This is a genomic window from Paenibacillus oleatilyticus (assembly GCF_018998565.1).
Lineage (GTDB): Bacteria > Bacillota > Bacilli > Paenibacillales > NBRC-103111 > Paenibacillus_G > Paenibacillus_G oleatilyticus.
The window spans coordinates 173,015-230,685 of record NZ_JAHNZO010000002.1; the positions used below are offsets into that span (position 1 = coordinate 173,015).

Here is a 57,671-nt window from a genome sequence, read left to right on the forward strand (position 1 = left end):
TTTTTTAAGCTCCGGCTTGCTGAAGCTTCCGTTCTTCTGCCAGACGGTGGGAGCGGGTGATGCCAAGGGAAGCGGCTGCCGTCAATGCAGCGACGACGACGCCTGCCGCTCCGATCCAGCTTATGGAGGTCAGCGAGGCCTGTTGTACGACGACACCGCCGATCCCTGCGCCGGCAGCCATGGCCAACTGAAGCACCGAGCTGTTCAAGCTAAGCATAATACCGGATGCTTCGGGAGCAAGCGTCATTAAATAGTACTGTTGGGTCGGACCCGACGACCATGCGGAGAAGGCCCAGAGCATGAGCAGCGGGAAGACGGCCGCCGGGGAGTAGGCGGCTAGCGACAGCAGTACGAGAGACGCTGCGTGAAGAAGCATGCCTCCGATCAGCGTACGGGGGACGCCCCATTTATCGGTGCCGTAGCCTCCGAGCTTTGAGCCGATCAGACTGGCGATTCCGAAGGCGAACAGCCCTGCGCTTACGCCTTGCTCGCTCATGCCGGTCACCGTGAGCAGGAACGGCGAAATGTAGGTGTAAGCGATGGAATAGCCGGAAATCCAGAAGAAAGTGACAAGCAAAGCTACGGCGATTCGCGGCTCTTTGATCAGCGCGAGCTGTTTGCGCAGTGGTACCGGTTCCTCACCATCCGTCTGCGGAATCGTCCAGGAGACGGCCAGGATGGCAAGCAGCCCCAACACGCCGATTCCGGCGAAGGTTATCTTCCAGTCGTAAACGGAGGCGACGACCCTCCCGAGAGGGACACCGACGATCAGAGCGGTGCTGAAGCCCATGACGAGCGTCGCGATGGCGCGTCCTTGTCTCTCCGGCGGGGCCAGCTTGGAAGCGACGGTCAAGGCGGTCACGACGAATACTCCGGTGCTGAGCGCGAGAATGATCCGGGAAACGATCAGAAATTCAAATCCCGGCAGCAGCACGGCCATTCCATTTCCGACGACGAAGACGCCGAGGGAGTAGAGCAGCAGCTTGCGCCGCTCCAGACGAGCGGTCGCCGCCATAAGAATAGGGGTCCCAAAGGCATAGGCCAGCGAGAATACGGTAATGAGCTGACCCGCAGCGGACACCGGGACCCCGATATCCGCTGCGACTTTATCCAAAATCCCGGCGATAATAAACTCCGACGTGCCGACAAGAAAACTGACGACGGCCAGCATGTAAATTTTCCACGTGCTTGACATGATGATAGAAACTCCTCTCTCCACTCCATTATTTTTATATTTCTACAAACATAGAAATAAAACCGAAAAAAAACTACTCCAGCAAATACGGCGCATACTTCTGGGCGATTTCGCGATTCACGCTGTAATAAATATACGTGCCGTCCTTGCGGAGCTTGAGCAGGCCGGAATCCGTCAGTTGCTTCAAATGATGGGACAGCGTCGAGCCCGCAACGCATTCGAGCTTGCTTCCGATATCCGAGCAGCACAGATTCCTTTCTTCCGTCAGCAGCAGGGCGATTTTAAGCCGGGTCGGTTCTCCGAGAGCTTTGTATATTTTGACAGCTTGCTGCAGTTCCGCGTTATTATGCTCCATCGTTGCCTCATCCTTGCCCGTGTATTATTTCTATATGTATCGAAATTAAAGTATCATACCTCGCCGCAAATGTAAATAGGAAATTTGACGGGATAAGCGTATTGCATACCGGTCCCGGAAAGGAAACGGAAGAAGGCAGCGCTTACAATCATTTAATATGTCCATGAAATCTTTTGTTTGGCCACTTTACTGCTGCCGCGAACCGGTGTTAGGGTGGAATAGACGAGTCGTTTCTTTTCCATGGATTGGCAGCTGCAGCAATGGCAAGAATGGTACCAGGCCGGAACAAACGAAGAGAGGTGCATTATGTCAGAACGTAAAAAACGGAAAAAAGCTTTCTCTCGCACCGTCACGAAAGCGGTATCAATAGGGTTGACGGCCGTTATGGCGTCCACTCTGATGTTAGGGCCGAAAGCGGCCCTGGCGATGGAAACGCCGAAAGGGCCGGAGCAGCCTTATTTGTACGGCTATAACGCCAAGCAGATTAAGGAATGGACTCCGGAGAACGACCCGTATGCGAAGTATTTTCGTTCCCGCGTTCCGCTAGCGAAGCGGATCGGAGCGTTCCAGCCGACGCAGGCTCATCCGGAATTAACGAGTACGGCCCAAGTGATGAATCTTTCCGCCGACTACGATAAGGAGGAATGGTTCGAGGGGTACCGCTATAACGACAGCTTCAGCCGCAACGTGCTGAAATATTGGCAGTATCAGGACATTTATGCCTCCTGGCACGGCTTGCCGGTTTACGGATCTCCGACCGAAGAGGGCAAGCGGGATTACGGCGTGGTAAACCTGCCCAATCCGGCTTATACCGATGCGGCCCACCGCAACGGGGTTATCAGTCTGGGCGGCTGGTTCTGGCCGCGCAACATCAATTTTGCGGAACTCGTCGAGAAGACGCCGGACGGCAAATTCCCGGTGGCCGATAAGATGATCGAAATGGCGAAATATTTCGGCTTCGACGGATATTTTATTAACCAAGAAGCGACGATCAGCAAGGAGCATGCGGCTCTGCTGATGGAAATGCTGAAATATATGCGCAGCCAAGGCTTGTATATGAGCTGGTACGATAGCTTGACCGTGGACGGCAAGGTCTCCTATGTAAACGGATTCAACAAGGAAAACTCGCCGTGGCTGCTGGACGAGCGTGACGGAAAGCGCGCGAACGACAGCATTTTCATGAACTACGCCTATACGCCGCAAGGCTTGGAGAGCAGCGCGGACCATGCGCGCAAGCTTGGTCTTGATCCGTATGCCTCGCTCTTTGCCGGCATCGAAAACGACAAATTCCGCTTCGACCGCGGTTTGGAGCTGGATGCGATTTTCAAAAACGACGCTTCCCGTACGCCCCGGACGAGCGTAGCGCTTTTCGGCACGGATATGGTCTGGAACAAAGGTCCTAATCCGTTCGATATCCGCATGCAGCCGGAAATCGAGAAGCGCGAACAGGCCTATTGGTCGGGACCGAAGGGCAATCCTGCGGAGAGCGGCCGGGCGGTCGGCACCGAATATGAGAGCTGGCCGGGAATCGCCCATTACATACCGGAGCGCTCCGTTATCGGCTCCTATCCGTTCGTGACCCGCTTCAACAACGGGCATGGACTCGACTTCTTCGTGAACGGCCGGAAGGCCAGCGATACGGAGTGGAACAACATGGCGGCGCAGGATATCCTGCCGACATGGCAGTGGTGGACACAGTCCGCAGGCAAGCCGCTGACGGTCGGATACGACTACGAAACCGCATGGAACGGCGGTTCTTCCTTGAAGGTGGAAGGTACGGTGAGTTCGAGCCATGCTTCGGATATTCATCTGTACAAAACCGAGCTGCCGGTGACCAAAGACGTGGAGCTGTCGCTGACGTACAAATCGGACGTCCAGCTGCCGGACAAGAAAGGCAACGGTCAGGCGCAAGGGCATCTGAAGAAGGCCGCCGACATTCAGGCGCTGCTTACGTTCAAGGACGACCCGCAGCATCCGGCCGCCGTCGATTTGAAAGCCGCACCGAGTGACGATTGGACCACGGCTACGGCCAAGCTGAAGCCGTTCGAGGGACGCACGATCGCAGCAATTAGTCTGCGCGTCAGTTCGCAATCGGCGGATGACGTGCCATTTAAGGCCAACATCGGAGAATTGAAGCTGACGGACGGCAAGAAACCGCAGGCGCCTGCCGCTCCGACGGGCTTCCGGGTCGAGAAGGCGATGTTCGACGACAATCAAGCCGCGATGTTCGTGAAGTGGGACTTCAACGCGAAGCAGCAGGATGTTTGGTATTACGACCTTATGCGCGTGGCAAACGGCAAGCGCGAATGGGTCGGACGGATTTACGACGAAATGTATTACATCAAGTCGCTTCCTCGTCTCGGCGAGAATGAAGTGAAGCTGGAGCTGGTTGCCGTCGGCAAAGACGGAACGGCGAGCGAGCCGCAGGCGCTGACCTGGAAATGGGGAACCGGGGACAAGGTTCAATTCAACAAAGGTCCGGTTGCCGCAGCTTCCATTCATGCGATGCACCTGCAGGACAACAAGCTGACGATGGAAACCGGGTGGACGAACTATGTCAATATCCGCGTCATGCCTTCCACGGCAGCAAATGTAAACGTCACTTGGACATCGAACAACGAGGCTGTCGCCAAAGTGGATGCGCGGGGCAAAGTGACCGCGATAGGCCCGGGCGATGCGGTGTTGACGGCGCAGACAGGTTCGGTCAACGGCCAGCCGGGCGTGAAGACGGAAATCCGCGTGAAGGTTGTGGCGCCGGAAATTCCTCAGAACGGCGTCGTCCTGCAGGCGGAAAAATACGATCAGTCCAACGGCTTGTTCGTGCCGGGTACTTATGTGAACGTCCGCGACTTGAATTTTGCCGATTGGCTGTCGTTTAAAGATGTCGATTTCGGGGCAAAAGGAGCGTCGAAGCTAACGGTCCGGGCGGCCGTTCTGGCGAAGGATACTCGGGTCGAAGTACGCTTGGGCGGCCCGCAGGGCGAGCTCATCGCAGATGTGGCGCTGCCGGTGGACGCGAAGCAACTGGCGCCGTTCTACAAGAACTATACCGTCGATCTGAAAAAGCCCGTTACCGGGAAGCAGAACGTTCATGTGACTTTTAAAAACCCGAACTATACGAAATGGAGCGTCCGCGATAACGGCATCGCCGATGTGGACTGGTTCCAGTTCCAATAGTTCAAGGTAAGCGCGTTTCCTTCAAGCTTGCGGGTACGTTAAGGCCTCTCGTCCTATGCGACGAGAGGCCTTAGAGTGTTGAGAAGGTGGTCATTTACAAAATAGAGAAGCAAACGGAAGTGGATACCCCACCCCTTCGTAACCTCTATTACCTCAGGAATTCAATGAAGCATTTTCTCCGGTTACATTTGATTTACTTCGAGACCAGATAACCACAGGTATTAGCAAAAGGGCAAGTCCTCCGCCAACAAGCGACAAGGTCGCATAGCTTGAATGAGCTACAACCATACCGGATAGCGCGCCGCCCGAGGCCCCGGCAAGTGCAATCAACACATCAATCGTTCCTTGAGTTTTTGCCCTCGTGGTAGGGTCGGTTGAATCTACAATGATGGCTGTCCCGCTGATTAGGCCAAAGTTCCAACCGATTCCAAGCAACGATAGAGCAATAATAAGTACCAACATAGAATCCGGTGGAGCTGCTGCAGCTGTAATGCCTGCAAGCAATAGAACGCCTCCCGAAGCAATCGACATGGCTGTACGACCGATTTTATCAACCAGAACGCCTGTAATGAGCGAGGGGAAATACATCGAGCCGATATGAATTCCGATGACTAATCCTACTTCTCCCAAGCTATGGCCGTGATGCTTCATGTGGATTGGTGTCATTGTCATGATGGCAACCATAACGATTTGGGTTAAAAGCATGACGGTTGCTCCGACAATCAAGCCGCTGTTGCTGCTTTTGGAAACCCTTGTACCCTCATCGGCTCCTTGACCCTGTCCCATGGATTGTTGCGACTTAAACACAGCCTTTGCAACGACGTAGGGATCGGGACGCAGGAAAATAAAGAAGACAATTCCGGCAAGAATATAAGCTGCTGCAGCCAGGATAAACGGGCCTGCAAGCGCTGGAATCCCAATGGAAGTTGCAAAATGGCCTGTAACATCTACCATATTTGGACCTGCAACTGCACCTAAGGTAGTCGAAACCATAGCAATGCTAATTGCTTTTGCCCGCTGATTAGGCATAGCTAAGTCTGTTCCGGCGTAACGGGCTTGTAAGTTTGTTGAGGTTCCTGCACCGTAAATAAGCAGCGATATGAACAGAAGCAGTATACTATGATTTACTGCTGCCCCTATTACTCCTAATGCGCCAAGCCCCCCGGCGAAGAATCCTCCTGCAAGGCCGAGCCTGCGTCCGTAATGCTCTGATAGTCGCCCTACCAATAAGGCGGCCGCAGCAGAACCAAGGGTAATCAAGGCAGAAGGAACCCCCGCCAAGCTTTCTGCTCCCAACATCTCTTGCGCCAGAAGCGCTCCGACGGTTACCCCGGCGGCAAGCCCTGCACCTCCAAAAATTTGGGAAAGGACTACGATGAGGAGGGAACGCTTATACAGTTTCCTTTGCAAATCCGGGGAAGCTATGTATTGGCGAATCAAGCGGTCTTTGATTTGGGGTTCATGCGTCATCGCCTAGAACCACCTTTCTCATTGTTTATTGATTCCTGAATGTTCTATGTAGCGTTTCCATTCGATTACACCTTCTTCCAAACGAGATGCTTTGATTCCCTTGTTTTTTAAAATTTCAACCGCTTGGGCGGACGTGAGACAATAGGGGCCTCGGCAATAAGCAACGATTTCCTTATCCGTTGGCAAGGATGCCAAGTGTTTCTCCAGATCTTCCATGGGTATGGATATCGCGCCTGGAATATGGCCCGTTTCATACTCGTCTTGTGGTCGAACATCTAATAATACAACTTCTCCTTTCTCCATCCGCTCAAGGAGCTCTTCTAAACCGATAGGCTCCATACTCCTATGATTTTGCAATAGTTCGGTTTTAAGCTTCTGCACCTCTATTAATTGCTTTTCGCTAAGACGATGTAAGGACACCATGAAATCGGCTACAGAAAGTCCGGCAATTTCATAAATAACAAAGTTCCCTTGTCTATGGGAACGGACCAGTCTTGATTCATGCAACGTTTGCAGATGTTGAGATACATTCGCAACAGTCATCCCGGTTATTTTAACGAGTTGATCCACAGATTTGGGACCTTGAGAAAGCAAGTCAAGCAATTCCAGCCGTTTGGGACTGGATAAACACTTACCAATACGAGCAAATTCATGATATAACTGATCTTTCCAGATTCGTTCCATGCTCACCATCGTATTGCACCTCAACTATTCAATTGATTTATTGAATAGTTATAATGTAAGGGATCAATTTTGCAGAGTCAAGACTTTGTTTTCATGCTCCAAAATTGCTTTTAATAGCAAGAAAAAAGGGCCTGCAATCTGCCGTATACGGCGGACTGCAGGCTCTTGCATTTTTTCGCTATTCGCTAGCTGGTGGGAATGCCGCGTGCTTTCCAGATCCGGTCGATATCTGAAGCATGCTGGCCGCCGTAAAGCTGGAGATCGGCTTGCTTGATCGCTTTGGCGCCGTCCTTGAAGGTGGCTGTCGGCGTGAGAGAGAAGTGGGATTGGATGATGATTTTGGTGGCTACGTCCCGCCCGAAAGATTGTGCCATATCGTACAATCCACGGGACCAAATTTCGCCGTCTGCGTGCACTTCATTTTGGAGGTCTCGCGGATACACTTTGTTTTCGTCGAGGCGCCGCAGGCATGGCGGATTGCCGCTGGAATACGACGTGGCGTCCCATTCGGCTACGCACGCTTTGCCGAAGCTGGAGGGGGAGGTGGTGTCTTCATAAGTCGCGCCGAGAAAATCGCCGAAGCCTTCGCCCATCGAGCCGCCTTCATGGGAATCGCCGAAGCCCGGCACCTGATTGTCTTGAATCGCATGGCCGTATTCGTGGGCAATGACGCCGGCGTCTTCCGCATCGTCTACCCCGCCGGTACCGAAGGTTAATTCGCCTGTCGACGGCTGATAGTACGAGTTGTCGTCCGGAGACGCGTTGACGTTTACTTTAATGGCACGGTTGTTGACGTTCTTCAAGCCGAGCTGCTGCAAATACCGCTGCAGCGTATCGATGTGGTAATAGGCCATGACGTCCTCGAAGCTGTCGTTAGAACGGGTATAGTTGAATTGGTTGGAGGCCGAATACGTCTTGGCGGCGGAGTTAATGTTGACGTATTGCCCGCGCAGGTAGCCGGAGCCGTCCAAGCCTTGGAGGGTAACGGATTTCAGCTGCTTGGTCAATTCGGAGGAGTCCTTGTCGTTGTTATCTTTGAGGGTGCCGACGGAGCCTTGCGATTCGACAGGGTTGGGGAGGAAAACTTTGCCGGTGCCGTTCACGCGCTGGTTCAAATTCCGTTTGCGCAGCAGCTCACCGCTGCCGGCATGGATGTAGGTTTCCCATGCGCCGTACGGGGCCTTGCTGTGGACGACGACACGGTAGGTAGGCGTAGCGACGCCCTTCTGGATCGTATAGCCGTACTCCTCGGAGGAGGGCGCCCATTCTCCCTGGGCCTGGTCTTCGACGAAGCGGAGCGCCTTGGCCTTCAAATCGCCGGACGGCAGCAGCTGCGACACCTGCTGAACCGTGGTGTAGGGCTCATAGCCGGAGATGACCAAAGGATTATGGAAAGAACGGTCCAGGGTGACGGTTACCTGCCGGTTAAACACCGGGGCGTTGTTCACGATTTGCTGATAACGGACATAATGGCCTGCGTCGGTTTGAATCGTGGTGACATACTTCAAGTCGGACAAATCGGCCTTGAGCTGATACTGCTTGGCGTGCTCCTTCAGATACCGGTCTGCGGCAGCTTTGGCATCGGCGGGCTGCTTCTGCTCGGCGCTGATCGGGGCTTCCGTTTCCGCCATAGCCGTAGGGACCGCCAGGGTGAGTACGATTGCGGCAGCCACCGTACTCCTCCAAAGCTTGTGACGCTTGAACATAAAAACACCTCCATCAAGAATAGGAATGCGTTACGAATTCATTGTATTACTTAATTTGTAATATATGACAGTCATAAGGGGCTTGGAACCTGTCACGATTTAGGCACAGACGGCAGCGTTTGATCCATTGCCTTGGAATAAAAAGGGTGATACAATCAATTTAAACAATGATTAAAACGTTGTTTAAAACGATGATTAACACAATTTGCCGTTTCTGAAGAGGAGGGCGCCTATGCCGCCGGATCAAATGGAAACCAAAGACAAAATTTTGCAAGCGACCTTGGACATGATCAAGAAGGAGGGCTTCGAGAACGTTACGATAAGAAAAATTGCTGCCCACTCGGATACCAATATTGCGCTGATCAATTACTATTTCGGCTCCAAAGAAAAATTAATCAGCGAGGCGATTAAAATGATGCTGCTCGGCTTTCGCGGGACGTTCGATGTGCTGGACGACTCTGCCTTGCCGCCGAAAGAGAGGCTAAAAACGTTTCTGACGCTTTACGTGCAGGTCATTCAGCAGTATCCGGAGCTTGTCTCCCGAATCATCGCCACCGGAACCGCCATGTTCGCATCCCAAATTGAATACGGCGAGTTCCTTCGCGAGATGGGATTTCATAAAATTCAAGCCGTTTTACAGCAGATCACGCAGGAGGACCGTCCGGACAAATTGATGTTGATGATCACGCAGCTGTTCGGCGCAATTTTCCTTCCCGCTCTCATGAAGCCGATTCTCGAATCGGGGGCCGGGGTGAAGATGCTGCCGGTCGGGGAGCAGATCGATTGGTTCTTTGAACGCTATTTTCATGACAAATGAAGAGGACAGGGGAGAGAGCCATGAATTTCTTAAGAAGGTATTGGCAGGACCTGGGGATGCTCGTAGCTCTGGTCGTGTGCATTTACTTGTTCGTGAGCGGAAGCGGGATTCCGAAAATAAACGTGATGCTGTGGCTGAGCTTTATTGCGATTCTGGTGCATCAGTTCGAGGAATACCGCTGGCCGGGCTATTTCGGAGGCTTGTTCAATGCTCTTATTTTTAAAAGCGGACAGCCTGACCGGTATCCGCTGAACCCGCAATCGGCCATGGTTATTAATCTGGTCATCGCCTACGTCTTTTACCTGCTTCCGCTGCTGTATCCGAATGTGATCTGGCTTGGTCTCGCTCCGATGCTTATGGGTTTTTTCCAGTTGATCTGGCACGGCATTTTCGCCAATCTGAAAGGAAGAACGTTCTATAATCCCGGTTTGTTTGCCGTCGTGTTTCTTCATATTCCTGTGGGAGGATGGTATGTCCACCATATCGTGACGCAGGGGCTGGCTACCGTGACAGACTGGATTGCGGGCACCGTTTACTTTGTCATCGCCGTGTATCTTTTGATCATCAAAGGGAATATGTGGCTGAAGGACCCGAACACCCGTTACCGGTTTTCTCTCCAGCAGTTAGGACCCTATAAGCCGAAGGGGATGTAAAGCAAGCGGTGGCGCAGAGCAGGCTCATGCAACTTTTGCGCATGGGCCTGCTTATTTATTTAGAAAAAACCTCAAAAATTGGACCGAACCTGCCGATATAAGCAGTTAGGTTAGGCGGGTTCGCGTTGCGTTCCCCGGGCTGGGCCAAGGGATGGCTTTGGCCGGTCGCAGATCCGGCAATTTTTTCTTCCGATGCCGTTCCGTCCACTTTTGCAGCGCGGTGCTCGCGGCCATGCTGGCTGCAAGGGCGAGCAGCTCCGAAGCGGTTACTTTTCGGACGATCGCGTAGATCCCGGTGCCGGAAATAAACTCAATCACAACGGCCTTCTTGAGATCCGATGCGGATATCGCAAGGAACGGATAGGGGGTGGGTTTGGTTTTTGGGATATGCAAACGTCTGTCCTCCTGCTCTTCGGATATAGCCGGTCTTCGATATAACGTATGGCCGTCGGATTTTGTCCTATGCGGAGGCGGCAAAATAAAAAGCCCGTACTAAATCTTTTTGAGATTTAGCACAGGCTCGCTTGATCGAATGAACTTACTTCATTGAGCTGCCGATAAGACCTATGAACAGAACACCGACGAGCAAATATAAGACAAATCCGATGGCCATCCAGATCAGCCCGGCTTTCGCATAATTCGATTTGCTCGGATTCGCTCCTCCGCCAAAGGCCCATACAAACAGCATAATAAGGTTTACGACGGGAATGATCAAAATCAGCAACGTAACGAGCCAATCTTTCACCGTTATGATCGGCGCGGATTGAGGCTGATTCGCGTAGTTCACGTTCGCCCCGGGATTTACATTTGTGTTCACTTGGAGGTTCCCCCTAAACATATTTTCTTGAGCAATAGACATTTAAGGTGTACGTTAAATATTACAAAAAACTAATATTTTGCCTAATATATTGCTCATATAGAAAATAATATGTTAAATTCCGTATAATTTCAAGATATTTTTTTGTAAAATGTTGTTTAGTGTCATTTCGTGTCGGCGTTCAAACGTTGGTTATGAAGCAAAAAAGCCAAAAACCGCTGCCTCTTGGCCGCGATTCTTGGCGCTTTGTCCTCGGTTCGTAAACATTTGTTAACGTTCCGTAAAGCCGCCAGCCCCCTGATCGAGAGCCATCCGGCTGCATTATTTTTTCTCGAGAGTCAACTGCCAGGAGACGCCGAACTTATCCTGTACCCAGCCGAACTTTTCGCTGAACGGGTAAGCTCCCAGCGGCATAAGAACGAACCCCCCGTCGGACAGCCTGCCGAATACCCGCTCGATCTCCGCATCCGTATCGCATGTTACATATAATGACATGGAAGGGGTAAACGTAAAATTGTGCTTCACGCTGCTATCGATGCACATAAACACTTGTCCGTTCAGTGAAAATAAAGCTTGCACCACGCTTCCTTCGGCACCGGCTTCGTTCGGTCCGTAATGCTGTATGCTGATGATTTCCGATCGGTCAAATAGAGTGATATAGAAGTTCATGGCCTCTTCGGCTTTGCCTTCGAACATGAAGAACGTGGTGATTTTTTGCTTCGCGTTTCCCATTCTAATCCAACTCCTTTATTCAATATACTTGTTCCCATCAGAAGTATTGACGTAAATGTTCCAGATCAGTCATTTAAAATAATAGCAATCCATAAGAAACCAAGGCTTGGTTCGAATGCTAGAATAGAGGAGATTCCAAAAGAGCCTCTTGAATATACCTTGACAGGAATATTCCAATTCGGGTACATTTAATTCATGAATTCGATCTTGAGTGCTCTTGCGGAGCCCAACCGTCTACATATCGTCGAGCTCCTGCGTGACGGACCGCTCACCGTAGGGGAAATCGCCGATCGGCTTGGGCTCCATCAGCCGCAAGCTTCCAAGCATCTCCGCGTCCTTAGCGAAGCGGGACTTGTTGAGATGCAGCCGGTCGCTAACCGCCGGATCTACAGGCTGCGGCCCCAACCGCTCATGGAGCTGGATGCGTGGCTCGCGTCGTTCCGCCGCATTTGGGAGGAAAGGTTCGACCGGTTGGACGAATATTTGCTGGAACTGCAGAAGTCAGAACAGAAGCATGACGACAAACCATAGCCGCGCTGCGTATAGCGGCGTGAGCTGATGGCAAACCGTAGGAGAGGAGGGTCGTTATTTCGTCTCCAGAGACCTGGATGCTTTGGCGCGAGTTAGGCCAGTCAATTACGGGTTTCACGAATGCATCGCAAATTCTCGAAGAGGTGATCGGCCATGGCATTTACAGCAGATAAAGTTTTTATTAATTTACCGGTTAAAGATTTGACCAAATCCGTCGAATTTTTTACGAAGCTCGGCTTTGAATTCAACGCCCAGTTTACCGACGAAAACGCCACTGGTATGATTGTCAATGACAATACGTTCGTCATGCTGCTGGTGGAAAGCTTCTTCAAAACGTTTACGAAAAAAGACATTTCGGATGCCGCCAAAAGCACGGAGGTAATCGTCGCCTTATCCGCCGACAGCCGGGAACAAGTAGACGAACTTGTCCATAAAGCTTTAGCCGCTGGCGGCAAGCCTTCGAACGATCCGGCGGACCATGGCTTTATGTACGCATGGAGCTTCCAGGATATCGACGGTCATCTGTGGGAAGTCATGTATATGGACGCAAGTGCGGTTCAACAAGCGGAATAGGAATAGGAATAGGAATAGCTGCTAAGAACCTCCCACAAATTGGGAGGTTTTTTCATAAGCATGACGCTGTCACGAGCTCATTGAGACGAGAGCTTGCGGCCGGGCGACTATCGCCAGCTGGCGTACGGAAGAAGAGTGTAGTAAGATGACTACAAAAAAGATGCCCAAAGGAGAAGAGCTATGTGCCGAAATATTAAGACGCTGTTCAACTTCGATCCTCCGGCAACCGAGGACGAGATTCAAGCCGCCTCGCTTCAATTCGTAAGGAAGCTGTCCGGCTTCAACAAGCCTTCGAAGGCGAACGAGGAAGCGTTCCAACTGGCCGTCGAGGAAGTCGCTGCGGCTGCCCGGAAGCTGCTGGACTCGCTGGTTACCCAGGCCGAGCCCCGTAACCGCGAGGTGGAAATCGAACGTGCCCGCATTCGATCGGCGAAACGGTTCGGCGTTGGGGAGAAATAAGACCCCGCGGCGAGCGGAGAAGCGGGGATAACATAAACAGCCTCTCAACCCTTAAACGGCGGATTGAGAGGCAATTTGCGTTTTAACAGAACTATTATTTTTTTACAGCATGGATATAATGAATCGTTTCGAATGCAGACAAATAATCCGTCCGCTGACGAAAGAATTGGTCATGGATCGCAGCCGGCGATAAATGTTCATAAATGAGCAAACCCGATTGCTCCAACAGTTTCTCGATTTCGTCATAAGCGAAGCACGATTTCATCGGTTCTCCACTTGCGGCGGCCATTTTCACCATGTTTTCAACCCGATTCGACATCCCTTTTTCTACAAACAGATTTTCGTCCGCATAATCCAAAACGATCGAACTGCCTGCCGGGACTTTGGCAAATAAATGACGGATCAGGCTTGAGATTTCTTCTTTCGTTAAATAATAAGAAACACCCAACAGGCTAAAGAACGTTTTGTGATGTTCAAACCCTTCATCAAATAGATTCTGATAAGCAAACTGACGGGTGAAGTCCATAGGAACAAAATGAAGATGGCCCGGAATGTCAAATTTGGCATGCTCCAACCTTTGCTTTTTCCATTCCTGGGTCGCCGGATGGTCCACTTCAAATATGTTCAAGCTATTTTTCAATTCCGGATGGCGGAAGCCAAAAGTGTCTAACCCGGCTCCGAGGATAACATACTGCTTTAGTCCCAGCTTTACTTCATGAAGCAATACTTTTTCGCAATACGCAGCACGTGCCAGCGGCGTCGGGGAAAGCTGGACTTGGACAATCCATTTTAAAATTTCATCGGGGTCATCCTGAAATTTTTGAGCCATATCTGGATTGAAAAACGGTATGCCTCGAATCATATTTTCTCTGATGTCCGAAAACTCTTTTGGGGAAATAAGGTCGATTGCAAGAAAATCATCGAAAATTTTGGGCGTGTCGTACTGGCTGTGATAGGCTCGACCAAAAGCGGATACGAGGGAAGTTAAACTGGACTCATTCGGCTTCATACAATTATCCTCCAGCATAAACAAAATAAGATTCCCCTGGCCAGGAGAATCTTATTATACACACGATCTATTTAAATGTAAATTATAGCATAAATAAACAATTTTGTCAAGGGTAAAATGCTCATTCCGAACTGCTTGGCAATCTGCTCTAACGCCAGCTTTTAAAAATATGAATTTTATCATTTCCACATTTCTCTTTTTGTTCTTGTTTTTCGAATTACAATAAATGCAGAGGCGGCAATCCAGGTAACGCTGCCATTCGATACAAACGGAGGGGAATGGCATATGAGTTGGAAATGGGGCAAACAACTGCTGCTTTTTGGTTACGAGGAAGCGATGTCTTGCGTGTTTCCCGCTTGCATTTTTCTTTCGTTGGCCTTGTTGAAAATCGCGCCGCTGCCCGGAATGCCGGCTTACGACTGGATGCTCGTCATCTGTATCGCCGTGCAAATCATCATGGTGCGGGCAGGGCTGGAAACGATCGATGAGCTGAAGGTGATCTGCGTATTTCATCTCATCGGACTGGCGCTTGAATTGTACAAAGTACATATGGGCTCTTGGGATTATCCGCAGCCGGGCTGGACCAAAATCGGCGGCGTTCCGCTCTATAGCGGTTTCATGTACGCGAGTGTGGCCAGCTATCTATGCCAAGCCTGGCGCAGGCTTCACATCCGTCTGGACCGGTGGCCTTCTTCCGTCTGGACGGTAACGCTAGGGGCGGCGATCTACTTGAATTTTATGACCCACCATTTCATCCCCGATTTGCGCTGGCTGCTTGCGGCTCTGTTGTTTGTGGTGTTTTTCCGCACGACGCTGTATTTCAAGGTGGGAGATAGCCTGTACCGGATGCCGCTCACGCTTGGTTTTGCGCTTGTCGGCTTCTTCATCTGGATCGCCGAAAATATCGGAACTTGGCTGGGGGCATGGCGCTACCCCCACCAACAAAACGGCTGGAGTATGGTGTCGTGGAGCAAGTTCAGCTCCTGGTTTCTGCTGGTCATCGTCAGCTTTATTATTGTCGCCCAATTGAAGCATGTAAAGGAGCTCCGCCCAAAAAAGAAGGCTACCGATACGAGCATGCGGCACAAAAGGTAGAGGAGGGTCAGCCTGCTTTCAGCACCATCCGCTCGGAAAGCGGGTCCCAAGTCATGTTCAGCCCGCTGAGCTCGTTGAATGCGTCCAGGGATAAATAAAGCGTGCCTTTCTCGACATGGACGGCATAGGCTGCCGCTCGACCATTCAGTGTCGCGCTGCCGTCTTTCAGGTTCACGAGAATCGTTGTGCCGCCTTTGACAATCCGCACGGTGCCGGAATTCGCGTCCCAGTCTGCGGATGCGCCCAGCTTCGCGGCGAGCGCCTTGGCCGGGTAGACGACCGATCGATCGGACGTTATCTTGAACTTGGGATACCAGTACTTGGCCTGCAGCCCGGCGGTTGCGGCATCGAGATCGACGCCGATCGTTTGGGCGCCGGCTTTGGCGATGTCCGTATTGTCGATTTTTCCCTTCACCAGCTCGGCAATCGGCCCGTAGGCCCAGACGCCCACGTCCACCCCGGAATGCCCGTGGCCGGACCATCCGACCAGCAGCCGCTTGGAGATAACGGCGTTATAAGCGCCTTCCCGCTCATAGTCCGTCCCGTCGCCTTTCAGAATGAAACGGGCCTCCTCGTCGCTGAGATCCGCAATCGATGTGTTCGTTTGAACGAGCTGCCTAATTTCCTCCGGCGTTCGGGCTTGCTCAAGCGCTGCATTCAGCGCCTGGGAAGATTGCTTTGGCCGGTTCCAGAGGTCGATATTTAACTCGTACCTGTTATCCCGGCCCAGAGACAGACCGCCTGTCTCATGGTCTGCGGTTACGACGACGGAGGTGCTACCGTCTTTTTTGGCGAAATCCATCGCCGTCTTCACAGCCGCGTCGAAGTCCAGCACTTCCTTGACCATGGTCGGCAAATCGTTGGCATGCGCGGCGTGGTCGATCCGGCCGCCTTCGATCATGAGCACGAAGCCTTCGGGCTTGGCCGAAAGCAGCTCGATGGCTTTTCCCGTCAGATCGGTCAGGCTAGGGGAAGAGCTATCGCGGTCGATGGCGTAGTCGAAGTGCGACCGGCTGAACAGGCCGAGCACTTTGTCGTGCCCTGGGGTCAGCGCCTGAAGTCCGGTCCGATCTTTAACGACGGAATAGCCTTTGGCCTCGAAATCAGGAACGATCGTTTGGTCCGGACGTTTTCCGCCGGCATCCTTTCCGGTAAAATAATCCTCGCCTCCGCCGAGCAAAACATCAACGCCGCTTTCCAGCATTTGCGAAGCGATGGCCGCTTCGTTCTTGCGGCTGCGTACGTGGGAAGCGAACACGGCCGGCGTTGCGTGCGTGATTCTTACCGTCGAGACGAGTCCCGTCGCTTTACCTTTCGCTTCCGCGGCTTCAATCACGGAGGCGTAGGGCATAGCCACCTCTTCATTGGAGAGACTGACCGCGGAATTGTACGTTTTGCGGCCGGTGGCCAAAGCGGTTCCCGCGGCTGAGGAATCGGTAATCATGCCGGATTCGACGGTTCCGTCCGCTTCCCCGCGTTCCGAAAACGTACTGGCCTGGCCGACATAGTACCCGTCCAAATGCAAGCTCTCCGCTCCCAGAATGGCTTTGGAATAAAGCCGCGCGGCCGTAACCTGAGCAGGGCCCATACCGTCGCCGATCAGCACGATCAGGTTTTTGGACCGCGGTTTCGCTGCCTCATTCCCAGCGTGTAGTGAAGCCGGGATCAGGCTGCTTAATAAAAAGGATGCAATAATAAGACGTGCGGCTTTTTTCTTCATCATCAATTCCTCCCATCGGTATATAAATATCCCAACTTATAATAGTATAAGTAAAATTATGTAATTCGTAAAATGTTTAGGAAAATTAAATCCGAGCTGCACATACGGAAGTGGGGGATATCCCGTAAGAGTTTACTCGGCGGTGTTTTTTCTTTTAGGCTCTGGTATTACACCTCCATCGAATGGAAATAAATGAAGCATAACGAAAAGCTGGAGGTTTCGTATGATCGAAGGGACCAAGCCGCCAAGCGATAACCCTCAATTTGACAAAAGCGACGCCCGATCTTTCGTCGATCTGCTGATCCATACGATTGGAAATCCGCCCGATCTCGTTTATCAATCGTTTACCTTCGGCCCGAACCTGGAAGGCACCTATTTATTTATTGAAACTTTGGCGGATAAGAGAAAAATCGAAGATAACGTTCTTCGTACGTTTGCCGGGGAGACGTTGTCTGCCGCTTGGGACGGCGAGTCAGAGCTTGGAGCACTGCTATCGCGCAGGATACCGGTTGCCGCGATATCGGCCTCGTCCGAATTGAAGTCATGCGCGCAAAGTCTTCTGGACGGAAAGTGTCTGCTCGTCATCCCGGAATCGGAGCATGTGCTCGTGCTCGATACGGCGAAATTTTACCAGCGTACCGTGACCGAGCCCAAGATGGAAAACACCGTACAAGGGCCGCACGAAGCGTTTATCGAGGACATTGCGACGAATGTCGGCTTGATCCGCAAAAGAATCCGTACGACCGCTCTACGTTTCGAGTCATTGCAGATCGGCACGGCAACCGAAACCAAAGTGCTTATCGTCTATATGAAGGATCTTGCACCGGAGGAAGTGATTAGCGAGTTCCAGCGAAGAATCAGGTCGATGCATACGGATAGTATTCTGGACAGCACTTATGTGGAGGAATGGATTCAGGATAAAACGTTGACCATCTTTCCGACCTTAATGAGAACGGAACGGCCCGACGTCGCGGCATCTCATCTGCTGGAAGGAAGGGTCGCGGTCATGGTGGACGGCAGCCCGCTGACGCTGATCGGCCCCTTCACGTTTATGCAATACTTTACGTCTCCCGAAGATTATTACCAGAGAGCGGATATCGCGACCTTCTTGTTATGGATCCGGTTCTTGGCGTTCCTGCTTGCCATATCCGTTCCATCGCTTTACATCGCCGTAACTTCTTACCATCAAGGGCTGCTTCCGCCTGCGCTGCTGATCAATATTTCCGCACAGCGGGAAGGGGTACCGTTTCCCTCTTACATGGAGGCGTTTCTCATGATGCTCATCTTTGAAGTGCTGCGCGAGGCGGGCCTGCGCATGCCGCGGATTGCCGGTCAAGCGATATCGATCGTCGGAGCGCTCGTGTTGGGCGAAGCGGCGGTCAATGCCGGCCTCGTATCGGCAGCGATGGTCATTGTGGTAGCCGTTACCGCGATTGCCAATTTTGTCGCTCCTTTCTACAACTTCGGGATTGCGCAGCGGTTTCTGCAATACGGATATATGATTTTGGCCGGGTTTATGGGGGGCTTCGGCATTTTATGCGGAGTGCTGTTCACGCTCGTTCATCTGGCTTCGCTCCGGTCGTTCGGCGTTCCTTACTTGGCTCCGGTTGCGCCGACGTTCTTCTCGGACTGGAAGGACATCTTGGTCCGGGTGCCGCGGCCGTGGATGACGACATTTCCCCGCATGAACGACGCCAAACGGAAAAAAAGGTGAGCTGCATGATGCTTCAAACATTCGTTCGTGCAGGAAAGCTGCTGGCGCTGGCGGCGGCCTGCTGCAGTCTTGCGGGCTGCTGGGATATGGTTGAGGTCAATCAGCTCGCCATTGTAGACTTGGTCGGAATGGACAGGGAGCCCGGTAACGGGAAATACACGACGTACTATCAAGTGATTAACCCTCCGGGAATCGCCATACAAAAGGGAGCGGGCATCAAAGCTCCGGTATATACGTACAAGGTTGAAGGATTCTCCGCAGTGGAGTTGGCTGAAAAAACGTTCGATATTGTTCCGAGGCGGCCTTTCTATGATCACTATCAAGCGCTGATTGTGTCCGAACGGTTTGCAAAAGAAGGATTAAGAGAAATGCTTAATTTTCTTGAGAAACGGCCCGATCGAAGGGCTACGATTCATTTGCTCGTCACGGATTCGCCGCTCTCGGATATGATGAAGACTTATATTCCGCTTGAAAGACTGCCGGGCCGGACCGAACGTTCGATGATTGAGTTTCAATCCAAATACTCCGGTCGGGAAAGTAAGCGATCCCGCATGAAAGATTTGGTCGAGAACATGGAAAGCTCCATACTAACGGTCCTGCCGATCGTAAGTTTATCCGGAACCAAGCCGATGCCGACCACCAAACGGTACGAACAAATCGATGCCAATCAAGGGAACTACGTCATGAAGGGTGCCGCCGTATTCAAGCACGATCGGATGATCGGGCGGCTGGAACCGTCCGATACGTCTTGGTTTTATTTATTGGACGGGCGGATTGGCGTGTTGAACGAATCGATGATAATCAACGGGGAGCGCGTCGATCTTCAAGCTCCGAAGCCTGAGGTCCGCCGGCAGCTGACGGCAGTGTCCGGTAAACCGGTATTGAAAATGGATATTTATGCGCAGGCGCAGATTTACGACAACGATCAGAATGTAAAATTAACCGAACAAAATTTGGCTGAGATTAAAGCGCAGTTTAACGAGCAAGTGAAGAAAAAAGCTTCCGAGTTTTATGAGAAAACAAAACGGCTCGGGTGGGACCTGCTCGGAATCGAAGCGCAAATCAAGCGCAAATCGGGTAAAGAATGGGCGGATATCAAGAAGGAGGAAGGGGCTTGGAAAAAAACGGAGCTTCAGCTTGCCGTCCATTGCACCATCCGAACCATCGGCACGACCATCGATCCGTATAAAGAGAAGAGGGGATAGCGCTGGAGAATGCTCGCATCGGCGGTTGGCAGTTTTTTTTGCTGGTGTTTAACTTTACGATAGGCACCGCTTTTTTTCTTCGACCGGGCGGGATGATTGCCGCGGCCAAGCAGGATGCTTGGCTTGTGCCGCTGTGGGCGGGGGCTGCCGTCCTCTTGGTCGCTTGCCTGTGGCTCGTTCTGGCGAAAGGAAATCCCGGGCTGAGCATCGTCCAGATTTGCCTCAAGGCGGCGGGAAATAAAATCGGCGGGTTTATCGCGCTTTTGTATATCTCGTTTTTTATCCAGACCGCAAGCTGGGTGACCCGTAATTTGGGGGACTTTATGAAATCGACCCTGATGCCGAATACGCCGATTTCCGTATTTCACTTTATGTTTTTGATCGTGGCGTGCTATGCGTCCGTCAAAGGGGTGGAGAGCATCGCGCGGGTCAACGAGCTTCTAAGCCCTGCGGTCGTTTTCATGCTGGTCGCCATCTGCTTGTTTGCGATGTCCGAATGGAAGTGGGAACGCTTCGAGCCCATGTTTCGGTTAAACGTGTGGGAGACGATGAAGGAGACAAGAGCTATTATCGGGTTCCCGTTTCTCGAAGTCATCACCTTGACGATGCTGGTTCCTTATGTGAAGAGCAGGGTCAAGACCGCATTGCTGCTTGGCATCGGACTGGCGACCCTTTTCCTGAGCGGAATTATTTTTGTGACGATCGGCGTGCTTGGCGTGACGCGGGCTTCCCATTTTACGTATCCGCTGTTTATTATCGCCCAAGAGCTGCGGATTGCGGAATTTATCGAACGCGTGGAAACGACGATCGTGATCGTCTGGCTCGTATGGATATTCGTCAAGCTGTGCATCACGTATCATTGCACGGTGACCGGCATCTGCCAATTGTTTCGGCTGAGCGACCGAACATGGATCGCCATTTCGCTCTTACTATTGGTATCCGGCTTTGCGATTACGTTCAGCGAGAACGTCGTAGAAAATATCGAGTGGGATAGGCGGTATATTTTTCAATACACCAGTCTTTACGGAGTCGTGTTCCCCATCCTGCTTATTATTCTGACCCGGATTCGCAGAAACCGGAACAAAGACGGGGGAGGGCCCCTGTGATCTGGTTCATCGTAGGCTTCCTCGCAGCGCTCGGAGTTGGCCTTGCTATGATGCTGCGCAGCCATAAATCGATAAAGGAAATCGGACTGTTCGTCACCTTGTCCTGCTTTGGCTGCATCGTATGGATAAGTATTTTTGTCCATCACAAAATCAATCCGCTCCGGTGGCTTGGCTGGCTGCTCGACCGGGCAGGCCTATAGGCGCCCCGACAGGCCAAGCCCCCGTCCTCTTAAATTAATAATCCGCCCCGCTCCTTATGGCGAGCGATGACAATCTCGCTGTGAACCGAAGTAATCCCCCGAATCGATTGAAGCTTCTTCATGTACCGCTCGGCATGCTCCGGATCGTCCAGCAGAGCATGGACATGCAGGTGCGGCTTGCCGCTCATCTGGTACACGTTCGTGATTTCCTCGTCTGCTTTCAGCTCGCCGATCACCTGCTGCATACTTTCCCACGTGACTTCGATGTCAAAATACATCGACAGCATTTTGCCTGCTTTGAGCGGGTTCACGGTAATCGTGAACCGGTCGATAATGCCGCTGCTGACCAACTGGTTGATCCGGTCGCGGACGGCCGCGCGGGTCAGGTTGACAAGGCGGCCCAATTCCGCGTTGCTCAGCCGTCCGTTTTCGGATAAATACTTCAGAATCTGCGTGTCGATTTCGTCCAAATGTTTAAACTGCATGCGCTTCAACCTTTCGCGGAAACTTTATGTTTATTATATCATATACAATGTAAAGTGAACATGTACATATATTGATCGAAAGTAAATTATGTAGTATACATATGTATGTGGGTAAACGAAGGGAGTGGGAGAGTTTGACCATTATGGCAGCAGAAATTTTAATGATTTCCATCTTGGCGGGCATTGTCGGTTCCGTTCTCGGGCTTGGAGGAGGCATCGTCGTGACGCCGGCGCTGACGCTTCTGTTCGGCGTAGACATCCGGCTTGCCATCGGGGCAAGCATCATATCCGTGATCGCGACTTCGAGCGGAGCGGCGATCGCTTACATCAAGGACCGGATCACCAATGTCAGAGTCGGCATGTTTTTGGAGATCGCGACGACGATCGGGGCGATTACGGGGGCGTTCCTGGGCGGTCTGATGTCCCCCGCGGTCCTGTATGTCATTTTCGGGCTGCTGCTTCTGTATTCCGCATTGGCGATGCTGAAGAAAGCGAAGAGCGAGCTGCCTCAAGACGTTCCGCTCCATCCGTTAGCCCGGAAGCTCAAGCTGCAAGGGGCGTACTATGACAAGGCGTTGAACGAAAATGTCTCTTATCACGTCGACAATGTGTACGGCGGCTTCGGAGTCATGTACGGAGCGGGCGTCGTATCCGGCTTGCTGGGGATCGGCAGCGGCAGCTTTAAGGTGATGGCGATGGACGTGTTTATGAAGCTTCCGCTCAAAGTATCCAGCGCGACGAGCAATTTTATGATGGGCGTAACAGGCGCGGCCAGCGCGGGTGTGTATTTGTTCAGGGGAGACATCGACCCGGGGATAGCCGCTCCCGTCGCTTTGGGCGTATTGATCGGAGCGACGGCCGGAGCCAGAATCATGCAGCGGATGAAAAGCACGACGATTCGCAAATGGTTCATTCCGGTCCTAACGTACGTTGCCGTACAAATGATCCTGCAAGGAACGGGGGTTATCGCATGAGCCAGGGGGATGGGCGTCAAGAGAGCGGTCGTTCGATTACCGTCGTGGAGCTTAGGATCAGCCAATATTTGCGGGCGGGAGTGCTTCTGAGCGCGGCCGTCATTTTATTGGGGCTGGCACTCTTCCTGATTCTGGGAGACAGCGGATACCCGGGAAGGACGTTTCCGGCCCGTCTGCCGGAAATCGGGCAAGGCTTGCTGCAGCTTAAGCCGTACGCCGTCATTTTGACGGGGCTGCTGATGCTAATTCTGACACCGGTATTTCGGGTAGGGATTTCGATCCTTGTCTTCCTGAAGGAGAAAGATTATTTATACGCGGGCATCAGCCTGCTTGTTTTTCTCATTCTGATCGTCAGCTTTTTGCTCGGCAAGGCTTAAGCGCCTGCTTGGGAGTGCGCTCTGCTACTTTTTGCCATGGGTATCGTCATTATATAGAGGGCTTTATGGCGGAACGATTGCGCAAATCCCAAGAATCGAAGGTCGAGGTATCCGTATGATATTTTTGGATAAGCTGAAAAAAATAGACCGCGGCATCGTTGTGCTTCTGCTGTGCTTGATGGCCGCCGGTACAGTGGCGGTTTACCGGGCCACCGCAGGGACCAAATTGGATGGACTGCATATCAGCAGCATGATGTATTTCGGCGTCTTTTGCATTCCGATGCTGCTGGTCACGGTGCTTAATTACCGGTTACTCACCGGCAAGCTGGCGTATTATTTGTACGCCTTCGGCATCGGAATGCTGGCCTACGTCCATTGGAAAGGGCAGGTCGTGAACGGCGCGGCCCGGTGGTTGAGCATCGGTTCCGTGGAAATTCAACCCTCCGAACCGGTGAAACTGTTCACGATTCTGCTTGCTGCCCATTTGCTGCAAAAGCGGGAGGGAGAGAAGCTGCGCTTCGTTCAGGATCTCCTTCCCGTCTGTGCCGTTTTTGCCTTGCCTATCCTGTTTATTTTGAAACAGCCCGATTTGGGCACGGCTCTCGTATTTGTCGGCATCTTCTTCGGGATGCTGTGGACGGGCAACATTCGATTGTCGTATATGCTGACCGCCGTTGGCACTGCCGGGATTGCGGTAGGGTCAGTGCTGTGGCTGTATTATGCCGACCGTGAACTGCTGTCGAAGATCGTCAAGCCGCACCAGATGGCGAGAATCCAGACGTTCCTGGAACCGGGAAGCGATCCCCAGAAGTCGTGGCATTATGAACAAGCGCGAATCGCCATCGGTTCGGGCCAACTGCATGGAAATAACGGTCTGTACCAGCAGCAGGGTTTTGTCCCTTACGCCTACTCCGATTCGATCTTCGCGGTTGTCGGTGAAAAGTACGGATTTTTGGGCGCGACGATTTTGCTCATGCTGTATTTTTTGCTGATCTACCGGATGGTCGGCATTATTTTGGAGACGAAGGAACTAGCGGGCTCTTACCTTGTGTCGGGAATGACGGCCATGCTTGTCTTTCAGATTTACGTGAATATCGGGATGCATATCGGATTGGTGCCGCTGACCGGGATCTCTCTGCCGTTCATCAGCTACGGAGGAAGCTCGCTGCTCACCAATATGGTTGCGCTCGGCCTAGTTTTAAGCGTCAAAATTCATCAAGGCTCGTTCGAATAAGGCGTTCTTGCTCTAACCTGTACCTGATTTGCACCGGATCTGCATTTTATCTTCACTTCTTCCTATTATTCTTTCTTGAAGTGGGGCGCGAAGGGGAATAGAATGATAGGGACAATGAAGGCAACGGGAGAGCATGCGATGCAGAGAACGATATTAATCGTGGAAGACGAGCCGATTTTACGCGAAATTATGAAGGATTATTTCATCAACGAAGGCTTTGACGTGCTGGAAGCGGGGGACGGGAAAGAAGCGCTGTCGCTCTTTCAGGATCGCGAAGTGCATTTGATTATTTTGGATATCATGCTGCCGGAGCTGGACGGCTGGTCCGTATGCCGGCGCATCCGCAAGAGCTCGAACGTTCCGATCATTATGCTGACGGCCCGGGTGGATGAGGACGATACGCTGCTCGGATTCGAGCTGGGCGCGGATGACTATGTGACCAAGCCGTACAGTCCCCCGATTTTATTGGCCAGAGCGAAACGGCTGCTCGACAGCAGAACGGTTCGCGAGCCTGCGGACGACATAAGCGATAGGTTAGAAAGCGGTAACGGCATTGCAGTGCATTTTCCCTCCCGCACCGTGACGGTAGACGGAACGAACTGCAATTTGACGCACACCGAATTTGAAATACTAACGTATTTAATGAAAAATAAAGGGATCGTCATTACAAGAGAACAGCTCATTACCAAAATTTGGGGATATGACTTCGTAGGCGACGAACGCACCGTCAATAGCCACATCCGCAATCTGCGCCACAAATTAGGGAACAAGTCCAAATGCATCAGCACGGTTGTCCGTTCTGGCTATAAATTCGAGGATCACGCATGAAGATCGGCATCGTATCTAAGCTGTTTTTGCTGACGACCGCGTTATGCGTGCTTGTTCTGACGATCATTTTTGGCGGACAAGCCATATTTTTTAAACAATTTTATGTGTATCAAAAAGAGGAGGATGTAAAGACAGCCCTTCAAGCTTATAAACAGGATTACCTGAAAAATGCCGGAGACGCACAGGCCATGGCCAGGCTTGAGCAAGATTTCTATCGAAAGCACAGCACCTGGATCACGACATTGGATGCCATGGGCAATTTGATATATACGGACGATTTTTACATGGAGGTCCGCTTGGAGCGCTCTACGTACACACCCGCCCTTTCCGGCAAAACGATGACCATCCCGCTGTACAGTGTCATGAATGTGGAGGATTTCAGTAAAGACATTCCGTTTCTTGAACCATTTATTAAAGAGGGGCTGCCGATTACTATAGAAGGCATCATGGTGAAAAACCGGTTGTTTCCGCAGCGGATGGGGCCGAATGTATCCGAACTGAGAAAGGAAGCCCGGCTGGAAAATCAGCATCTGGTGAAGAAGGAGTATGAAGTCGTCTCCCGGTTCGAGAATGGGTTCAAGTATCGTGAAAAGTATCCCACCGATCTTGTTATCGGAACGATTACGAAAGTCGAGACACCGGAAGGAACGGGAATTTCGCGCTATACGAACCATTTGTTTCTGGAACGGGTCAAAGCTTTTCAAGCGGATCTTCTTTTCGGTGACTATGAAGGCGATTCGAATCCGAATCGGATCATGAATTATGAAGAAAACCATGTGAATTACAAAATATTCGTGGACCGTATCGAAGATCCGGCAGGGAATCCCACATACATTTTCGCGATGACGTCACTGCAGCCTGTAGATGAGGCCGCGGGGGTGATGCAGGATTACTATGTATATATCATTATCGCCACACTGCTGCTCGTGCTGCTGGCATCGTTCTATTATTCCCGCGGGATTGCCCGTCCTTTGCTGCGCATCAACCATACGACGAGAAAAATTGCGGAGCTGGACTTTTCCGAAAAAATTCCGATCACAACCAAGGATGAGATCGGAGACCTGTCGCGCAATATTAACGAGCTTTCCGACCGGCTGCATTCCTACATTGAACAGCTTCAGCAGGATATCGAGAAAGAAAAGCAGCTGGAGCATACGAGGAAAGAATTTATTTCCGGCGTATCGCACGAATTGAAGACGCCGCTGAGCGTGATCCAAAGCTGTCTGTCGATTCTGAGGGACGGGGTGGCGAGCCACAAGCGAGACCACTATTTCGCCGCTATGGAGAACGAAGTGAAGAAGATGGATCTGCTCATCGTCGATATGCTCGATCTGGCGAAATACGAGTCGGGGACGTATAAGATGAAGATGGATTCGTTCGCGATCGATGACGTCATCGGGCAGGTATGCGAGAAGTTGGCGATCGAAATCGAGCAAAAGCAATTGCAGCTGCACCTCCAGCTGTCCCCGGCTATCGTGATTGCCAATCAGCACCGGATCGAACAGGTGATCGTCAATTTCTTGACCAACGCCATTCGGCATACGCCGGAACGAGAATCCATTTACGTCTCGACCGTCGAAGAGCGCGATACGGTGATGGTCCGTATTGAAAATAAAGGGGCTTCCATCCCGGACGAGTATCTGGAAAAAATCTGGGACCGGTTTTACCGCGCCGAGCCTTCCCGTCATCGTTCCACGGGAGGAACCGGGTTGGGGCTTGCGATCTGCAAAAAAATATTGGAGCTGCATGGCGTATCTTATGGCGTGACCAATACGGCGGACGGCGTGCTGTTCTTTTTCCGCCTGAATAAGAAAGTGTAGAACTTCGGTTCTGCACTTTTTTTGCATGTCCGCAGAACTCGCTATTCTTTAATTCATCTGAATGCGATCTGCATTTCATCTTCATCTTACTCTATTAATCTATCGATAGAGAGAGGAGATGGATGGAGTGGGAAGCAGGAAAAGAGCAAGAAGATGGGGCTTCATACTGGCTGCCGCAGGACTGCTGTTTTTCGGGCTGTCGAAGGTGACGGCTTTTCCTGAAAAGGAGGTCTCGAAGCCCAGTGGTGCGCCTGCGGATACGAAACCGGCAGCCGCTGCCGGCGGCAAGCCGCAAGGGAAAGTCGTCTACTTGACGTTTGACGACGGCCCGAGCGAGTGGACGGGGGAATTTCTGGACGTCCTGAAGCAGAATAACATCAAAGCGACCTTCTTTATGCAGGGGAGCAATTTAAAACGCGCCAATTTGCAGGATCAGGTGAGACGAGCCGTGCGGGAAGGGAACTACGTCGGCGGTCACAGCATGACGCATCAATATAAGAAGCTGTACGATGAGAAGCAATTCGTGCCGGAGATGAAGCAAACGTTGTCGCTCATCCGCCAAATCACGGGCGAGAATCCGCATTTGGTGCGCCCGCCGTACGGCTCGGCGCCGGGGTTAAACGATAAGCGCCTTCGCGATCAAATTGTGCAAGCGGAAATCAAGGTGTGGGACTGGACTATTGATTCGAACGATTGGAACCTTAAAAACCGCCCGAGCGAGATCGTCGAAAACATCAAGAAGCAGACGAAGGCGGACCTGGAAGTCGTACTCATGCACGAAAAGCCGCAAACGCTGCAAGTGCTGCCTGAAATCATCGATTTTTATAAGCAAAAGGGCTACAAGTTCGCCGTCTATGACGAAACGAAGCATTTTCACCTGAATTTCATGAAAGATCATCGCTTGTAAATCACAAAGGAGTGGGAATTGAAATGGCAAACAAAATGGTAAACAAAATGACGGCCATCGTACTGACAGGAGCTATCGCATTTACGTTGGCGGCCTGCGGAAATCAAGAACGGGAGCAGGGCCTGGCCGCTGCAACCCGTGAGAAGGAAGCGGCTGCTGCGACCGCCGAAGCTTCTTCGTATAAATCGATGTTTAGCTCAAGCGTCTTTCTCGGGGATTCGATCACGGAAGGGTTATCGTTCCACGGAGTGCTGGATGATAAAAACGTGATGGGCAAAGCAGGGGCGACCGCGATGTTCGCCCTGGAGGATGTGGACGACTTGGCCGGACGAAACCCGAAGCATGTCTTCATCCAATTGGGGTCGGACGACCTCCTGTGGCCTACGGACAATCCCAAGCAATTTTCGCTGACGAACTACGCGAAGCTGATCGGTAAAATCAAGGAAAAGCTGCCGAAAGCGAAAATCACGATTTTATCGGTCACTCCGGTGACGGCGGAAGCGGAGAAGAGCGAGCCCCGCTATAAAAACATTGCGGATTATAATCAAGGCCTGAAGGAACTGGCTGCCAAGGAAAAGGTGGACTACACCGATGTATCCCCGATTTTTACGGCTCATCCGGACCTGCACGATAAGGACGGCATCCATATGAAGGCCGAATATTATACGCAGCTGCTGAAGCTTTTGCGGGATCAAGTGAAATAGGGGCTTCCGACAAGGAGTGAACGGGCATTGGTATTCAGCAGTCTGATCTTTCTATTCTTGTTTCTGCCTTTGACGCTTGTCGTTTATTATGTGTCGCCTGCCGGACTTCGCAATGCCGTGCTGCTCTTCGTCAGTCTGGTTTTTTATGCCTGGGGAGAGCCGGTCTATATCGTCATCATGGTCTTTTCAACGCTGTTCGACTATGCGAACGGGCTGCTGATCGATAAGTACAGAAGCCGCAAAAGCATCGCCAGAACGATATTCATCGGCTCCATCGTCGTCAACCTGGGTATTCTCGGCTTCTTCAAATATTACGGCTTCCTCGTGGACAATCTCAATCAGCTGTTCGGCTTGTCGATTCAGGCGGCGGCGCTCCCGCTTCCGGTCGGCATCTCGTTCTATACGTTTCAGACGATGTCTTATGTGGTGGACGTGTACCGGGACAAAATCCCGACGCAGCGCAACCTGCTGTCGTTCGGCGCCTATATTACGATGTTCCCGCAGCTTGTTGCGGGTCCGATCGTCAAGTACGGCGATATAGCGCATCAGCTCACGGACCGGAGCGTGACGTTGGACCGGTTCGGCGAAGGGGCGGCGCTGTTCATCCGGGGGCTTGCCAAAAAAGTGCTTCTAGCCAACAACATCGGGCTGCTGTGGGCAAGTGTGAAAGCGACGCCCGCGGACGAGCTGACCGTGGCTTCCGCCTGGCTCGGCATCATCGCTTTCACGTTTCAAATTTATTTCGATTTCAGCGGCTATTCGGATATGGCGCGCGGCCTCGGCAAAATGTTCGGGTTTGATTTTATGGAAAACTTCAACTATCCGTATATTTCCAGAAGCGTCACGGAGTTTTGGCGCAGGTGGCACATTTCGTTAGGCTCCTGGTTCCGGGAGTATGTGTATATTCCGCTTGGCGGCAATCGGATGGGGACGCTGATCCAGTTCCGAAATTTGCTGGTCGTATGGTTTTTAACCGGATTATGGCACGGGGCAAGCTGGAATTTTGTCATCTGGGGCTTATATTTCGGGTTCTTCGTCACGGTCGAAAAGCTGTTTCTGCTAAGATGGCTGCAAAATAAACCCGGCTTTGTCGGGCATGCGTATACGCTTGTGATCGTGATGGTCGGCTGGGTCTTTTTCGAATTCGAGAAGCTGTCGTCAGCCACCGCATATATCGGAACGATGTTCGGCTTCGGGGCGCACGGCCTCGCGGATAACCGCACATGGTACGAGTTGTCGGCGAATTTGCTCTTGTTAATCGTATTGGCCCTATGCTCGACTCCGTTTCCGAGTAAAGCTCTGAACCGGCTTACGGAAAGGTTCCAAAAGACAGGCGTTATCGCCGTTCCTGCGGTCTATTTCGTCTTGCTGTTTCTGTCAACGGCCTATTTGGTCAATGCCACCTACAACCCTTTCCTCTACTTTAGATTTTGAAGAGGGTGATCTTATTTATGCACAAGTACGGTAAACGATCGCAATCGATTATCGCTATGCTGCTCTTGTTATTTCTCGGAGGCGTGCTGATTGTAAATTTGTTCAAGCCGAGCCAATCGTTCTCCGAAGCGGAAAACCGAAGCCTGGAGCAGCTTCCGCCGCTTTCGTTGCACAGCCTCGTTTCGGGAAAATTTACTTCCGGCTTTGAGAAATATATCTCCGATCAATTTATGGCCCGAGATTTCTGGATCGGCGTCAAATCCGATACGGACCGGGCGATGGGAAAGAAGGAGAGCAACGGGGTTTACCTCGGGAAGGACGGCTATCTCATTCAAAAGTTTACCCCGCCTGCAGAGGGCGATATGGAAATGAAAGTAAATGCGATCCATTCGCTCGCTAAGGCTTCGCCCGGACTGCGTACGTTCGTCATGCTCGTACCTACCGCCGCCAGCGTGCTTGCGGATAAGCTTCCGGACTACGCTCCGGCCGGCGAGGAGCTGGCGAATCTCGATCAAGCGGGGCGGTCGCTCCACCGGGATATCCGCTTTGTCGACGTATATCCCGCGCTTCATGCGCAGCGGGAACAATCCGTTTACTATAAAACCGATCACCATTGGACGACAAGAGGCGCATTCTACGCCTATCAGGAGCTAAGCAAGCGGATGGGGCTGACCCCGAAGAAGGAAGAGGATTTTACGATCCGCACAGTGACGGACGAGTTCTACGGTTCGCTGTATTCGAAGAGCGGCTTCCGACATGTCGAGCCTGACAGCATCGAGCTTTATATGCCGAAGGCGGGCGGGAGCTGCACCGTAGCCTACGTCGAAGAGGGGCGAACCTCGGATTCCATGTATGCGATGGACAATCTCGGCAAGAAGGACAAGTACACGGTATTTTTCGACGGCAATCATTCGTTAATACGAATAACGACGGGCCTTCGCGACGGAACGAAATTGCTGGTGGTCAAGGATTCGTATGCCAACAGCCTCATTCCTTTTCTGACACCGCATTTCAGCGAAATTTATGTCGTCGATCCGAGATATTACGAGGACGACTTGAAGACGCTCATTCAAGAGCGTCAAATCCGCGACGTGCTGCTTCTGTATAACGCCAATACGTTTTTTGAAGATCCGTCGTTGAACCGGCTGGCCGAGCCGGCGGAATGAGCCGAAGAAGAGAGGGAAGTACGATGTTAAGGTTATTTACAAAAGTGAACAGGAAGCGGTTGATCCTGCTGCTGGCGATTACGGTCGTTTTCGCTGCCGTGATGACAGGATGCTCCGGCAAACCGGAGGGGGAGCGCAGCGAGGTGACGATCGGCGAACTGGCAAAACACCTGAAGCAAACAGTGAACCTGGAAGAACTGAAGCAGCGGGACAAGGAGACGCTAAAGCGGCTGTATCGTCTCGGCGAAGACGAAGTCGAGGACTTCGTTCTGTATACGGCTGCATCGAATGTGAAAGCGGACGAAGTGGCTGTCATTCAAGCGAAGGATGCGGCCCAAGCGGAACGCGTCAAGCAAATCGTATCGAAAAGGATCGATGCGCAGACGGCGAAATTTAAAGACTACCGCCCGGTGGAGTACGGTTTAATCCAAAAGCACGTCTTGAAGCGAGAAGGCCGCTTTGTTCTATTCGCGGTCTCGAAGGACGCCGACCGCATCGAGCAAGTTTTCGACGAGGCTCTTGGGCGGAGTTGACCGCGCTGCGGCCGCTATTCTCTTGGCGTACGGAGCAGAGCTTGTTGCGAGAAGGCTTTTGAATAGGCTCATGCGCCTTTTCATTCGTCCACACGGCACGCACCGGCTTTTAATATGTTATGAAGGATGATACTTATCCGCATATCATATTAAACCACTGGAGGAGAGAAACGGTGAGGGAACCTTCGGTCGTCTTTCATGAAGAGCCGCTTGTCGCAAGCTATGAGCAAGCCGTATCCGGGCCGGAATGCAGGCAGCTGATCGAATTGGCCAGACATCAGCTGGAGCCCGCCAAGGTGATCGGGGAAAAGGAAGTCGTCGCCTCCGAATTCCGGAAATCGGAATTTGCCTGGTTTCATCATGATTCGCATCCGCTCGTGCGGGAAGTGTCCGAACGGCTCGCAGCCCTTGTGGGCCGGCCGCTTCATTACGCGGAAAGTCTGCAAATTGCGAGATACGGGGTTGGTGGCAAGTTCGGAGCGCATTTCGATACGTATGATCTGAATACGGTAGACGGCAAACGGTTCTACGATCAAGGGGGCCAGCGTCTTTACACGGCGCTTCTGTATTTAAATACCGTCGATGCCGGAGGAGAAACTTATTTTCCGGAGCTGAATCTGGACATTGCGCCTTCGGAAGGCGCGTTAATCGTGTTCGAGACCTGCAAGCGAGGTACCAACGAGAGCCACCCGCTCTCTTTACACGGCTCGCGCGAGCTAAGAGAAGGGGAGAAATGGATCGCGACCTTATGGTTTCGGGAGCGGCCGCAGTACGAGCCTCGTCAGGCGGCTTCCGATCCGCAAGAGACAGCTCCGTCCGTTCCGGCGATGATGCCCCCTGCGAAAGCGGATCGACAAATGGAAGCCAGGAAGCTGCAAGAGGTTGTAGCCGACCGGAAACAGGAGCCGTCCCGCTTGGGCGAGCCGTCCAAGCTGCAGGCCAAAGTCGTAGCGATGGGAGGCTCCGGAAAGCGGGAAATCCAAATACGCGGCTTCCAGATTACGACGGATGTCATCCCCGAAGCCGGGGAACAGTACGGCCTGGGACCCGGTCCGGCGGAGATGATGCTCGGCGCGCTGGGCAGCGGGATCGTCCAAGTCGCTTTGTCGCTTGCCGCTGCAAGAGGAATCACCCTGCAATATCTGGACGTGGAAGTCACGGGTGAGCTGAGCTCGGAAGACGCCTTGACTCCCGCGGCTCTTTGTAATATTTCATACAAGCTTAACGTCCTGTCGCCGCACTCGACCGACGAGATTATGAGGCTGCATAAAGCGGTGGAGAGGTCTTGTCCCAGCCTGCATCTGCTTGCCGATCCGCAGCAGATTAACGGAAGCTTCGCTCATATCAAAACAAGCGGTTAGAGCCAAAACTATCATGGATGCTCATGATAGTTGAGCTTGGTGAGTAAGTGGTTATTTAAGGCAATAGAGGGGGGGGGTATCTATCCCCACTTCCGTATGTAGCTCTATTTTTGTAAAAGCTCACTTTCTCAACACTCTGAACTATCATGGATGCTCATGGTAGTTTTTTTATCGTTAGGGCTGAGAAGACACCCTCTTCGATAAGGGGGAGAGATAAATGCTCGCATGTTGCATCATAAAGCTTTTCGCTTTCGCATCTACCCTACGGAGGAGCAAACGACGCTGATCCGCCAGATGTTTGGATGAGCTCGCTTTGTCTTTAACCACTTCCTTGCAAGGTGGAACGACACCTTCCAAGAAACAGGCAGGCCTGTCTTACCAGACCTGTACAACCGGGCTGCCAGCGTTGAAAAAGGAATGGCCGTGGCTCAAGGACGCGGACAGCATTGCTTTGCAATCCGCCGTTCGCAGCCTGGCAGATGCATTTGATCGCTTCTTTCGAAAGCAAAACGATCCGCCTCGTTTCAAGAGCAAACGCAGTCCCGTCCAAAGCTACACCATGAAGTTTACGAACGGCAATATTGCCGTTGCCTGCGATCCGCTGAAACGTTCGGCAACCGGCCGAAGAGGATTTCGTTACGGAATGGCACGTTTCGCGGCCATATGTCCAAGACGAACGACCGGAGGGGCCGCAAGGACGAAAGCGGTGGTAGAAGAAAACGGCGTCCTGAATTTGAACAGACTGTATAAAGCGGAACAGGGTCTTTGTGTCGAAGCCTGTGCCGAGATTTTTGTTGCGGAAGATACGGAGTCGCTGTTAACCGTCGGTTTCTCCGATCGCCTTCGCCTGTGGGTTAATGAAGAAGAGGTATATCAAGGAAGCTGGAAGTGGAATCCACCGGCCAACGACGGACGAATCCGGCCCGACCATGCCCATATCCCGGTGCAATGGAAGGCCGGGTTCAATACGATTCGCGCGGAAGTGGCGCACACCGAGTTTTTTGGCTGGGGGCTGGCGGTCAGAACAGGTCTGCCCGGAAGCCTGAAGGAAGATTTCAGCCTCTAATGTTCAGCAGCAAAAGGCACCAAGGCTGCCGCGTTCGCGACTTCTTGGCGCCTTTCTTTATTTCATCGCGTCGTACTGACGGTCAAGGGGGCGGGTTATTGCCAGTTTTTCACTTTGAATGTTTCGAATTTGGACGGTACGGCAACGTTAACGACGACTTTTCCGCCACCGCCGTTCACGGCGCTGACATATTTGCCGTTGCTTAAAGCTTTGGCCTGAATCGCTTTTTCTTGAGGCGTGTTGACGACATAGGTGATGGTTACTTTTTCAGTCGTGCCGATCGAAGCGGCGTTCGCCACTACGGTGCCGTCAGCCTTGAAGGAAACAAATTTGCCGTTGGTACGGGATTTTAAAGCGAAATACTGCGCGTCCACCGGAATCAGATCAAATTTGGCCGCTTGATCCGCCGAGCTTGCGTTTGCCGTTACGCTGCCGTCTCCATTGACTTTAATCCACGATCCATTCGCCGACTGGAAGCTGACGACAGGCGCCGCAGCGGCTTGATCGGCTGACGGAGCCGCGCTTGCAGCGAGCGAGAAGGACAACGCCATAACGATAGCGAACAGGAAAAGCGGAACTTTTTTCAATAACATTTTCATATGGTAACTCTCCTTTTGGTTCTTTTTTATTCGTTTTATTGACTTCTTCGCGCTTCGTGCCGTGCTCTTGGAGTTAAGGGTAAAAACCCGTCGTCCTCAGACGATCCTTGCGCGGAACAATCCGTACCACCTCATTCACCTCCTTTTGATGTAAATTATTACAATATATGTTATTAAATCCAATGGTTAGAACTACGAAATAAAAAAGATTGCCAGCCCCCTGGCACAAAAGGTCGGAGGCGCGGCAATCTTTATGAAATGGCGGCAGATCATGTCCGCGAAGGCGCTTATCAGATCAGCATGCGAATGCCCGCCACGATGATACATAAGACAGCGTATACCACGGTCCCTTTCAGAAAAGCAATAAAATGAAACCGGTAATTTTTATAGTCCTTCATACCTTTTGTTCCCGGAATCACTAAAAAATCCGGTGTAATAAAGCAAAACATAAGCCAATCAAGAACGACCAGATCTACCAGGCTGACGACGGTAAACACCAGAAACGGATGCAAAAAAGCAACCAGAAAGGAGATCTCGTCGCTGTACAGTGTGGAGATGAATGGAGCGATCATGAGCAGCGCAGCAAACGGCGCCCCGATCGCTTTGGACAGTTTCGCTTCTTTCGACGTTTTCGGGGGGACGGAGAGCCGGATGCTTTGGGGATAATCGTTTAACAGCAGCCGCGGGTTGTAAACCAACATCCCTACAATAACGATGCAAAAAAATACGGACAGCAGCATTCCTTCGATGAAAATTTGCGAAAAATTCAGCATAAGCGCCTACCTCCTGTACCATGTGCATAAAGTCCGTCTTCCTGTAGCCATCGTATTACTTGCGGCGACCGATTATTCCTGCGGAATGCGGCTCACTGTTGGCCGGGGCGATAAGCGTCCTCCCCCGGTCGCACACGAACAAGGTCCGTTCCAGCAAATGTATTCGGTGCCCGCAGCTAGAGTGATATTCACAAATCTTAAAGCAAGCAGCGAGCCTCTATGGAGGACGAGCTGCTTGTTTTGTTTTGGCTGCCGGCTGTGGCCTCAAAATTGTGAGTATTAACACACTTATGGAAAAACTACTAAAAATATCTAAAAATATCAATCGTTCTATCCGATATACAATGAAAAGTGTAATCTGGAATGAATTTGCAGAAAAATCAAAGATTCCGCGCAGCATGGAGACGGAACGGAAGGCAGGCTGAACGATGAAGCATATGGACGAGCAGTGGCTTGAGCTGATAGGCAAGCAGGAGCAGGAAGAACGGCAGGCGGCGCTGAAGGCGGCATTGGCGGCAGAGAACGTTAGCCGGGCGATTCAAGCGGGCGAGCTTGCGCTGGGCGACGAGACGATCACGTTTTCCAGAACGGAAGTGATCCCCGGACAAGTGTTCATGTTTGTGCCGGATTCCTTCGAGCCTATGCCCGAGGATTACGCCAGAATCAAATATCCGGCCGACCGCCGGCCGAAGCTGATCTATACTGACCCGACGCTGGAAATTAACCTGACCGTCAATCCGACGGCCAACCGGATGGTGAACGACGAAATGGACACGTTCGTCAAGGATCTCAGCTTTATGATCCGGCGGATGCAGCCGAATGCCAAATGGATCGGCGAAGGCGTCCGCGAGGTCGGACACCGCAAGATGGGCTTTTACGAATTTTCCGTGCCGGTGCTGGACGGGGTCATGTATAACGGCATCTTTTTCATTGAGCTGGATGGAAAAGGCGTCTTTTTTGGCTTGAACTGCATGGAGAAATATACGGAGCAGTGGCGACCGATTGCCCACGGCATCATGGACGCCCTCCAAATCAATCCGAATCGGGAAGGAGAGGAGTAAGGGTGGCAGAACGGTCTTATGCGACTTATCAGGATCTGGAAGTGACGCCTTTTACGTTCGAATCGATCCAGGAGCTGGCGATCGTCAAGCAAATCAACGAGCATGCCACGCTTCGCTTGACCGGTATCGTCCCGGAAGAGCTGAAAGCCAGCTACATGGAAATGAACCATGCCCGGACGAATATCGCCGTTACCCAAAAGACCGAGCAGGGCGGGAAAATCCACCTGTTTCAAGGCATGATTATGAACATGCAAATCCATCAGGTGCGGGACGTTTACCAGCTGGAGCTGGAAGCCGTGTCACTGTCGTATCAGTTCGATGTGACACGCAAGGACCGCACATTTCAGGACGTGGGAATGGCCTATTCGCAGCTGGTGGACAAGGTCGTGCAGGACTATGACGGCGCAGACGTGATGGATGCGGCCTCGAACGGCACAGCGATCGGCCGGGTCGTTCTGCAGTACCGGGAGACGGACTGGGAGCTGCTGAAACGGTTAGCTTCCCATTTCCACACCGGGCTGGTGCCTGCCGTTGCCTTCGACACCCCGAGAGTCCATTTCGGCGTTCCGGACCTCGGCTTCAAAGGAGAAGTGAACGCATATCATTACCGCGTGCACAAACGGATGGAGCTGTACCAGCAGTCGGTGCAAGGGTTGATACCGGAGTTAAGCGAAAGCGATTGTATCTTTTATGAAGTGGAAACCGATCAAGTGTTCGAGATCGGCATGGAAGTGACGTTTGACCGGCAGCGGCTCGTTGTCTATGAAGTTCGGGTGAGCATGCTCGACGGACTTCTGAAATATAAGTATTTGTTGACCACGCGTCCGGGTCTGAGCGTGCGGAAGCAGTACAACATGGCGATCGTCGGGGCGTCGCTACAGGGGAAGGTCATTGCGGTGACCAAGGACAAAATCAAAGCGCATTTAAACATCGATCCGGCGCAGGACGCGGGCAAAGCGTTCTGGTTCCCTTACTCGACGATCTATGCTTCCGAGGACAATGCCGGCTGGTATTGCATGCCCGAGAATGGGGACGATGTGCGCATTTATTTTCCGACGCACAAGGAAGAGGACGCGATTGCGATCAGCTCCGTGCCGAAGCCGAAGCCCGAGGCGGGAGGCGCAGGCGGTGGTGCGGCGGGAGGAGGTGGAGCGTCGGGGGCGTCTGGCGGCGGGAGCGATCCGATGGAAGACCCGAGCATCAAGACGATCAAGACCAAGAACGGCAAAATGATCGTGCTCGCGCCCGACTACATTCTCATCACGGGCGACGGCGTGTCGATCACGCTCAGCGATGCGGACGGCATCTCGATTGTCAGCAGCAAAAACGTAACGGTGAAAGCGACCGAGGAAGTGACGATGACCTCGAAAAAAATAACGATTTCCGCTCAGGAAAAAATCGAATTGACCTGCAAGGCCAGCTCCGTCGTGCTGGAAGACCGCGTCGATGTGAAAGGTACCCAGGTTCATAACAACTAACGAAGCGCCCGCTTGCGCAAGCGGACAAACGCCGGGGAGGAGAAACGATTGCAGCAGGAACCGTTAGAACGATGGCTGACGCAGGAGGTCGCGCCGCAGCAGGAGGCGTTGATCAAGCGCATAGGCGCGGAGGTCCGGGAACAGGCCGAAGCCCGCATGCGGGAGTGGATTGAGCCGTTCCGCAAGCTTTGCCTGCGCATTCATGCGATGCAAGAAACCGGTGGCAAGCGTCCGATAGCCTATATCCACGTCTCTTATTTGCGCTCGTGGCTTGGACAAGGAAAGCTCATGTGCAGTCTGGAAGCGTACGACGATACTTGGTATTTGGACCGGTCGGCTTGCATGGAACTACATGAGCTGCCTTGGCTTTATGATCATTTGGATGTGTACCGGAGAAAAATAGACGAAGCGCGCAAAAGCCACGGCGCTGATATTTTGCCGCTGGAAAGCGACCGCGTCTGGATGGAAGACGTGTCCATCGCCGGCCATTATGTCGTCAGCCTCGTCCGGGCGGCCGCTTCGCGTATTGTGGAGCTGCCGGAGTTTCAACGAATCCAGCGGGCCGATACGTTCCGCATTCGCGCGGGCGAGTACCTCGATCTGAGCGAGGACGTATGGGTAGAAGTGCGCGAGGAAAAGGATGCGGTGGCGATCCGGGCTTCGCTGGAACGGCAGGACGGCACGCTACACCGCTATCAGGACTGGCGTGAACTCGACTTGAGCGGCGGCCGCTACGAAGGAGCCGATGTCGCTTACAGCCATCTGACCGGCTCGAATTTGACGGGAAGCCGCTTGAACAAAAGCGTCTGCTTAGGGGGCGATTTCAGCGGCAGCCGCATGCGGGACGTCGACCTAAACCAAAGCGTGCTGTATGAAGCTAACTTCAGCCATTGCGACCTGCAGGGGGCGAATTTTCAGGAAGCCGTCGGCGGCGAGCCGCTTATTCATGAAGGGCAGGTCATGGGCACCTTCGGCGTCAGCTTTGCCGGAGCGAATCTGCAAGGGGCGAACCTGATGTTTGCGGACTTGGAGCATGCGGATTTTCGCGGGGCTAATCTGCGGGGAGCCAAGATCATCCAGCAGGAGGCGGCCAAATTCGCGCTTAGCGAGGAGCAGAAGCGGCAGGTGCGCTGGATGGAGGAAGACGAAACGGGGCGGTTGGTTGAGGTTCGGAGCTAGACCGATGCCGGGGAGGACAGAGCGGGCATGTACTATTTTCGTTTGCAGCAGGACAAGCGGTTCATCGACGGCTTGAGGCTGGAGCAAGTTAGCCGGGATATGGAGATTAAGGAGCGGAACATCGTGTTTGTGAAAGAGGACGGGGACAAGCCGGTTTACCTCGACTTCATCGACCATCCGCGCCGACTCGTATCGGATCGGCTGAAAGCGCTGCTTGAAAAATACGACGACCGGCTGCGGTTTCAATCGGCTATCGTGACCGGACGCAGCACGCAGCGTCAAGACATTTACTGGTTTATGGAGCCGGGCGAGCTGGATTGTTTGTCCGGGAAGACGCAGGTGGACGCTGGCGGGACTTGCCGACGCTTGGTGCTGGAGGCCCCGAAAGTGCGGCGGGAGCGCATTTTTCGCGTGGCGGGCTTGCAGGAAGATGTGCTGATCGTCCGGCTGGACATCGCGGAAAGCTTGCTCCGACGAACGTTTACGGGGCTTCATTTGATCCCGGTGGAGTTGGATTAGGAGAGCGTTGCTAAAGCAAAGCCTTGAGCTTGTTAGGAAAGTGGCCAGATTGAGGTGCTAGAATGCACGAGGGGGGTGGGGGATCTACTTCCATATGTATCTCTATTCCAGTCAAAACCACTTTCCCAACACTCTAAGTTTTGCTGAAGCAAAGCCTTGAGGAGGGAAATAAATGCCTAGTGTTAGATCGTTCATAAAACCCGCGGGTCCTTCCGTTGAAGCACCGGCGGGGCAGGAAGCCAGCTATGTCGTAAGGGGAGCGATGTTGGAGTGCGAATGCGGCAGTAATCCGAATCTGCTCAATCTGCCAACGTGTCATGGCGCATATATTCAGGGGCAGCCGCTCATGAATGTCGCGGACAGCAAGCCCGTCGTCAATATTCCGGCGACCTTCGGCGTATGCGAAGCGCTGGGCGCGCCGTGCGAGCCGCAGGTGAACATGGAGTGGATGAACGGGAAAGCGGACGTGCTCATCGACGGCAAACCTGTATTAACCAGCGACTCCTACATCATGTGCATGAAGCATGCGAACGGGGTCATCTATATCGCCGATGACGGCCAGAAGAAAGAATAGCTTCCGTCTGGAGGTAGTTGGGGTTTACTGAGCTTTAAGCCATCTTTTACTTGCAACAGATTTGAGGGGGATGGATGTGTCAAACTACGAATCGGATCGCCTGTCGGGCTTGACCGTACAGGATCTTATGCTGAAATGGCCGTACGGAAAGCTGCGGCTTGAAGAAATAAACATGACGCGGTTTCCCGGAGCCCATGCGCGCATGCAGCTCGGGGGTATCATGAGTGAGGAAGACAGCCAAGCGTTGCTGCGGCAAAGCAGCCATCGCGACCATATCGGCCTGTATGCGGCTCGGGAAGGGCAGCCGGAGGAACCGCTGTTCCTCGGTCAACTGCATGAAATCCAAGTTGACCGCATCCATGGCGTATACAACGTGCAGGTGGACGTCATCTCGCATACGTACCAGCTGGACGTGCAGCGCAAAAGCCGCTCCTTCCAGCATGCGGGCATGCTTTATACGGATGTGCTGTCTGAAGTGATCCACGCGTATCCGGGTGGAAACTTTCTGGAAACCGACGCGTTCCAGCGCGGAGCTTCGCTCGGCGATCTGGTGCTCCAATACGAGGAGAGCGACTGGGAGTTTATTCAGCGGATCGCTTCCCATGCGGGTGCGGTGGTGACGCCGGACGTCAGCACCCATGCCCCGCGTCTGTGGATCGGAACGCCGTCGGGCAGGCAGCATGTGAAGCTGGAAGAGGGCGCCTACGGCATCCGGCATGACGTGCAGTCGTTTCTGACCGCGGTGGAAACGAAGGTTGAACGCTTTCAGGAGGAAGATTTTACGCGCTTTATCGTCGCAAAGGACCAGTGGCTGGAGCTTGGGGCGGAGGTGGAGAGAAACGGCCGTCTGTTTGTCGTTGCAGGCATTCAGGGAGCATTGGTTCACGGCATTTTGCAATTCGACTACCTATGCACCACCCCGGCAGGGCTGCGGCAAAACAAGCGGTATAACGAAAACCTGCCGGGTCTGGCGATGGACGGCAAAATTTTGGCGATCGGCGTCAAGAAGGCGAAGGTGCATCTGGATATCGACAAAAACCAGCCGGAGCACGAAGCAGTCTGGTTCCCGTACTCGTCGCCGACGAGCCATATTTTCCATGCCATGCCGCCGATTGGGTCGCAGATCAAGCTGTATTTTCCGACGCACGACGAAGCGGAAGCGATGCTGATCCAATCGGTGCGGACGCCGTTTTCCCCGCAGGGTGAAGCAGCGGAGAAGGCGAACAAGAAGATGGCCGATACGACCGTGAAGTCGTTTTCCACGGGCGGAGGCAAGGAATTCGAGCTGGGGACGAAAGATATTTCGTTCACGGCGAAGGAAGGCGCGCTGTTTATCACCATCGGCGAAGAAGACGGGATCACCCTGCAGAGCGATAAAGACCTCGTGCTGATGGCGGAGCAGGAACTATCGTTTAGCGAGCTGAAAACGTTCCGTGCGGAGGCTCAGGAAGAGCTGTGGATCGCAGGCGGCAAAAGCAGCATGATGCTGACCGACATGACCGACGTGACGGGCCAGCAGGTCATGATGACGGGCAGCGAGCGGCAGTCGTTCGAGGCGCTCAGCAACCCGGAAGCGGAGCAGGCCAAGAGCGACAAGGAGAAGGACAGCTTCCTGGAAAAGCTAGGGACGGCGCTGGATGTGCTCAGCATGGTGCCGGGTCTTGGCATTATCGCGGGAGCGGCGAGTGCGGTCGTGAGCATTTGCCGCGGAGATTTCCTCGGCGCGGCCTTGTCCATCGGCTCGATGCTGCCGATTGGGGGCGCGGCGTTCGGTGCAGCGAAGCTGGCAGCGAAAGGCGTAGCCAAGGTCGCGGCCAAAGCGGCGGCGAAGGCAGGAAGCAAGATGGCCGGAAAAATCGGCCGGGCCGCGGCGAAGAAGGCCGTCCAGTTCGGGAAGAACACGCTGAACAAGGTGATGACAGGAGCCCGGAAGCTGAAGCAGAAGGCCGAGGAGCTGCGGGAGCTGCTGCAGAAGAAGCTGCAGGATATGCAGCAGAAGCTGGCGGAGAAGGGCAAGGCGTTGCTCCAGAAAGCGTTGGAGAAATCCGGGGCGAAGAAGGCGCTTACGAAGTTCAACCATAAAGTGTTGAAGAAATTCGAGTGCACCAAAGGCCTTGGCGACCGTTTCTGTAAATGGGGCTTTGAGCCGGTCGATCTGATCACGGGACGGATGATGAGCGAAGCGACCGACTTCGAATTTCCGGGCCCGCTACCGATCCAATGGGACCGGCGCTGGATCAGCGACAGCGGTCATCGGGGCTTGCTCGGTCATGGCGTGCATCACAGCCTGGATATGCGGCTGGAGGTGCTGGATGACTGCATTGGTATACTGCTCGCAGACGGGCGGTCGGTTTCGTTTGAGCGCTTATACCGTGGACTTATGGAAACGCGAAACCCGAAAGAACGGATGGTTTTGCGCCGGGAAGGGACGGGGTACGTGCTTTTCGAGGAAGACAGCCGTCTGACGTACCTTTTCGGAAAGCAGACAGGGATGGAAACGAAATTCCGGCTGGAACGGATCGGGCAGGAATGGGGACATTCCATCGTTCTTACGTACGATGACCGCGGTTACTTGCGGCAGGTGACGGACAGCGTGGGCCGGAGGCTGCATATCCAAACGGACGAAGCTGGACGGATCACGAAAGTGACTCACGTTTATCGCGGGGAACAGCGCGAGGTGCTGGTGCAGTACCGCTACAACGAGGCGGGGGATCTCATCGAGGTGACGGATGCGTTGGGACAGACGACCCGCATGTCCTACGAAAGTCACTTGATGCTCAAGAAGACGGACCGCAACGGGTATAGCTTCCACTGGCGTTATGACGGACCGACCACCGGAGCGCGCTGCGTTCATACGTATGGGGACGACGGGCTACTAGAAGGGCGCATTGTGTACAACGACGGCTGGAATGAAGTGAGTAATAGCCAGGGGCATACGACAACGTACGAATACACCCCGGAGTATTACTGCACCCGGATCGTCGACCCGCTTGGCGGCGTTGTGCAGTATGAGTACAACGAGCTGGGCGAGCTGCTGAGCGAAACGGACGAGGAAGGCCGGATCACTAGGTATGCGTACGATGAGTTCGGACGGATTGTTGAGGAAGTACAGCCGGATGGGGGTGTATGGAAGTACACGTACCGTGAAGATGGAAGACTGGAGCAGGTGAAGGACCCGGAAGGTGGTATCAGGGCATGGCAGTATGATGAATTGGGCCGGGTGAAGGGAGTTGTCGGGCCCGATCAGACAGTGACGCGTTTTGCCTACGATGAGCGGCATCGGATCAGCGAAGTATACGATCCGAAAGGTGCGGCCACGCGGCTCCTTTACGACGATCAGGATAACCTGATCGAGGTCACGCTGCCTGACGGGACGAGTGGAAAGTGGGCATATAACCACCGGGGAGAATGTCTGCAGGAGACGAATCCGCTTGGAGCGAAGCAAGTGCTGGTCTACGATGCGCTGGGCCGAGTCGTGCGCTCCGAGCTGCCGGATGGTAATGTAATTAAGCTGAAGTATAATGCCTACGATGAAGTGATCCTCGCGGAAGATAACCAGCACCGTGTAGCATTCGGGTATACCCCGCTTGGTAAGCTGACTTGGCGCGAAGAAAAGGGTAAGCGTGTCAAGTTGACCTACAACAAGGAAGAAGAACTGACCGAAATTATCAACGAGCGAGGCGAGCGGTATGTGCTGGAGCGCGATGCGAACGGAAGTATCGTTCGCGAAACGGGCTTTGACGGAATTGTACGGCAATACATGCGAAGCCCCGCAGGTCTGCTTCAGAAGGTAGAGCGGCCGGGCGGACGATGGACGGCTTACAGCCATGACGTTATGGGACGAGTAACGCAGGTGGAATACAGCGACGGTCTGGTGGAGACGTTTAGGTATAACCGTGTCGGGGATATACTGGAGACAGCCAATCCTTTTGCGGCGGTGAAGCTGGAATATGACCGGGCCGGTCGTGTCATTAAGGAATGGCGGGATGCGTACTGGGTAGCAAGCCAATACGATGAAATGGGCAACCGGACGGAAGTAAGCAGCAGCCTTGGCGCTCAAGTGACGATGGAGCGCGATATCTTGGGGCAAGTTAGCCAGATGCAGGCGCAGCAGCAGCACGGAGGCGACTCAGCTGGCAAACCGTGGACGGCGCAGATGAAGTACGATGCGCTTGGGCAGGAAATCGAGAGACTGTTGCCGGGCGGCGTAATCAGCAGTTGGCAGTACGATGCCGCAGGACGGCCTGAACGACACAGTGTAAAAGCGGGCGGACGGGAAGCCCGCAAACGAAAGTATACGTGGGACGTCAATAACCGTCTAAAGTCCGTGCTCAACGAGCTGACAGGCAAGAAAACGCAGTACGGATATGACGATTTTGGAACCTTGATCGGGGCCACGAACGACTTCGGCAAAATCTTCCGCATGGCCGACAATGTCGGGAATTTGTACAGCGACGGACACAAGACGGACCGGACGTACGGACCCGGCGGGCGGCTGCTGGATTTCAATGGGACGAAGTACAGCTATGATGAAGAAGGAAATCTTGCTGAAAAGATAGACCCGGACGGCACGTATTGGCGTTATGAGTACTATGGCAACAATATGATGAGCAAGGTTGTGCGGCCGGACGGTCAGGAAGTTACGTTTACGTATGATAGCCTTGGTCGCAGGATTGAGAAGCATTTTAACGGTGTGGTACACTGTTATGTATGGGATGGAAATACCATCCTGCATGAGTGGAAAGCGGAGAAAATCCAAGCTGAAAACGGTGCAGAATGGGGCGGCGAACAGCCGAAGGAGAAGCAGCGGCTGGGACAAGTGCTAAATCCTGGCGGCTTGATCACATGGATCTTTGAAGACGGAACGTTTCATCCGACCGCGAAGATTACACCAGAGGGCTCGTACAGTATCATAACGGACCATTTGGGTACGCCTGTTGAGATGTACGACGATACAGGGGAAAAGGTATGGTCGTGCGAACTGGACATTTACGGGAAGGTTCGGCGGCAAGATCTTTTAGGTGAGCGCAGCGCATGCCCATTCCGGTATCCGGGGCAGTATGAGGACGAGGAGACGGGGCTGTATTACAACCGGTTTCGCTACTACTCGCCGCATGAAGGAATGTATACGCAGCAGGACCCGATTGGTTTAGCTGGTGGAATACAATTATATGGGTATGTGCATGATCCGTTAACTTATATTGATGCATTCGGATTAAATTCAAATGCATTAAAGGATTTGCTTAAAGGCAAAACGGATGTCTTCGTACGAACAAGACAAGAAGCTGAAATGATTTTATATCAGATGCAACTAGCAAAAGGATATACAAGTTCAGCTGGCTTGAAATCAACCGAAGCAAAAAAATGGTTTTGGAAGAATACCAAGATAGAAAAAAGCAATTATTATCATTGGGACGACGAATGGATTTTTGAAGATAAGATAAAAGAATATGTACTAAATGAGCACGATCCTTTCACTACAGATCCAGAACGATATAAGCATGCACGTAATCCACATTTACAGTTCCATACTGTGGGCCAAGATGTTCAAAGAGTTTTCTGGGAAGAATTCAATAATCCTAATAAAAAATGTATCCCGAGGTAACTTATTATGAAAAAACTAGATGGAAGAATCTGGTATGGTGTTTTTGCTTATAATAAATATAATGTAATTGCCCAAGAGGTAGAGGGTAAGAATAAAGCTTTTCGTAGATGGGCAGCGATGTACATTATGGAACATAATAAACATCGCAAGGATCTGCACAAACTTTTAGAAAGAGGTATGGACCATAAATATTTTTTGGTTGTAGTAGATGTAAGTGTAGATTTTTTAAATAGTTATGATTCAGGTTATGATGTAGAAATAGATATTTCCAAAGATACTCATTTAATTTATTGTCGAGGGTTTGATACTGAGGAAATACTATACCAAATTTGTGAGGAGTTAAATATTAATCCAGAAAAATTTAATACATCATGGAACGTCAATTATATTTTAGAGTAGTTTGCAAACATATCCTTATCTCTTTCGAGGCTAATGGGGAATACCTCATTGGTCTTTTTTATGGAATTCACCATAAGAACTTATAGGATCTATTTCGTGCAGTGGCATAGAAATAGGTCCATTTTTAATCTTAAATACATGCATTAGACTAACTTTACACGTGGCTTTTGGCAAATTAATATGGAAATAATCAACTGGAATAAAGTGGAGAGCTTTATGTCCATATATCAAATTAATTGGGTTAAAATTACAATATGGAAAATAACTAAATAATTACTACTTAAGATATTATTGATCACACAAGCGAAAAAGGAGATGGTCGTCTAACATCATTTAGTACTCAGTTGAAAACGAAAAATGGTAATTCTCGAGGTGCTGATTCCTTTACAAGCCAAAATAATATAAGTAAAGACTCAGTTTTAGATTTAGATGAACTGGTCAAGTCTGGTGATATCACAATTTTGACGAAAGAAAAAGCGATGGAAATAATTGAGAATGAGTTAGGAGTTAAAGCAGCTAAAAAATCTGGTATTTTTGCAAATATGAAGAGGAATAATGAAGTACTCGTTCACGCTCAGATACTGGGAAATAAAATTACTCGGTGCAAATAGTTTGATTAAATATTTTAAGTGAGGGAGACTATGTATAAAGTTAAAATAGGGATTTCTGGAAATACGTCCGCTCCATGTTTGCAGGTAATTCAGTCAAAAGGTTTTGTTGTTTCAATGTCAACGCAACTTGTATCAGACGATGTGTGGTCAGCAGTTCATGACTATTCTGCTGAAAAAGATGGACTGTTTTTTAACGCAACGAACCTCGAAGAGCTTTTAGGATTGATAGCAATGTGGGAACATCGTGGTGATAGTTGGCATGCACAACATGATGAGGTAGATGTTTATCATAAGTTGCAGGATGACTCGCCACTTTATGATAAAGACCGAAATCTAATAGAACAAGAGTAGTAAGAGCCAAGTTTAGTGTTCTAGTAGATAGAGAAAATAGTCATATTTGTAATAAACTTATATCCATAGCAAAAGAGTGGTAGAAGCAAGCCAACGCTAATACTTAAAGAAGGTGAAGTGTCCTTATGGATAAAAATTGTATCTTACAAATTGATATTCTTGATTACATTTTCTTTGGAGGATATGCTTATCTGCCGAATAAAAAGTTACCAAAAATGATGCAGCTAGAAGAAATATGTGATGAAAAATGGAGTACAAAGGATTGCATTGTATATACATTAGAGAATAGCAACTTGAGTATTGAATTTGTGTATTTAAATGATAGTATATATTCTCATGATTCAATTGCTTTTTTTCCGGAAGATACAAGTATGAGTCAATTTAAAAAAGAATTTCAGCAAAAATATCCTAATATTAAATACGATGCTTTTTGTTCAGAGGAACAATTGGTATTTATATTTAATAATGGAGTACGCATATTTTTTAATAAAAGAAATTCAGAATATTTTTTAAGTAAATTGTATGGTAAGTCCCGTTTGGAGGATGTAGAAAGGAAGTTTATCATGGACACAATGATAAAAATAGATATATAACATGTACGATAGGTTATAGGTTTTCCTGATTTTATACCAATGAAAGGCAAACATCAACTCATGAAAAAATGACTCTAAAAGGACATTTTTATAATTCCAGTCCCATAATCTAAATTCATCAAAACAAGTCTTTTGTGTAATGTATCGAATAGACTTGTTTAAATAGCTTGAGGTAGTTCATTATGAAAAAAAAACTAGATGAAAGAATCTGGTATGGTGTTTTTGCTTATAATAAATATAATGTAATGCCCAAGTGGTAGAGAGTAAGAATACAGCTTTTCGTAGATGGGCGGCGATGTACATTATGGAACATAATAAACATCGCAAAGATCTGCACAAACTTTTAGAAAGAGGTATGGACCATAAATATTTTTTGGTTGTAGTAGATGTAAGTGTAGATTTTTTTAAATAGTATGATTCAGGTTATGATGTAGAAATAGATATTGCCAAAGATACTCATTTAATTTATTGTCGAGGGTTTGATACTGAGGAATTGCTATACCAAATTTGTGAAGAGTTAAATATTAATCCAGTAAAATTTAATACATCATGGAACGTCAATTATATTTTAGAGTAGTTTGCAAACATATCCTTATCTCATTCGAGGCTAATGGGGAATACCTCATTGGCCTTTTTTTACCGGAGTCTATGTATTAAAAAATGTGCCAAGCGAAACTGAAGTATGTTTTAAAGAGATTAAATGACCAAGTAAGGTTACAACTGTCAATGGAGTGATAAAAAAATATATGGATTATTCAAAGTATATGAAATATTTTAATAGAACTATTAAAGAGTACAAGCAAGAAGTGATTACAGAAGAAGAAGTACAAGAGATATTAGAAGAGGTAAAAAAAGATATTGACGAAATGATTCAAAATAAAGAAAAGAACGAGCTAGCGTTAGGTCTTGAATATCAAATGGGTGTTCAACTGGAACGAAATGCAAAAAATAAAATATTAAATGGGGACTCAACTGCTTGGATTTTGATAGAAAAACAGATTTTTTGGCTCGCTCACATCGTTAAAAGTGTTCCGAATAGTGGAAGCGTAATGCATTGGCAATTAGGAGGTCTGATAGGATTATCTTTACTTTGGAAACATAATGATATTGCTGAACTCGTTACCGAGTATGCAACCAAAATGTTCTCGAAAGATCCGGAATATTATTCAGAAAACAAAACACATCACGTGTTTATGGCATGTTTATCTCACAAGTGGAAGACAGGGGAAATGCCCGAGTTATTTAAAATTTTACCGCAGGATAACGTATACGTAAGGTTAATGAACAATTGGCATAGCTCAGAGAATTTAAAGGAGCTTCTATACGAGGTATGTGATTTTCATATTTATAGCGCAAGTGATACTCCTCAAAAGTCTAAAGAAATATTATCGTTTGTTTATATTCCTTATGACTATTACTGCATTAAACTGGTCAGAGACAAGGAAGGGCTGGATACACCGAATATAGAGCATCCGTTGCTACAAAATCCATTAGGGAAGATTCCAAACGATCGGCCTGGGTACGATCTGGAATCGGACGAGATTCTTCAATATGTGTTGAAGAACGAGAAAGTGCCAGACTGGCAACGTATCATACGCTAATTGAGAGGAACGAAAAGAATGAATAACTCGGCACTACTGGAGCTTAGCCGAAAGTTATCCTTTGATGTAGAAGGAATAGTTATTGATGATGTTGGCTTATCTTTAGAGAAGCCGTTAGCTTATTTTGAAAAATACAAGGATCGTCTTGACGAAAGATGCATAAATGAGCCGATAGAGGAGTTAGCTTGGATTTCGCTAGTGGATGTCCTGCTGGAGCATCAATTAGCATTTGAGATTGACTGGAAAGAGACAGGACCGTATGTTTGTGACGTAGTAGATGAATTGTTGGATAGAAAAAAATTAGCATCGATAGATTGGAAAGAGTTCGAAAGCGATCATTACAGCGAAATGCCGACAGATGAATTTTTGAATCATGTCGCTAAGAAATTGGGAGAAGCTGGCGTATCCTTGGCTTACATGGACATTGATAGCGATAGTTATGTATTGATAACTGTCCCCACTGCTGATATCGATGAGATCAAACGGTTAGCGGAAGAAGCTGAGGTAGTAATTAGCGATTCTTTTTAGAAGCAAGTAAATTTTTTATTCCAGTATAAAAAATATAGGAAATGATTAGGAAACCACAACCTTTAGCGTTGTGGTTATCTTTTTGAAAAGCATTTGGCAAGAGGATAGATAAACGAAGTGATAGACTTGGCTAATCAAATAATGTAACAAGTTCATCTTAGATTATGTTTGCATGCAGCTCGGGGGCATCATGAGTGAGGAAGACGGCCAAGCGTTAATGCGGCAAGGCAGCTATCGCGACCCTATCGGCCTGTATGCGGCTCGGGAAGGTCTGCCGGAGGAACTGTTATTCCTCGGGCAACAGCATGAAATCTATGGATTTTCCGTCTAATGTAAAAGGACACTGTTCTATTGATACAGAAAATGCTCCAGATTGAGCTACATGTTTGTAAAAAAGGAGGGGAGTTTGACAACTGCTTACCCATATAATAGTAAGTATCCAAGAACTAAGCAAAATAATGGAGGAGTTATGAAAAATAATTTGAAATATGTCACCAAACCGGCAAGAGATTTTCTCATAGAAAAGTTAGGTTTGCCTGAACCTGATGAATTTTGTCAAGATTGGGAGTACATTGTAGCAAACGCATCTCGTATAGAAGAATTTCTTGCATTTTATGAAAAAACTCTACTTAATATTGAAGAAAGATTTGCACTTATGGTGATAATTATAGCCTCATTTAATGATTACCTTAATGAAAATAATTTCAGTCCTTTAATATGGAACAGAATCAAAAATCTTCTTGAAAAGGATGAGGCAATCCATATGAATACAATTTTATATTGGTCGTTAGGGGATGAAGATTTGGAAGATTGTTTTGCAGTAACTCGCTACATGAGAGAGATAAAAGTTAGACATTGAGAAAAAGGAACAGTTTGTTAAACCAGTCACTCCCAAAAAAATGGATTTCTAGCTCAAGAATACGGGCCGCAACGGGTACAGCTTCCATTGGTGTCATGACGGACTAACCACCGGAGCGCACTGCGTTCATACGTACGGGGACGACCAACTGCTGGAAGGGCACAGGAGATGAGGCTGTAATCTACACGGTGGAACATTTTCTCAAAAGAACGGATATCATCGATTTAAATCAAAGAAGGAATAGGTCATCGTTTTTTATTTTTAATTATTGACATCCCTATCGAGTATATAGATATTTTTAACCATTCCTGGGATAGCAATCTTTATGATCGAAACATCAAGATGATCTATATTAATGTATATTAAATTTGCGAAAACTTAAACGTCGTTCCGGAACGCTTTGAAGGGTCATGGAAAGTGGAATATATTTTTGACTAATTACTGAGATTGTGTAATGAGGCATCTCATAACGAGATGTCTTTTTTGCATTTCCTTCATGTCTCCATGAATTTGTAAAGAAAATAATGAGCACATTAAACTTACCATCCCAAAAAAGGGGGCTTTTGTTGTGAAAATTCTTTTCAAGCTTTTGCTTAATGGAGCGATTGCCGTTACCATCCTCCTTTGGCTCACAAAGGCAACGTTCTGGGAAGCGGCCATAGCTTCCGTTGTCCTTAGTGTCATAGCTTACTTACTGGGTGACCAGTATGTGCTGAGGATAAGCAACAATACAGTCGCAACGCTTGTTGATGCGGTGCTGGCCTTTGTTTATTTTTGGGTCGTCGCTTCCTTGCTGAAATGGGATTTGAGTATCGGCGGGCTCATCTTCCTCACGCTGTTTCTAGGGGCCGGTGAAGCGGTGTATCACCGATTCCTGGCAATCGACCGGGAAAGAGAAAAGGTTACCGGCTAATTGGCGAATTTGAAGACATGCTATCCCTTTTTGGACCGTAATGTAGGGGCAGGCTGTCTGTTCGGACTTGGCTTGGTAGCCTTTATCGATGAAGCCGTATTTCATCAATTGCTGCATTGGCACCATTTCTACGATAAATCTACAACCGGCATCGGCTTGGTCTCGGATGGTTTGTTTCATGCTTTTAGCTGGTTTGCAACGATCGGCGGGCTCTTTATGTTTGCCGATCTTCTCCGGCGAAACGCCCTGCAGCTCCAAAGGTGGTGGGGAGGCAGCTTGCTCGGCAGCGGCACATTCCAGTTATATGACGGAACGATCCAGCACAAGCTCATGCGTATCCACCAAATCCGCTATGTCGAGAATGTTATCGTCTACGACCTGATCTGGAACTTTACCGCAATAACCATGATCTTGGCCGGCAGTATGTTCCTCATTCGGTCGAAAAGGGATCAAGGCAAGCTTGGAAGGATGTCACCGAATGAATCATGAGTCGTTTCATCACGAAACGAGGAGTTTTGTCGAGCTTGGACTGGCGATGTTGGCCATAGCGGTTTTCGTTCTTTATGTTTATGCCGCGTTCATATCCGGCCGTCGATTCAAACCATGGCCGGTTTACCGCTATGTATGCTGGTTTATCGGTGTTGGCAGTGCAGCTGCAGCTGTGATTGGACCATTGGCTCAACGGGCTATTACGGATTTTGCGGCTCATATGACCGGGCATCTGCTGCTTGGAATGCTGGCGCCGCTCCTTCTGGCGCTGGCGGCACCAATGACCCTTCTTCTAAAAGCTCTTCCTGTAACAAGGTCACGAAAGCTTTCGCATGTGCTAAAAAGCTGGCCTCTTCGGATACTAACCGACCCGTTGCCGACCGCTTTTCTTCATATCGGAGGCTTATGGATTCTTTATACAACCGACCTTTTCAGGCTCATGCATCAAAGTTTGATTATCCATCTCCTGATGCATGTCCATGTTTTTTTGGCGGGTTATTTATTTACGGTGTCCATGATCTATGTTGACCCGGTACCGCATCGGAAGAGCTTCTTTTACCGCGCGACTGTGCTTGTATTGGCCTTAGCGGCACACGGCATGTTGTCCAAGTACATTTATGGTCATCCGCCCGCCGGGGTTTCCGAAATACAAGCAGAGCAAGGAGGGAAGCTGATGTACTACGGCGGTGATGCCATCGACGCGGTGCTCATCTTTATTTTTTGCCTGCAATGGTTTAAATCAGCCCGTCCCCGCATGAGCGTGGCCGCAAAGGCTTAACATCTGAATGCTACAAGGAGGAAAATATCATTCCATGTCGCACCAATGCTATTATTGCGAAAAAAACACCGAAACTGCACACAGCATTACGATCTATGACGATAGCGGCATTGAAGAACGTCTCGAGGTCCTTTGCAGTCCCTGTTATGAGGAATGGCTGCTTTCGCAAAAAGGGTAACTGCTGAAAATATGGCATCTCATCGGAGCCACAATACGGAAAAAAAGCCGTGCTGTGGTTATTTTTTGTTGGAATATTTCATTGTGTGTCCAAGAACTGATAAAATGTTGGATAGAGATCGGTACCAAGGAATAGTTTTACGGGAAAATCGTTTGGCATCATCTTCTCAGGAGGAATTAACATGAGCGATCCAATACCGGAACATTTGGAAAGGACTTGTACCATGTTAAGTAAAGCGTTCCCGGCAGGCATCGGAGAAGAGGAGTACTATCCACTGCTCGCCTTATTGTACGAACATCTGACGGATAGAAATTTAGCCGAGGTCATTGTTATAGTTACCGGTAAAGATAGCGCTGCAGCTCATAATGATGTCCATCGATCGGTAACGACAAATCGGCCTGGGCAGGAGAGTCTAGACTTAGTAATAGGGAAGCTAATGCCCCATGGTTACGAAGCATGGCTAAATGAAGAGTAATGAAGTTGTGGGAATGTTGGAGAGGGTATCGACTTTGTATTCTGCGACGAAATAAAAAAATATATTGCATCAAGCAAAGAATACATCCATAGACTAGTTTATATTAGGTAACTTCAACTTGCCCTATGTGATGACGAGCGAAGAGCTGGACATTTGGAGAAATGGAGAGCATCCTATCCTATGGGAATATGATATGGAAAAATGTTCAGGCAACCGGCCGTTTTTTCAAGCGATTGTCGAAAACTTGCAAGAACAGGGCGTCACGGTTGTTTTTGCATGAATAATTTCAGTTGACACTGGCTTCCGGACTGCTATAGACTTACTGTGGACAACCGAATAGGGGAAACAGGTGCTTCAGCGATCGGCTGAAGCTTAAAAGGGAAGTACGGTGCAAATCCGTCGCGGTCCCGCCACTGTAAAGGGAGCCGGAAGGTCCGGCTATTTTTCGGCATTGCGTCACTGGAGCTTATTTCCGGGAAGACGCCGAAGGAGAACCCCTGAGTCAGGAGACCTGCCTGTTTTGACAACACTGCTATAACCTGCGGAGAATGGGGAGGTGTTAGGATGCTGGGGCTAATTCGAGACCTTGATGGGTCCATCGGGTCGTCATCTCTTAGGGAGGAGCATTTCTAACCGCTGTGCGTGGTTGGAGATGCTCCTTTTTGCATGTACTTAGGAAAAAGAGGGGGAATCCGATGAGCAGCATCATACAAGAGAGGTCTGCGCGAGCGGACCGGGCCGTGGCCGAAGGGCGTTTCCCCTTGGTGCTGCTGGGGCTGTTCGGAATTTTGCTCGGTTCGATCACACTTGCGGTTATGCTGGGACCGGTTCGCATCGAACCGTCGACCGTCTGGAAGATTGCCTTCTCGCATATTCCCGGACTGGAGCGGTGGCTCGAGCCCGATTGGTCCAAGGCGCAGGGCAGTATCGTCTGGGATATCCGTTTTCCGCGCGTACTGCTCGGCGCCGTCGTCGGAGGCGGACTGGCTGTGGTGGGCACCGCGATTCAGGCATTGACGCGCAACCCGCTGTCCGACCCGTATATTCTCGGAGTGTCCTCCGGGGCATCTGCTGCCGCGACGCTCGTCATTTTGTTCGGAGCTTTCCAGTTGTTCGGGCAGTATGCTTTATCGGTGTCAGCTTTTATCGGTTCGCTCATTGCCATCGTTCTGGTGTATATGCTGGCCCGTGTAGGAGGAGCGCTGTCCAATACCCGCTTGCTGCTCGCCGGTATTGCGGTGTCGATGATGCTGTCGGCTTTGACCAGCTTCATCGTCACGATGGCTCCCAAGGAAGAAGGCATCCGCTCGGCGATGTTCTGGATGATGGGAAGCCTGACCGGGGCCAAGTGGAGCTACTTGACGTTTCCGTCCTGTATTGTCGTCGCCGGTACGCTGTATCTGCTGCTCCAATACCGTTCGCTGAATGCGCTGCTTATGGGGGAAGAGACGGCCGTGACCTTGGGGGTGAACATGGATCGCTTCCGTAAAGTGCTGGTGATTCTCACCTCCTTGCTGACGGGGGTAATCGTTGCCGTGAGCGGAGCCATCGGGTTTATCGGCTTGATGATTCCGCACCTGGTCCGGCTGATGGTCGGTTCGGATCACCGCCGCGTTTTACCGGTCAGCGTTTTGCTCGGAGCCTCGTTTATGATCTGGGCCGACGTATTTGCGAGGCTCGTTATTGCGCCGGAGGAGCTTCCGGTGGGGATTGTGACGGCGCTGTGCGGCGGACCGTTTTTCATTTGGCTGCTGCGCCGCAGCACATATTCATTCTAGAGGGAGGGACCAAGAAGATGAAGGTGGAGGTTCAGGGGCTCTCCTACGGTGTGAAGGGAGTGCCGATCATTCAAGGCGTGGACCTGCGGATTCAGCCGGGCGAATTCGTCGGCATTATCGGTCCGAACGGAAGCGGCAAATCGACGCTGCTCAAAAACATCTACCGTGTGCTGAAGCCCCAAGCGGGGTGGATTTCCTTGGACGGGCAGCAGCTGTCCGAGCTGACCCATAAGGAAACCGCGCAGCGGATGGCTGTCGTCAGTCAAGAGACGTCGTCCGCGTTTGATTTTACGGTCCGGGATATCGTGCTCATGGGACGCCATCCGCATAAGCGGATGTTTGCCGCAGACACGCGGGAAGACGACGCCGTGGTCGACGAAGCGCTGGAGCGCGTGGGGATGGAAGCGTATGCGCGGCGGAGCTTCTCCAGCCTGTCCGGAGGAGAGAAGCAGCGCGTGCTGATCGCACGGGCGCTGGCACAGCAGTCGCCATTTTTGATCATGGACGAGCCGACAAACCACTTGGACATCCGGTACCAGCTGCAAATGATGGACTTGATCAAAATGCTCGGGATGACCGCCTTATCCGCGCTGCACGATCTGAACATGGCCTGTTATTTCTGCGACCGGCTCATTGTGATGAATGAGGGCAAAGTGTACGCTTCGGGCACGCCCGAAGAAGTGATGTCGGCGGAGCTGCTGCGCCAGGTGTTCGGCGTGAGCGCGCAGTTGGCCGTACATCCGGTGACCCGGAAGCTCAGCATTACGTATTTTCCCGAATCGCTGCTATCTCATTTGATACAAAAAGGAGCTTTAATTTCATGAAACGCATCTTAGCTAGCACAATATCCTTGCTGTTCGTTTGTTCGCTGCTTCTCTTGGCCGCTTGCGGTCAAACGACGTCGATAAACCCGGCGGCAAGCGGGGACACCCCGCAGAACGGTACGCCCAAGCCTGCGCCCTACAGCCCCGTGACGATAGAAAATATGGGCCGCACGCTCACCTTCAAGGAAGCGCCCAAGCGGGCCGTCAGCTTAAACCAGCATACGACGGAAATAATGCTGTCGCTCGGCCTGGAGAAGTCGATGGTCGGCACCGCATATATGGACGACGAGATTCTCCCGGAACTGAAGGAGAAGTACGCCGCCATTCCGGTATTGGCCGACAAATATCCTTCACTGGAAGTGCTGCTCGGTGCGGAGCCGGATTTTGTCTACGGCCGGAAAAGCGCTTTTGCCGAAAAAGGCGTCGGCACCGTCGAAGCGTTGAAGGAAAAAGGAATCGAGGCTTATGTGGCCAAAGGGACGTACGTGCCGTTCGGCACGCTGGAGGACGTGTACGAGGATATTTCGAATATCGGGCGGATATTCAACGTGCAGGCCAAAGCCGACGCGCTCGTCAAGTCGATGAAAGCGAAAGTCAAAGAGATTCAAGCGAAGGTCGGGAAGCCCGAGAAGCCGTTACGGATATTTGCTTTTGATAGCGGACAGGACACGGCTTATACGGCGGGCAAGTCGTTGTCGACTGAGTTGATCCAGCTTGCGGGCGGCAAAAATATATTCGACGATGTCGAAAAAGGATGGGCGAAGGTCAGTTGGGAGGAAGTCGTCAAGCGTGATCCGGAGGTTATTCTGATTTTCGACTACGACAAGCCGTCGGCCGCGGAGAAGATTAAGTTTCTGCAAAGCCTTCCGGCCTTGGCGAACGTAACGGCCATCAAGAACAACAAGTTCGTTATTATGCCGCTTTCCGATGTGTTTGAGGGGGTAAGAAACACGACGGCTTTGGAAAAAATGGCGAAGGGTTTTTATCCCGAAAAATTTAATTAAAAAACGTCAGGAGGAGCGGCGTTGACCACAACGGAATGCTCATTTTGCCATTATATTTACGACGAGTGGTTCGGCGATTGCCGCAACGGCGTGCCTGCGGGCGTGGCGATCGGGGCTTTGGCGGGAACGGTCTGCTCGCGATGCGGCCTCCAGGGCGTGCGGCATGAGCCTCGGGCCAACGCGCCGTATGCGGGGCTGGAAGCGGAGCTGTACGACCAGTTCGCCGAGAAAGCCGGCATCGTCTTTGCCCGCGACTGGATCATGGGCACCGCCGCCGGCTTCTTCGAGCCGCCCAGCGTGCTGGAGTTGGGCACCGGCACCGGCCGGATCGCGGTCGAGCTGGCGCAGCACGGCATCCGGGTATGCGGCGTGGACCGGAGTCCGGACATGCTGAA

The 57,671-nt window shown here is 51.0% G+C and carries 59 protein-coding genes and 1 riboswitch (1 of these 60 cut by a window edge); of the genes, 46 read left to right on the forward strand and 13 right to left on the reverse strand.

What is annotated here, in order from left to right; all coding sequences use genetic code 11:
- Positions 1-4: 4 nt before the first annotated feature.
- Complete coding sequence (locus KQX66_RS03985; protein ID WP_216790029.1) at positions 5-1,195, reverse strand: MFS transporter; 1,191 nt, start codon at positions 1,193-1,195, stop codon at positions 5-7.
- Positions 1,196-1,268: 73 nt separating this feature from the next.
- Positions 1,269-1,550, reverse strand: coding sequence for an ArsR/SmtB family transcription factor (locus KQX66_RS03990; protein WP_054972161.1), 282 nt, complete (start codon positions 1,548-1,550; stop codon positions 1,269-1,271).
- Between the two features lie 306 nt (positions 1,551-1,856).
- On the opposite strand from KQX66_RS03990, the gene KQX66_RS03995 reads away from it, so the two are divergent.
- On the forward strand, positions 1,857-4,727 hold the full coding sequence (locus KQX66_RS03995; protein WP_253956901.1) for an endo-beta-N-acetylglucosaminidase: 2,871 nt from the start codon (positions 1,857-1,859) through the stop codon (positions 4,725-4,727).
- A 153-nt stretch (positions 4,728-4,880) separates the two neighbouring features.
- Here the strand turns inward: KQX66_RS03995 and KQX66_RS04000 are convergent, their stop codons facing one another.
- The 3 genes from KQX66_RS04000 to KQX66_RS04010 form a co-directional block, all read right to left on the reverse strand.
- Positions 4,881-6,197, reverse strand: coding sequence for an MFS transporter (locus tag KQX66_RS04000; protein ID WP_216790033.1), 1,317 nt, complete (start codon positions 6,195-6,197; stop codon positions 4,881-4,883).
- Between the two features lie 18 nt (positions 6,198-6,215).
- The gene (locus tag KQX66_RS04005) at positions 6,216-6,881 is read right to left on the reverse strand and encodes an ArsR/SmtB family transcription factor (RefSeq protein WP_216790479.1); all 666 of its coding nucleotides are present in this window, start codon (positions 6,879-6,881) and stop codon (positions 6,216-6,218) included.
- A gap of 185 nt (positions 6,882-7,066) precedes the next feature.
- The gene (locus KQX66_RS04010; RefSeq protein WP_216790035.1) at positions 7,067-8,587 is read right to left on the reverse strand and encodes a M36 family metallopeptidase; all 1,521 of its coding nucleotides are present in this window, start codon (positions 8,585-8,587) and stop codon (positions 7,067-7,069) included.
- Positions 8,588-8,819: 232 nt separating this feature from the next.
- On the opposite strand from KQX66_RS04010, the gene KQX66_RS04015 reads away from it, so the two are divergent.
- Positions 8,820-9,404 carry a TetR/AcrR family transcriptional regulator gene (locus KQX66_RS04015; protein ID WP_216790038.1) on the forward strand — a complete coding sequence of 195 codons (585 nt, stop codon included), beginning with the start codon at positions 8,820-8,822 and terminating at the stop codon, positions 9,402-9,404.
- A 20-nt stretch (positions 9,405-9,424) separates the two neighbouring features.
- Entirely contained in the window at positions 9,425-10,057 is a 633-nt protein-coding gene (locus tag KQX66_RS04020; protein ID WP_216790040.1) for an HXXEE domain-containing protein, read from the forward strand.
- A gap of 105 nt (positions 10,058-10,162) precedes the next feature.
- Here KQX66_RS04020 and KQX66_RS04025 read toward each other — a convergent pair whose 3' ends face one another.
- The 3 genes from KQX66_RS04025 to KQX66_RS04035 all read right to left on the reverse strand — a co-directional run bounded on the left by KQX66_RS04025 (position 10,163) and on the right by KQX66_RS04035 (position 11,606).
- Positions 10,163-10,450, reverse strand: a complete 288-nt coding sequence (locus KQX66_RS04025) for a hypothetical protein (RefSeq protein ID WP_216790042.1) — start codon at positions 10,448-10,450, stop codon at positions 10,163-10,165.
- Positions 10,451-10,595: 145 nt separating this feature from the next.
- Positions 10,596-10,874 carry a hypothetical protein gene (locus KQX66_RS04030; RefSeq protein ID WP_216790045.1) on the reverse strand — a complete coding sequence of 93 codons (279 nt, stop codon included), beginning with the start codon at positions 10,872-10,874 and terminating at the stop codon, positions 10,596-10,598.
- A gap of 321 nt (positions 10,875-11,195) precedes the next feature.
- Positions 11,196-11,606 (reverse strand): VOC family protein, encoded by a 411-nt coding sequence (locus KQX66_RS04035; protein WP_216790047.1) that lies wholly within the window; start codon positions 11,604-11,606, stop codon positions 11,196-11,198.
- Between the two features lie 195 nt (positions 11,607-11,801).
- On the opposite strand from KQX66_RS04035, the gene KQX66_RS04040 reads away from it, so the two are divergent.
- The 3 genes from KQX66_RS04040 (at position 11,802) to KQX66_RS04050 (ending at position 13,169) form a co-directional block, all read left to right on the forward strand.
- Positions 11,802-12,137 carry an ArsR/SmtB family transcription factor gene (locus KQX66_RS04040; RefSeq protein ID WP_216790050.1) on the forward strand — a complete coding sequence of 112 codons (336 nt, stop codon included), beginning with the start codon at positions 11,802-11,804 and terminating at the stop codon, positions 12,135-12,137.
- Between the two features lie 153 nt (positions 12,138-12,290).
- A complete protein-coding gene (locus KQX66_RS04045; protein WP_216790052.1) occupies positions 12,291-12,710 on the forward strand; it encodes a VOC family protein in 420 nt (139 codons plus the stop codon).
- 180 nt (positions 12,711-12,890) lie between these two features.
- A complete protein-coding gene (locus KQX66_RS04050) occupies positions 12,891-13,169 on the forward strand; it encodes a DUF2277 domain-containing protein (protein ID WP_216790055.1) in 279 nt (92 codons plus the stop codon).
- Between the two features lie 94 nt (positions 13,170-13,263).
- On the opposite strand, the gene KQX66_RS04055 is transcribed toward KQX66_RS04050, so the two are convergent.
- Positions 13,264-14,178, reverse strand: coding sequence for a class I SAM-dependent methyltransferase (locus KQX66_RS04055; RefSeq protein WP_216790057.1), 915 nt, complete (start codon positions 14,176-14,178; stop codon positions 13,264-13,266).
- A gap of 285 nt (positions 14,179-14,463) precedes the next feature.
- On the opposite strand from KQX66_RS04055, the gene KQX66_RS04060 reads away from it, so the two are divergent.
- Positions 14,464-15,273: a DUF817 domain-containing protein gene (locus tag KQX66_RS04060; protein WP_216790059.1), complete on the forward strand. Its 810-nt coding sequence runs from the start codon at positions 14,464-14,466 to the stop codon at positions 15,271-15,273.
- A 7-nt stretch (positions 15,274-15,280) separates the two neighbouring features.
- Here the strand turns inward: KQX66_RS04060 and KQX66_RS04065 are convergent, their stop codons facing one another.
- Positions 15,281-16,996 (reverse strand): alkaline phosphatase, encoded by a 1,716-nt coding sequence (locus KQX66_RS04065; protein ID WP_216790061.1) that lies wholly within the window; start codon positions 16,994-16,996, stop codon positions 15,281-15,283.
- Between the two features lie 220 nt (positions 16,997-17,216).
- Here KQX66_RS04065 and KQX66_RS04070 point away from each other — a divergent pair, with 220 nt between their 5' ends.
- The 4 genes from KQX66_RS04070 to KQX66_RS04085 are packed head-to-tail and all read left to right on the forward strand — an operon-like array spanning position 17,217 to position 21,218.
- Positions 17,217-18,707, forward strand: coding sequence for a spore germination protein (locus KQX66_RS04070; RefSeq protein ID WP_216790063.1), 1,491 nt, complete (start codon positions 17,217-17,219; stop codon positions 18,705-18,707).
- Between the two features lie 5 nt (positions 18,708-18,712).
- Positions 18,713-19,912, forward strand: coding sequence for a Ger(x)C family spore germination protein (locus tag KQX66_RS04075; protein WP_216790066.1), 1,200 nt, complete (start codon positions 18,713-18,715; stop codon positions 19,910-19,912).
- Between the two features lie 17 nt (positions 19,913-19,929).
- Positions 19,930-21,018: a GerAB/ArcD/ProY family transporter gene (locus tag KQX66_RS04080; RefSeq protein ID WP_308647116.1), complete on the forward strand. Its 1,089-nt coding sequence runs from the start codon at positions 19,930-19,932 to the stop codon at positions 21,016-21,018.
- Entirely contained in the window at positions 21,015-21,218 is a 204-nt protein-coding gene (locus tag KQX66_RS04085; RefSeq protein WP_216790068.1) for a hypothetical protein, read from the forward strand. The genes KQX66_RS04080 and KQX66_RS04085 overlap by 4 nt, the downstream gene beginning before the upstream one ends.
- 29 nt (positions 21,219-21,247) lie before the next feature.
- On the opposite strand, the gene KQX66_RS04090 is transcribed toward KQX66_RS04085, so the two are convergent.
- Entirely contained in the window at positions 21,248-21,703 is a 456-nt protein-coding gene (locus KQX66_RS04090) for an Lrp/AsnC family transcriptional regulator (RefSeq protein ID WP_216790071.1), read from the reverse strand.
- 143 nt (positions 21,704-21,846) lie between these two features.
- Here KQX66_RS04090 and KQX66_RS04095 point away from each other — a divergent pair, with 143 nt between their 5' ends.
- The 13 genes from KQX66_RS04095 to KQX66_RS38665 all read left to right on the forward strand — a co-directional run bounded on the left by KQX66_RS04095 (position 21,847) and on the right by KQX66_RS38665 (position 34,107).
- A complete protein-coding gene (locus KQX66_RS04095; RefSeq protein WP_253956903.1) occupies positions 21,847-22,677 on the forward strand; it encodes a sulfite exporter TauE/SafE family protein in 831 nt (276 codons plus the stop codon).
- Positions 22,674-23,054: a DUF1634 domain-containing protein gene (locus KQX66_RS04100; RefSeq protein ID WP_216790075.1), complete on the forward strand. Its 381-nt coding sequence runs from the start codon at positions 22,674-22,676 to the stop codon at positions 23,052-23,054. Before KQX66_RS04095 ends, KQX66_RS04100 begins: the two co-directional genes overlap by 4 nt.
- 115 nt (positions 23,055-23,169) lie before the next feature.
- On the forward strand, positions 23,170-24,288 hold the full coding sequence (locus KQX66_RS04105; protein ID WP_216790077.1) for an FtsW/RodA/SpoVE family cell cycle protein: 1,119 nt from the start codon (positions 23,170-23,172) through the stop codon (positions 24,286-24,288).
- Between the two features lie 138 nt (positions 24,289-24,426).
- Positions 24,427-25,116 carry a response regulator transcription factor gene (locus KQX66_RS04110; RefSeq protein ID WP_216790079.1) on the forward strand — a complete coding sequence of 230 codons (690 nt, stop codon included), beginning with the start codon at positions 24,427-24,429 and terminating at the stop codon, positions 25,114-25,116.
- The gene (locus KQX66_RS04115) at positions 25,113-26,936 is read left to right on the forward strand and encodes a sensor histidine kinase (protein WP_216790082.1); all 1,824 of its coding nucleotides are present in this window, start codon (positions 25,113-25,115) and stop codon (positions 26,934-26,936) included. The genes KQX66_RS04110 and KQX66_RS04115 overlap by 4 nt, the downstream gene beginning before the upstream one ends.
- 118 nt (positions 26,937-27,054) lie before the next feature.
- Positions 27,055-27,843: a polysaccharide deacetylase family protein gene (locus KQX66_RS04120; protein WP_216790084.1), complete on the forward strand. Its 789-nt coding sequence runs from the start codon at positions 27,055-27,057 to the stop codon at positions 27,841-27,843.
- Between the two features lie 35 nt (positions 27,844-27,878).
- On the forward strand, positions 27,879-28,547 hold the full coding sequence (locus KQX66_RS04125) for a GDSL-type esterase/lipase family protein (RefSeq protein ID WP_216790484.1): 669 nt from the start codon (positions 27,879-27,881) through the stop codon (positions 28,545-28,547).
- 27 nt (positions 28,548-28,574) lie between these two features.
- Positions 28,575-29,981 carry an MBOAT family O-acyltransferase gene (locus KQX66_RS04130; protein WP_216790087.1) on the forward strand — a complete coding sequence of 469 codons (1,407 nt, stop codon included), beginning with the start codon at positions 28,575-28,577 and terminating at the stop codon, positions 29,979-29,981.
- Between the two features lie 17 nt (positions 29,982-29,998).
- Positions 29,999-31,147, forward strand: a complete 1,149-nt coding sequence (locus tag KQX66_RS04135; RefSeq protein WP_216790089.1) for a DHHW family protein — start codon at positions 29,999-30,001, stop codon at positions 31,145-31,147.
- Positions 31,148-31,170: 23 nt separating this feature from the next.
- Positions 31,171-31,680 (forward strand): DUF4358 domain-containing protein, encoded by a 510-nt coding sequence (locus KQX66_RS04140; protein WP_216790091.1) that lies wholly within the window; start codon positions 31,171-31,173, stop codon positions 31,678-31,680.
- A gap of 173 nt (positions 31,681-31,853) precedes the next feature.
- A complete protein-coding gene (locus KQX66_RS04145; protein WP_216790093.1) occupies positions 31,854-33,041 on the forward strand; it encodes a 2OG-Fe(II) oxygenase in 1,188 nt (395 codons plus the stop codon).
- Between the two features lie 225 nt (positions 33,042-33,266).
- Positions 33,267-33,347 carry a helix-turn-helix domain-containing protein gene (locus KQX66_RS38660; protein WP_438804170.1) on the forward strand — a complete coding sequence of 27 codons (81 nt, stop codon included), beginning with the start codon at positions 33,267-33,269 and terminating at the stop codon, positions 33,345-33,347.
- A 100-nt stretch (positions 33,348-33,447) separates the two neighbouring features.
- Positions 33,448-34,107, forward strand: coding sequence for a hypothetical protein (locus KQX66_RS38665; protein ID WP_438804168.1), 660 nt, complete (start codon positions 33,448-33,450; stop codon positions 34,105-34,107).
- 95 nt (positions 34,108-34,202) lie between these two features.
- Here KQX66_RS38665 and KQX66_RS04155 read toward each other — a convergent pair whose 3' ends face one another.
- Together KQX66_RS04155 and KQX66_RS04160 are read right to left on the reverse strand one after the other, a co-directional pair.
- Positions 34,203-34,706, reverse strand: a complete 504-nt coding sequence (locus KQX66_RS04155; RefSeq protein ID WP_216790096.1) for a fascin domain-containing protein — start codon at positions 34,704-34,706, stop codon at positions 34,203-34,205.
- Positions 34,707-34,996: 290 nt separating this feature from the next.
- Positions 34,997-35,479, reverse strand: a complete 483-nt coding sequence (locus tag KQX66_RS04160) for a nitroreductase (RefSeq protein WP_216790099.1) — start codon at positions 35,477-35,479, stop codon at positions 34,997-34,999.
- A gap of 428 nt (positions 35,480-35,907) precedes the next feature.
- On the opposite strand from KQX66_RS04160, the gene KQX66_RS04165 reads away from it, so the two are divergent.
- The 22 genes from KQX66_RS04165 to KQX66_RS04270 all read left to right on the forward strand — a co-directional run.
- Complete coding sequence (locus tag KQX66_RS04165) at positions 35,908-36,540, forward strand: hypothetical protein (RefSeq protein ID WP_216790102.1); 633 nt, start codon at positions 35,908-35,910, stop codon at positions 36,538-36,540.
- 2 nt (positions 36,541-36,542) lie between these two features.
- Positions 36,543-38,018, forward strand: coding sequence for a hypothetical protein (locus KQX66_RS04170; protein WP_216790104.1), 1,476 nt, complete (start codon positions 36,543-36,545; stop codon positions 38,016-38,018).
- A 48-nt stretch (positions 38,019-38,066) separates the two neighbouring features.
- A complete protein-coding gene (locus KQX66_RS04175; RefSeq protein WP_216790107.1) occupies positions 38,067-39,197 on the forward strand; it encodes a pentapeptide repeat-containing protein in 1,131 nt (376 codons plus the stop codon).
- A 27-nt stretch (positions 39,198-39,224) separates the two neighbouring features.
- Positions 39,225-39,716, forward strand: a complete 492-nt coding sequence (locus KQX66_RS04180; protein ID WP_216790109.1) for an imm11 family protein — start codon at positions 39,225-39,227, stop codon at positions 39,714-39,716.
- Positions 39,717-39,888: 172 nt separating this feature from the next.
- The gene (locus KQX66_RS04185; RefSeq protein WP_216790112.1) at positions 39,889-40,290 is read left to right on the forward strand and encodes a DUF4280 domain-containing protein; all 402 of its coding nucleotides are present in this window, start codon (positions 39,889-39,891) and stop codon (positions 40,288-40,290) included.
- Between the two features lie 76 nt (positions 40,291-40,366).
- Entirely contained in the window at positions 40,367-45,895 is a 5,529-nt protein-coding gene (locus KQX66_RS04190) for a DUF6531 domain-containing protein (protein WP_216790114.1), read from the forward strand.
- Positions 45,896-45,901: 6 nt separating this feature from the next.
- On the forward strand, positions 45,902-46,294 hold the full coding sequence (locus KQX66_RS04195; protein ID WP_216790116.1) for a hypothetical protein: 393 nt from the start codon (positions 45,902-45,904) through the stop codon (positions 46,292-46,294).
- A 344-nt stretch (positions 46,295-46,638) separates the two neighbouring features.
- Positions 46,639-46,905 carry a hypothetical protein gene (locus KQX66_RS04200; protein WP_216790118.1) on the forward strand — a complete coding sequence of 89 codons (267 nt, stop codon included), beginning with the start codon at positions 46,639-46,641 and terminating at the stop codon, positions 46,903-46,905.
- 30 nt (positions 46,906-46,935) lie between these two features.
- Positions 46,936-47,256, forward strand: a complete 321-nt coding sequence (locus tag KQX66_RS04205) for a hypothetical protein (protein ID WP_216790121.1) — start codon at positions 46,936-46,938, stop codon at positions 47,254-47,256.
- Between the two features lie 125 nt (positions 47,257-47,381).
- A complete protein-coding gene (locus KQX66_RS04210; protein WP_216790123.1) occupies positions 47,382-47,849 on the forward strand; it encodes a hypothetical protein in 468 nt (155 codons plus the stop codon).
- Between the two features lie 746 nt (positions 47,850-48,595).
- Positions 48,596-49,450: a hypothetical protein gene (locus KQX66_RS04215; RefSeq protein WP_216790126.1), complete on the forward strand. Its 855-nt coding sequence runs from the start codon at positions 48,596-48,598 to the stop codon at positions 49,448-49,450.
- 18 nt (positions 49,451-49,468) lie between these two features.
- Positions 49,469-49,978, forward strand: a complete 510-nt coding sequence (locus KQX66_RS04220) for a DUF6630 family protein (protein ID WP_216790128.1) — start codon at positions 49,469-49,471, stop codon at positions 49,976-49,978.
- Positions 49,979-50,168: 190 nt separating this feature from the next.
- Positions 50,169-50,309, forward strand: coding sequence for a hypothetical protein (locus KQX66_RS04225; protein WP_216790130.1), 141 nt, complete (start codon positions 50,169-50,171; stop codon positions 50,307-50,309).
- A 75-nt stretch (positions 50,310-50,384) separates the two neighbouring features.
- Positions 50,385-50,837: a hypothetical protein gene (locus KQX66_RS04230; protein ID WP_253956905.1), complete on the forward strand. Its 453-nt coding sequence runs from the start codon at positions 50,385-50,387 to the stop codon at positions 50,835-50,837.
- A gap of 568 nt (positions 50,838-51,405) precedes the next feature.
- Entirely contained in the window at positions 51,406-51,750 is a 345-nt protein-coding gene (locus KQX66_RS04235) for a DUF2512 family protein (RefSeq protein ID WP_216790132.1), read from the forward strand.
- On the forward strand, positions 51,751-52,239 hold the full coding sequence (locus KQX66_RS04240) for a DUF2243 domain-containing protein (RefSeq protein WP_216790135.1): 489 nt from the start codon (positions 51,751-51,753) through the stop codon (positions 52,237-52,239). It begins immediately after the preceding gene.
- Positions 52,229-53,017: a cytochrome c oxidase assembly protein gene (locus KQX66_RS04245; protein ID WP_216790137.1), complete on the forward strand. Its 789-nt coding sequence runs from the start codon at positions 52,229-52,231 to the stop codon at positions 53,015-53,017. The genes KQX66_RS04240 and KQX66_RS04245 overlap by 11 nt, the downstream gene beginning before the upstream one ends.
- 359 nt (positions 53,018-53,376) lie before the next feature.
- Positions 53,377-53,670, forward strand: a complete 294-nt coding sequence (locus KQX66_RS04250; protein ID WP_216790139.1) for a DUF3349 domain-containing protein — start codon at positions 53,377-53,379, stop codon at positions 53,668-53,670.
- A 330-nt stretch (positions 53,671-54,000) separates the two neighbouring features.
- A riboswitch (cobalamin riboswitch) is annotated at positions 54,001-54,203 on the forward strand.
- A 162-nt stretch (positions 54,204-54,365) separates the two neighbouring features.
- The gene (locus KQX66_RS04255; RefSeq protein ID WP_216790142.1) at positions 54,366-55,448 is read left to right on the forward strand and encodes a FecCD family ABC transporter permease; all 1,083 of its coding nucleotides are present in this window, start codon (positions 54,366-54,368) and stop codon (positions 55,446-55,448) included.
- Between the two features lie 17 nt (positions 55,449-55,465).
- Positions 55,466-56,272, forward strand: coding sequence for an ABC transporter ATP-binding protein (locus KQX66_RS04260; RefSeq protein WP_216790146.1), 807 nt, complete (start codon positions 55,466-55,468; stop codon positions 56,270-56,272).
- On the forward strand, positions 56,269-57,276 hold the full coding sequence (locus KQX66_RS04265) for an ABC transporter substrate-binding protein (protein WP_216790150.1): 1,008 nt from the start codon (positions 56,269-56,271) through the stop codon (positions 57,274-57,276). The genes KQX66_RS04260 and KQX66_RS04265 overlap by 4 nt, the downstream gene beginning before the upstream one ends.
- A 21-nt stretch (positions 57,277-57,297) precedes the next feature.
- Positions 57,298-57,671 carry the beginning of a class I SAM-dependent methyltransferase gene (locus KQX66_RS04270; protein ID WP_216790153.1) on the forward strand. The gene runs 718 nt beyond the window's last position, so the window shows 374 of its 1,092 coding nt (coding positions 1-374); the start codon lies at positions 57,298-57,300; its stop codon lies off the right edge, out of view.

Coding starts and splice junctions, on each gene's coding strand:
- KQX66_RS04050 (WP_216790055.1), top strand. CDS start 12,891: ATGTGCCGAAATATTAAGACGCTGTTCAACTTCGATCCTCCGGCAACC.
- KQX66_RS04055 (WP_216790057.1), bottom strand. CDS start 14,178: ATGAAGCCGAATGAGTCCAGTTTAACTTCCCTCGTATCCGCTTTTGGT.
- KQX66_RS04035 (WP_216790047.1), bottom strand. CDS start 11,606: ATGGGAAACGCGAAGCAAAAAATCACCACGTTCTTCATGTTCGAAGGC.
- KQX66_RS04090 (WP_216790071.1), bottom strand. CDS start 21,703: ATGCAGTTTAAACATTTGGACGAAATCGACACGCAGATTCTGAAGTAT.
- KQX66_RS04205 (WP_216790121.1), top strand. CDS start 46,936: ATGTATAAAGTTAAAATAGGGATTTCTGGAAATACGTCCGCTCCATGT.
- KQX66_RS04120 (WP_216790084.1), top strand. CDS start 27,055: ATGGATGGAGTGGGAAGCAGGAAAAGAGCAAGAAGATGGGGCTTCATA.
- KQX66_RS04260 (WP_216790146.1), top strand. CDS start 55,466: ATGAAGGTGGAGGTTCAGGGGCTCTCCTACGGTGTGAAGGGAGTGCCG.
- KQX66_RS04005 (WP_216790479.1), bottom strand. CDS start 6,881: ATGGAACGAATCTGGAAAGATCAGTTATATCATGAATTTGCTCGTATT.
- KQX66_RS04070 (WP_216790063.1), top strand. CDS start 17,217: ATGATCGAAGGGACCAAGCCGCCAAGCGATAACCCTCAATTTGACAAA.
- KQX66_RS04075 (WP_216790066.1), top strand. CDS start 18,713: ATGATGCTTCAAACATTCGTTCGTGCAGGAAAGCTGCTGGCGCTGGCG.
- KQX66_RS04180 (WP_216790109.1), top strand. CDS start 39,225: ATGTACTATTTTCGTTTGCAGCAGGACAAGCGGTTCATCGACGGCTTG.
- KQX66_RS04095 (WP_253956903.1), top strand. CDS start 21,847: ATGGCAGCAGAAATTTTAATGATTTCCATCTTGGCGGGCATTGTCGGT.
- KQX66_RS04135 (WP_216790089.1), top strand. CDS start 29,999: ATGCACAAGTACGGTAAACGATCGCAATCGATTATCGCTATGCTGCTC.
- KQX66_RS04265 (WP_216790150.1), top strand. CDS start 56,269: ATGAAACGCATCTTAGCTAGCACAATATCCTTGCTGTTCGTTTGTTCG.
- KQX66_RS04140 (WP_216790091.1), top strand. CDS start 31,171: ATGTTAAGGTTATTTACAAAAGTGAACAGGAAGCGGTTGATCCTGCTG.
- KQX66_RS04010 (WP_216790035.1), bottom strand. CDS start 8,587: ATGTTCAAGCGTCACAAGCTTTGGAGGAGTACGGTGGCTGCCGCAATC.
- KQX66_RS04065 (WP_216790061.1), bottom strand. CDS start 16,996: ATGATGAAGAAAAAAGCCGCACGTCTTATTATTGCATCCTTTTTATTA.
- KQX66_RS04225 (WP_216790130.1), top strand. CDS start 50,169: ATGAGTGAGGAAGACGGCCAAGCGTTAATGCGGCAAGGCAGCTATCGC.
- KQX66_RS04245 (WP_216790137.1), top strand. CDS start 52,229: ATGAATCATGAGTCGTTTCATCACGAAACGAGGAGTTTTGTCGAGCTT.
- KQX66_RS03990 (WP_054972161.1), bottom strand. CDS start 1,550: ATGGAGCATAATAACGCGGAACTGCAGCAAGCTGTCAAAATATACAAA.
- KQX66_RS04185 (WP_216790112.1), top strand. CDS start 39,889: ATGCCTAGTGTTAGATCGTTCATAAAACCCGCGGGTCCTTCCGTTGAA.
- KQX66_RS04115 (WP_216790082.1), top strand. CDS start 25,113: ATGAAGATCGGCATCGTATCTAAGCTGTTTTTGCTGACGACCGCGTTA.
- KQX66_RS04250 (WP_216790139.1), top strand. CDS start 53,377: ATGAGCGATCCAATACCGGAACATTTGGAAAGGACTTGTACCATGTTA.
- KQX66_RS04110 (WP_216790079.1), top strand. CDS start 24,427: ATGCAGAGAACGATATTAATCGTGGAAGACGAGCCGATTTTACGCGAA.
- KQX66_RS04165 (WP_216790102.1), top strand. CDS start 35,908: ATGAAGCATATGGACGAGCAGTGGCTTGAGCTGATAGGCAAGCAGGAG.
- KQX66_RS04040 (WP_216790050.1), top strand. CDS start 11,802: ATGAATTCGATCTTGAGTGCTCTTGCGGAGCCCAACCGTCTACATATC.
- KQX66_RS04045 (WP_216790052.1), top strand. CDS start 12,291: ATGGCATTTACAGCAGATAAAGTTTTTATTAATTTACCGGTTAAAGAT.
- KQX66_RS04125 (WP_216790484.1), top strand. CDS start 27,879: ATGGTAAACAAAATGACGGCCATCGTACTGACAGGAGCTATCGCATTT.
- KQX66_RS04020 (WP_216790040.1), top strand. CDS start 9,425: ATGAATTTCTTAAGAAGGTATTGGCAGGACCTGGGGATGCTCGTAGCT.
- KQX66_RS04000 (WP_216790033.1), bottom strand. CDS start 6,197: ATGACGCATGAACCCCAAATCAAAGACCGCTTGATTCGCCAATACATA.
- KQX66_RS04015 (WP_216790038.1), top strand. CDS start 8,820: ATGCCGCCGGATCAAATGGAAACCAAAGACAAAATTTTGCAAGCGACC.
- KQX66_RS38660 (WP_438804170.1), top strand. CDS start 33,267: ATGTTGCATCATAAAGCTTTTCGCTTTCGCATCTACCCTACGGAGGAG.
- KQX66_RS04105 (WP_216790077.1), top strand. CDS start 23,170: ATGATATTTTTGGATAAGCTGAAAAAAATAGACCGCGGCATCGTTGTG.
- KQX66_RS04220 (WP_216790128.1), top strand. CDS start 49,469: ATGAATAACTCGGCACTACTGGAGCTTAGCCGAAAGTTATCCTTTGAT.
- KQX66_RS04255 (WP_216790142.1), top strand. CDS start 54,366: ATGAGCAGCATCATACAAGAGAGGTCTGCGCGAGCGGACCGGGCCGTG.
- KQX66_RS04155 (WP_216790096.1), bottom strand. CDS start 34,706: ATGAAAATGTTATTGAAAAAAGTTCCGCTTTTCCTGTTCGCTATCGTT.
- KQX66_RS04160 (WP_216790099.1), bottom strand. CDS start 35,479: ATGCTGAATTTTTCGCAAATTTTCATCGAAGGAATGCTGCTGTCCGTA.
- KQX66_RS04060 (WP_216790059.1), top strand. CDS start 14,464: ATGAGTTGGAAATGGGGCAAACAACTGCTGCTTTTTGGTTACGAGGAA.
- KQX66_RS04215 (WP_216790126.1), top strand. CDS start 48,596: ATGGATTATTCAAAGTATATGAAATATTTTAATAGAACTATTAAAGAG.
- KQX66_RS03985 (WP_216790029.1), bottom strand. CDS start 1,195: ATGTCAAGCACGTGGAAAATTTACATGCTGGCCGTCGTCAGTTTTCTT.
- KQX66_RS03995 (WP_253956901.1), top strand. CDS start 1,857: ATGTCAGAACGTAAAAAACGGAAAAAAGCTTTCTCTCGCACCGTCACG.
- KQX66_RS04195 (WP_216790116.1), top strand. CDS start 45,902: ATGAAAAAACTAGATGGAAGAATCTGGTATGGTGTTTTTGCTTATAAT.
- KQX66_RS04210 (WP_216790123.1), top strand. CDS start 47,382: ATGGATAAAAATTGTATCTTACAAATTGATATTCTTGATTACATTTTC.
- KQX66_RS04100 (WP_216790075.1), top strand. CDS start 22,674: ATGAGCCAGGGGGATGGGCGTCAAGAGAGCGGTCGTTCGATTACCGTC.